Origin of the sequence: Streptomyces sp. NPDC000151, assembly GCF_040301705.1 — a bacterium.
Lineage (GTDB): Bacteria > Actinomycetota > Actinomycetes > Streptomycetales > Streptomycetaceae > Streptomyces.
On sequence record NZ_JBEPFC010000053.1, the window covers coordinates 1 to 42,388 of the forward strand.

At 71.9% G+C, this 42,388-nt stretch carries 43 protein-coding genes; 29 read left to right on the forward strand and 14 right to left on the reverse strand.

The annotated features are described in order from the left end of the window. The first annotated feature begins 242 nt into the window (after nucleotides 1-242). From ABT381_RS17100 to ABT381_RS17125, 6 genes are all read left to right on the forward strand, one after another. Nucleotides 243-1,640 carry a tetratricopeptide repeat protein gene (locus tag ABT381_RS17100; protein WP_351594265.1) on the forward strand — a complete coding sequence of 466 codons (1,398 nt, stop codon included), beginning with the start codon at nucleotides 243-245 and terminating at the stop codon, nucleotides 1,638-1,640. Nucleotides 1,641-2,390: 750 nt separating this feature from the next. After that, a complete protein-coding gene (locus ABT381_RS17105; RefSeq protein ID WP_351594268.1) occupies nucleotides 2,391-3,287 on the forward strand; it encodes a 2-dehydropantoate 2-reductase N-terminal domain-containing protein in 897 nt (298 codons plus the stop codon). An 81-nt stretch (nucleotides 3,288-3,368) separates the two neighbouring features. After that, the gene (locus tag ABT381_RS17110) at nucleotides 3,369-4,601 is read left to right on the forward strand and encodes a glycosyltransferase (protein WP_351594271.1); all 1,233 of its coding nucleotides are present in this window, start codon (nucleotides 3,369-3,371) and stop codon (nucleotides 4,599-4,601) included. Continuing rightward, entirely contained in the window at nucleotides 4,598-6,403 is a 1,806-nt protein-coding gene (locus ABT381_RS17115) for a right-handed parallel beta-helix repeat-containing protein (RefSeq protein ID WP_351594274.1), read from the forward strand. The genes ABT381_RS17110 and ABT381_RS17115 overlap by 4 nt, the downstream gene beginning before the upstream one ends. A gap of 73 nt (nucleotides 6,404-6,476) precedes the next feature. After that, nucleotides 6,477-8,156, forward strand: a complete 1,680-nt coding sequence (locus tag ABT381_RS17120; protein WP_351594277.1) for a right-handed parallel beta-helix repeat-containing protein — start codon at nucleotides 6,477-6,479, stop codon at nucleotides 8,154-8,156. Between the two features lie 71 nt (nucleotides 8,157-8,227). Next, on the forward strand, nucleotides 8,228-9,094 hold the full coding sequence (locus tag ABT381_RS17125) for a polysaccharide lyase (protein WP_351594280.1): 867 nt from the start codon (nucleotides 8,228-8,230) through the stop codon (nucleotides 9,092-9,094). Nucleotides 9,095-9,110: 16 nt separating this feature from the next. On the opposite strand, the gene ABT381_RS17130 is transcribed toward ABT381_RS17125, so the two are convergent. Beyond that, on the reverse strand, nucleotides 9,111-10,127 hold the full coding sequence (locus ABT381_RS17130; protein ID WP_351594379.1) for a LacI family DNA-binding transcriptional regulator: 1,017 nt from the start codon (nucleotides 10,125-10,127) through the stop codon (nucleotides 9,111-9,113). 266 nt (nucleotides 10,128-10,393) lie between these two features. On the opposite strand from ABT381_RS17130, the gene ABT381_RS17135 reads away from it, so the two are divergent. The 4 genes from ABT381_RS17135 to ABT381_RS17150 are packed head-to-tail and all read left to right on the forward strand — an operon-like array spanning nucleotide 10,394 to nucleotide 15,161. Next, a complete protein-coding gene (locus ABT381_RS17135; RefSeq protein WP_351594283.1) occupies nucleotides 10,394-11,686 on the forward strand; it encodes an ABC transporter substrate-binding protein in 1,293 nt (430 codons plus the stop codon). Between the two features lie 27 nt (nucleotides 11,687-11,713). Continuing rightward, complete coding sequence (locus tag ABT381_RS17140; RefSeq protein WP_467754525.1) at nucleotides 11,714-12,682, forward strand: carbohydrate ABC transporter permease; 969 nt, start codon at nucleotides 11,714-11,716, stop codon at nucleotides 12,680-12,682. Next, nucleotides 12,682-13,611, forward strand: a complete 930-nt coding sequence (locus tag ABT381_RS17145) for a carbohydrate ABC transporter permease (protein WP_351594289.1) — start codon at nucleotides 12,682-12,684, stop codon at nucleotides 13,609-13,611. The genes ABT381_RS17140 and ABT381_RS17145 overlap by 1 nt, the downstream gene beginning before the upstream one ends. A gap of 53 nt (nucleotides 13,612-13,664) precedes the next feature. Continuing rightward, complete coding sequence (locus ABT381_RS17150; protein ID WP_351594291.1) at nucleotides 13,665-15,161, forward strand: GH1 family beta-glucosidase; 1,497 nt, start codon at nucleotides 13,665-13,667, stop codon at nucleotides 15,159-15,161. A 39-nt stretch (nucleotides 15,162-15,200) separates the two neighbouring features. Here ABT381_RS17150 and ABT381_RS17155 read toward each other — a convergent pair whose 3' ends face one another. The 3 genes from ABT381_RS17155 to ABT381_RS17165 form a co-directional block, all read right to left on the reverse strand. Next, on the reverse strand, nucleotides 15,201-15,434 hold the full coding sequence (locus ABT381_RS17155; protein ID WP_351594294.1) for a hypothetical protein: 234 nt from the start codon (nucleotides 15,432-15,434) through the stop codon (nucleotides 15,201-15,203). 20 nt (nucleotides 15,435-15,454) lie between these two features. Next, entirely contained in the window at nucleotides 15,455-16,138 is a 684-nt protein-coding gene (locus ABT381_RS17160; protein WP_351594296.1) for a TNT domain-containing protein, read from the reverse strand. Between the two features lie 291 nt (nucleotides 16,139-16,429). Then, nucleotides 16,430-16,762 carry a hypothetical protein gene (locus ABT381_RS17165; RefSeq protein WP_351594299.1) on the reverse strand — a complete coding sequence of 111 codons (333 nt, stop codon included), beginning with the start codon at nucleotides 16,760-16,762 and terminating at the stop codon, nucleotides 16,430-16,432. Between the two features lie 335 nt (nucleotides 16,763-17,097). Between ABT381_RS17165 and ABT381_RS35885 the strand changes: the two genes are divergently transcribed. After that, a complete protein-coding gene (locus ABT381_RS35885) occupies nucleotides 17,098-17,175 on the forward strand; it encodes a 50S ribosomal protein bL37 (protein WP_370443954.1) in 78 nt (25 codons plus the stop codon). A 74-nt stretch (nucleotides 17,176-17,249) separates the two neighbouring features. Here the strand turns inward: ABT381_RS35885 and ABT381_RS17170 are convergent, their stop codons facing one another. Next, nucleotides 17,250-17,657, reverse strand: coding sequence for a DUF3224 domain-containing protein (locus ABT381_RS17170; protein WP_351594300.1), 408 nt, complete (start codon nucleotides 17,655-17,657; stop codon nucleotides 17,250-17,252). 103 nt (nucleotides 17,658-17,760) lie between these two features. Between ABT381_RS17170 and ABT381_RS17175 the strand changes: the two genes are divergently transcribed. Then, nucleotides 17,761-18,789 carry a helix-turn-helix transcriptional regulator gene (locus tag ABT381_RS17175; RefSeq protein WP_351594303.1) on the forward strand — a complete coding sequence of 343 codons (1,029 nt, stop codon included), beginning with the start codon at nucleotides 17,761-17,763 and terminating at the stop codon, nucleotides 18,787-18,789. Nucleotides 18,790-18,853: 64 nt separating this feature from the next. Here the strand turns inward: ABT381_RS17175 and ABT381_RS17180 are convergent, their stop codons facing one another. Next, nucleotides 18,854-19,423, reverse strand: coding sequence for a TetR family transcriptional regulator (locus ABT381_RS17180; RefSeq protein ID WP_351594305.1), 570 nt, complete (start codon nucleotides 19,421-19,423; stop codon nucleotides 18,854-18,856). Between the two features lie 94 nt (nucleotides 19,424-19,517). On the opposite strand from ABT381_RS17180, the gene ABT381_RS17185 reads away from it, so the two are divergent. Beyond that, nucleotides 19,518-20,741, forward strand: coding sequence for an FAD-dependent monooxygenase (locus ABT381_RS17185; protein WP_351594308.1), 1,224 nt, complete (start codon nucleotides 19,518-19,520; stop codon nucleotides 20,739-20,741). A gap of 100 nt (nucleotides 20,742-20,841) precedes the next feature. Here ABT381_RS17185 and ABT381_RS17190 read toward each other — a convergent pair whose 3' ends face one another. Together ABT381_RS17190 and ABT381_RS17195 are read right to left on the reverse strand one after the other, a co-directional pair. Next, nucleotides 20,842-21,069: a hypothetical protein gene (locus ABT381_RS17190; RefSeq protein WP_351594311.1), complete on the reverse strand. Its 228-nt coding sequence runs from the start codon at nucleotides 21,067-21,069 to the stop codon at nucleotides 20,842-20,844. Nucleotides 21,070-21,182: 113 nt separating this feature from the next. Then, on the reverse strand, nucleotides 21,183-22,085 hold the full coding sequence (locus ABT381_RS17195) for a helix-turn-helix transcriptional regulator (protein WP_351594314.1): 903 nt from the start codon (nucleotides 22,083-22,085) through the stop codon (nucleotides 21,183-21,185). Nucleotides 22,086-22,183: 98 nt separating this feature from the next. Between ABT381_RS17195 and ABT381_RS17200 the strand changes: the two genes are divergently transcribed. Genes ABT381_RS17200 through ABT381_RS17210 form a run of 3 tightly spaced genes read left to right on the forward strand, consistent with a single transcriptional unit; the run spans nucleotide 22,184 to nucleotide 24,468 of the window. Further along, nucleotides 22,184-22,813: a non-oxidative hydroxyarylic acid decarboxylases subunit B gene (locus ABT381_RS17200; RefSeq protein WP_351594317.1), complete on the forward strand. Its 630-nt coding sequence runs from the start codon at nucleotides 22,184-22,186 to the stop codon at nucleotides 22,811-22,813. Beyond that, nucleotides 22,783-24,207, forward strand: coding sequence for a non-oxidative hydroxyarylic acid decarboxylases subunit C (locus tag ABT381_RS17205; protein ID WP_351594320.1), 1,425 nt, complete (start codon nucleotides 22,783-22,785; stop codon nucleotides 24,205-24,207). The genes ABT381_RS17200 and ABT381_RS17205 overlap by 31 nt, the downstream gene beginning before the upstream one ends. 33 nt (nucleotides 24,208-24,240) lie before the next feature. Continuing rightward, on the forward strand, nucleotides 24,241-24,468 hold the full coding sequence (locus ABT381_RS17210; RefSeq protein WP_351594323.1) for a non-oxidative hydroxyarylic acid decarboxylases subunit D: 228 nt from the start codon (nucleotides 24,241-24,243) through the stop codon (nucleotides 24,466-24,468). 69 nt (nucleotides 24,469-24,537) lie between these two features. Here ABT381_RS17210 and ABT381_RS17215 read toward each other — a convergent pair whose 3' ends face one another. The 3 genes from ABT381_RS17215 to ABT381_RS17225 form a co-directional block, all read right to left on the reverse strand. Then, nucleotides 24,538-24,783, reverse strand: a complete 246-nt coding sequence (locus ABT381_RS17215) for a hypothetical protein (RefSeq protein WP_351594326.1) — start codon at nucleotides 24,781-24,783, stop codon at nucleotides 24,538-24,540. 138 nt (nucleotides 24,784-24,921) lie between these two features. Further along, nucleotides 24,922-25,326: a hypothetical protein gene (locus ABT381_RS17220; protein ID WP_351594329.1), complete on the reverse strand. Its 405-nt coding sequence runs from the start codon at nucleotides 25,324-25,326 to the stop codon at nucleotides 24,922-24,924. Between the two features lie 184 nt (nucleotides 25,327-25,510). Then, the gene (locus tag ABT381_RS17225) at nucleotides 25,511-26,056 is read right to left on the reverse strand and encodes a MarR family winged helix-turn-helix transcriptional regulator (RefSeq protein ID WP_351594332.1); all 546 of its coding nucleotides are present in this window, start codon (nucleotides 26,054-26,056) and stop codon (nucleotides 25,511-25,513) included. Nucleotides 26,057-26,142: 86 nt separating this feature from the next. Between ABT381_RS17225 and ABT381_RS17230 the strand changes: the two genes are divergently transcribed. From ABT381_RS17230 to ABT381_RS17255, 6 genes are all read left to right on the forward strand, one after another. Then, a complete protein-coding gene (locus tag ABT381_RS17230; RefSeq protein ID WP_351594334.1) occupies nucleotides 26,143-26,868 on the forward strand; it encodes an SDR family NAD(P)-dependent oxidoreductase in 726 nt (241 codons plus the stop codon). A gap of 89 nt (nucleotides 26,869-26,957) precedes the next feature. Next, nucleotides 26,958-27,758 (forward strand): SDR family NAD(P)-dependent oxidoreductase, encoded by an 801-nt coding sequence (locus ABT381_RS17235; RefSeq protein ID WP_351594337.1) that lies wholly within the window; start codon nucleotides 26,958-26,960, stop codon nucleotides 27,756-27,758. A gap of 142 nt (nucleotides 27,759-27,900) precedes the next feature. Beyond that, on the forward strand, nucleotides 27,901-28,305 hold the full coding sequence (locus tag ABT381_RS17240; RefSeq protein WP_351594340.1) for a nitroreductase family deazaflavin-dependent oxidoreductase: 405 nt from the start codon (nucleotides 27,901-27,903) through the stop codon (nucleotides 28,303-28,305). Nucleotides 28,306-28,405: 100 nt separating this feature from the next. After that, nucleotides 28,406-28,738 carry a DUF3140 domain-containing protein gene (locus ABT381_RS17245; RefSeq protein ID WP_351594343.1) on the forward strand — a complete coding sequence of 111 codons (333 nt, stop codon included), beginning with the start codon at nucleotides 28,406-28,408 and terminating at the stop codon, nucleotides 28,736-28,738. 153 nt (nucleotides 28,739-28,891) lie between these two features. Beyond that, nucleotides 28,892-30,082: an alginate lyase family protein gene (locus tag ABT381_RS17250; RefSeq protein ID WP_351594345.1), complete on the forward strand. Its 1,191-nt coding sequence runs from the start codon at nucleotides 28,892-28,894 to the stop codon at nucleotides 30,080-30,082. Between the two features lie 15 nt (nucleotides 30,083-30,097). Next, entirely contained in the window at nucleotides 30,098-30,538 is a 441-nt protein-coding gene (locus ABT381_RS17255; protein WP_351594347.1) for a VOC family protein, read from the forward strand. 77 nt (nucleotides 30,539-30,615) lie between these two features. Here the strand turns inward: ABT381_RS17255 and ABT381_RS17260 are convergent, their stop codons facing one another. Next, entirely contained in the window at nucleotides 30,616-31,563 is a 948-nt protein-coding gene (locus ABT381_RS17260) for a LysR family transcriptional regulator (RefSeq protein WP_351594350.1), read from the reverse strand. 161 nt (nucleotides 31,564-31,724) lie between these two features. Between ABT381_RS17260 and ABT381_RS17265 the strand changes: the two genes are divergently transcribed. From ABT381_RS17265 to ABT381_RS17280, 4 genes are all read left to right on the forward strand, one after another. Continuing rightward, nucleotides 31,725-32,441, forward strand: coding sequence for a CatB-related O-acetyltransferase (locus ABT381_RS17265; protein ID WP_351594353.1), 717 nt, complete (start codon nucleotides 31,725-31,727; stop codon nucleotides 32,439-32,441). A gap of 305 nt (nucleotides 32,442-32,746) precedes the next feature. Further along, nucleotides 32,747-34,177 (forward strand): amino acid permease, encoded by a 1,431-nt coding sequence (locus ABT381_RS17270; RefSeq protein WP_351594356.1) that lies wholly within the window; start codon nucleotides 32,747-32,749, stop codon nucleotides 34,175-34,177. A gap of 109 nt (nucleotides 34,178-34,286) precedes the next feature. Further along, complete coding sequence (locus ABT381_RS17275; protein ID WP_351594359.1) at nucleotides 34,287-35,999, forward strand: DUF885 domain-containing protein; 1,713 nt, start codon at nucleotides 34,287-34,289, stop codon at nucleotides 35,997-35,999. A gap of 139 nt (nucleotides 36,000-36,138) precedes the next feature. Further along, nucleotides 36,139-37,053: a GNAT family N-acetyltransferase gene (locus ABT381_RS17280; protein ID WP_351594362.1), complete on the forward strand. Its 915-nt coding sequence runs from the start codon at nucleotides 36,139-36,141 to the stop codon at nucleotides 37,051-37,053. Here the strand turns inward: ABT381_RS17280 and ABT381_RS17285 are convergent. Continuing rightward, entirely contained in the window at nucleotides 37,025-37,954 is a 930-nt protein-coding gene (locus ABT381_RS17285) for an SDR family oxidoreductase (RefSeq protein ID WP_351594364.1), read from the reverse strand. The genes ABT381_RS17280 and ABT381_RS17285 overlap by 29 nt on opposite strands. A gap of 80 nt (nucleotides 37,955-38,034) precedes the next feature. Between ABT381_RS17285 and ABT381_RS17290 the strand changes: the two genes are divergently transcribed. From ABT381_RS17290 to ABT381_RS17300, 3 genes are all read left to right on the forward strand, one after another. Continuing rightward, nucleotides 38,035-38,703, forward strand: coding sequence for a CatB-related O-acetyltransferase (locus ABT381_RS17290; protein ID WP_351594367.1), 669 nt, complete (start codon nucleotides 38,035-38,037; stop codon nucleotides 38,701-38,703). 85 nt (nucleotides 38,704-38,788) lie between these two features. Next, nucleotides 38,789-39,817, forward strand: coding sequence for a DUF8189 domain-containing protein (locus ABT381_RS17295; RefSeq protein ID WP_351594370.1), 1,029 nt, complete (start codon nucleotides 38,789-38,791; stop codon nucleotides 39,815-39,817). Between the two features lie 104 nt (nucleotides 39,818-39,921). Further along, nucleotides 39,922-40,377, forward strand: a complete 456-nt coding sequence (locus ABT381_RS17300) for an Lrp/AsnC family transcriptional regulator (protein WP_351594373.1) — start codon at nucleotides 39,922-39,924, stop codon at nucleotides 40,375-40,377. Between the two features lie 6 nt (nucleotides 40,378-40,383). Here the strand turns inward: ABT381_RS17300 and ABT381_RS17305 are convergent. Then, nucleotides 40,384-42,388 (reverse strand): SbcC/MukB-like Walker B domain-containing protein (locus ABT381_RS17305; protein ID WP_351594376.1); only part of this gene is annotated, 2,005 nt, incomplete at its 5' end.

A 42,388-nucleotide genomic window follows, 5' to 3' on the forward strand; every position in this document is an offset into this window, starting at 1 on the left:
GTTCGGCTACGGCCCGGCCGGCGGGCGGCCGCGGCAGCCGTGCGCGTGCTGGTGGCGGCGCGGCCGCGGCGTCCGCGCGCGGACCGGCGGCGGACGGCCGGTGTCCGGATCGTGTCCGAGCAGGGGCGGTGGTCGTTGGCCTGGTACGGGTGGTGGCCCCCGGGGACCGGATTCCGCTCCCGGCGGCCGCCGGTCGTCCACCATCGCTGAGGGCAGGCGGACCGGCTACGCAGGAGGGACCTATGACAGCGGACCGGCACGGGCACCGGATGAGCCACACCGGCGCCGATGCGCTCGTCCACTACGAACGGGCCCTGGACCACCTGGTGTTCTTCCGGCCCGAGGTGGTCGGGGCGACCCGGTCAGCGCTGGCGGCGGCACCGCGGTCGGTGATGGCGCAGGTGCTGGCCGCGTACCTCGGCGTGCTGGGTACGGAGGAGAAGGACGCGGCCGCGGCCCGGGAGACCTTCCTCCGCTTCCGCTCCGGTCTGGACGAGGACCCCCTCACGCCCCGGGAGCGGATGCATCTCGCCGCCGCCGGCGCCTGGCTGGACGGGGACCTGCACCGCGCCGGCCGCCTGCTCGGTGACCTCACCGTCGCCCATCCACGCGATGTGCTGGCGCTCTTCGCCGGGCACCAGCACGACTTCCTCACCGGGGACGCCCAGCGCCTGCGCGACCGCGTCGGCGGGGCGCTGGGCGCCTGGGAGGCGGACGACCCGCACCGCGGCCCGCTGCTGGGCATGTACGCGTTCGGCCTGGAGGAGTCGGGCCACTACGAGCGCGCGGAGGAGGCGGGCCTCGAAGCGCTCGCGCGCCATCCGGGCGACGTGTGGGCGATCCACGGCGTCGTGCACAGCTACGAGATGCGGGGCCGCAGCACGGACGGGATGCGCTTCCTCGACGCCCGCACCGACCACTGGGCGGACGGCACCCTGCTCACCGTGCACAACTGGTGGCACTACGCCCTGTACGCACTGGAGTTGGGCGACGCGGCACGGGTACTGGAGATCTACGACGCGGCGCTGCACCACGAGGAGTCGGCGGGCGTCGCCATGGAACTGCTGGACGCCGCCGCCCTGTTGTGGCGGCTGTACCTGGCGGGCGAGGAGCAGAGCGCGCGGTGGGCGCGGCTCGCCGACGCGTGGGAGCGCCGCGACGACGGCGCGCACTACGCCTTCAACGACGCGCACGCGGTCATGGCGTACGTGGGTGCCGGCCGCATCGGCCTGGCCGAGCGGCTGGTGGCGGACCGGCAGCGGTGGCTGGCCGGGGCCGCGCCGGCCGTCGCCAACCGCGCGATGACCGCCGACATCGGGCTGCCGGTGTGCCGGGCGCTGATCGCGTACGGGCGGCAGGAGTACGGCCGCGCCGCCGACCTGCTGCTGCCGGTGCGGCACCGGCTGCACCGCTTCGGCGGCAGTCACGCGCAGCGCGACGCCGTGCAGCGCACGCTGGTCGAGGCGGCGCTGCGCGCGGGCCGTACGGAGCTGGCGCGCACGCTGCTGAGCGAGCGCATTCAGCTGCGCCCCGTCTGCCCGTACAACTGGTCGGCGCAGGCCCGGCTGGAGGAGCAGCTCGGCGATCCGGCGCGGGCCGCGGCGGCGCGCGAGAAGGCCGCGGCCCAGGCGGCGTTCTGAAGGACGGCCCGCCGTGACGGTTCCGGCCAGCGGAGTGCAACGCGCCGCCACGCACCGCGCTGGACCCGCCGCGCGGCCCCGCCGCCCAGGTCAGCGCGGCGCGGCCCTGCTCCGTCGCGCGCTGCCGAGGGGGCGGCAGGGACGGGCGTGACGGGCGCTCCGAACTGCGTCGCGGAATACGCATTTCCGCGCGTCTGATTACCGGTCCCGCCGCTCTCGACGATTCGGACAACCTGCTGAATTCGATGGCTTGGGCACGCAGTCCACGAAAACGCTTGTCATGCCCCGGTGCCCGCATCGAGGCCACGGCGTACGCCCGGCTCACCGGCCGGAGTTCCGGCCTGCCGGTTTCCCGCTCCGATCAGCGCTTTTCTGCAGGATATCGATGCCTTCCGGCCCGTACCGGAGCCGGGCATACGGAATTCAGGATTCACGGCAATTTCCTGCCCTATCAGTAAGTCGGCTTCTGTACTGTCCGTCCCGATGAGTGCAGAGTGCGACTCAGCGCTCACATCGTCACGCAGTCGTACAGGCGCCGTCCGGCGGAGGATGCATACATGCTGATCAGGCAGGGGGGCCTGACGCACCCGGCAGCACTGTCCCGTCCGAGCTCACCGGAACGCGCGGGCCCGCCCCGCGCGCCATTGCTCCGACGGCCGTGACATCGGATCGGTTCCCTCCGGGCCGCACCCTTTTCGCTACCACTTTCGCGTCGCGTCCAGGACGCACATCCACCAGGAGGACAGCACCATGGCACGTATTTTCATCGTGGGTTCCGGCGTCGTCGGGACGGCCACCGGTAAGGGCTTTTTACACGCCGGCCACGAGGTGACCTTCATCGACATCTCGCACCAGCGGCTCGAATACCTGCGCTCGCAGGATCTGGACGCGCGTGACGTGCTCGATCTGCGAAATGAACCGGACGCCTTCATTTTCCTCACGCTGCCCACGCCCAACGTCGGGCACCGCTACGACCTGACCGCCTTCGAGGACGGTACCGCGTCGGTGGGCGCGGCCCTGGCCGAAGCCACCGGCCACCACGTCGTGGTCGTCCGCTCCACCGTGCCGCCGGGCACCACCGAGGGTCTCGTCCAGACCCTGCTGGAGAAGCACTCGGGCAAGTCGGTCGGCGAGGGCTTCTCGCTGGCCGGCAACCCCGAATTCCTGCGCGCCGCCACGGCGTTGGAGGACTTCCGGCACCCGTGGATGACGGTGATCGCCTCCCGCAGCAACCGGACGGTGGAGCGGCTGACCGCGCTGCTGGCGCCGTTCGGCGGGGAGCTGCGCACCTTCTCCAACCCGGCGGCGGCCGAGCTGGTCAAGTGCGCCCACAACATCTACAACGCCACGAAGATCAGCTTCTGGAACGAGATGTGGCTGGTGAGCCAGACCCTCGGGCTGGACCTCGATCCCATCGCGCAGACCGTGGCCCGGTCCGCCGAGGGCTCGTACAACCCGCTCTACGGCATCCGCGGGGGAGCGCCGTACGGCGGGGTGTGCCTGCCCAAGGACACTCAGGGATTCCTCGGCCTCGCCGCGTCGCTGAGCCTGGACATGCCGCTGCTCAAGGCCGTGGTCCAGGTCAACGACACGCTGGCCGAGCGGACCGACCGGGAAGCGGACGAGCTGACCGCCGAACTGGCCTGACGGTCCCCGCCGAACTCCTCCCTCAGAGCTTCGCCTCCCCCCTTGCCCGGCCTCGGCTCACCCGTCATCGAGAACGGAACCATGAGTGCCCTACTAGACACCACGCTCTACGACTTCCGGTACTACCTGGTCTACCTGCCGTTGGGCATCCTGGGCCTGGTGCGCTGGAGCTGCTGGCTCGTGCGCCGCGCGCCGGCCGCCCTGTACCGCCCGGTGCGCAACGACTTCCGGCTGCCGCTGAGCATCGTCGTCCCGGTGTACCAGGAAGATCCCGACATCTTCGCGCACGCGATCGAATCCTGGCTGGCCAACGACGTCGAGGAGGTCGTCCTCGTCATCGACGTCACCGACGACGCGTGCCAGAAGGTCGCGGCCCGCTATCCCGTGACCGTCGTCATCACCGACGTCCCCGGCAAACGCGACGCGCTGCGCCGCGGCTGGGAGGCGTGCAGCACCGACCTGGTCGCGCTGGTGGACTCCGACACCATCTGGGCGGACGACGTGGCCGCCGAGGTGTGCAAGCCGTTCGCCGACCCCAAGGTCGGCGGCGTCGGCACCCGCCAGAACGTCTACAACCCGCGGGGTTTCCTGCAGCGGGTCAACGACATGTACCTGGACTACCGGTACTTCGACGAGAACGCGGCCCAGACCGCCGTGGGCCGCGCCGTCTCCTGCCTCTCCGGCCGGACCGCGGTCTACCGCCGGGAGCTGCTGCTGGAGATATCCGACGAGTTCATGACCGAGACGTTCATGGGCGTGCCGTGCATGTCCGGCGACGACAAGCGGCTGACCACACTGACCCTGGCGCGCGGCCACCGTACGTACATGCAGCGCTCGGCGCGGGTCTGGTCGACCTTCCCCGGCACCCTGCGGATCTTCATGAAGCAGCGGCTGCGCTGGTCCCGCAACACCTGGAGATCAGACCTCAGAGCGCTGTCGTCCCGCTGGATCCGGCGCCATCCGTTCCTCGCCTTCACCATGGCCGACAAGGCGGTGAGCAGCTTCACGCTGCTGTTCGCGCCGGTCTTCATGACCTGGGCGATCGTGCGGCAGGACTGGTTCTTCGTGGCCTGCCTGGCCGCCTGGTGGTGGATCAGCCGGGCGATGAAGATGCTTCCGCACCTGGTGCGCAGGCCGTCGTCGTTCTTCCTCGTCCCCGGCTTCGTGCTGGTGTCGTTCCTGATGGCCGGGGTGAAGATCTGTGCCCTGCTGACCATCCGCAGGCAGCGCTGGCTGACCCGGCAGGTGTCCGTCGTCAACGGTGTCGCGGTGCGGACCTCGCCGCAGGCCGCAGGTTCGGAGGCAGGCGCATGACATACGTACACCGTTGTGGGGCGGCCGCGGCCGCCCTCTCGGCCGTCCTGGCCCTCGGCGTCCAGACTGCGCCGGCGGCGGCCGCCGACCTGCCCGAGGACGTCGCCGCATGGCAGCGCACCGGGGAGCCGGACCGGCTGATGGTGCTGCGGCCGCGCAGCGTGAGCCTGCTCAGCCACGGCGTCGTCGTGCGCCGGCTGTATCCGGGGACGCCGTCCGTCTCGCTGGGCTGGCTGGCCGCCAACGCGGGCCGGGAGTGGATCGGTTCCGAGCCCGGCCGGCCGTCCACCGTCCGCATCCGTACCGCGATGCTGCTCGCTCCCGACACCATCCTGCGCATCGACGACCGAACGAAGAAGGTCCTGCTCACCGCGGGGCGGACGGCCAGGTCGGGCACGTGGATCAGCGGCAGCCGGGCCGCCCTGGACGTCGACAGCACCACGCTGGCCTCGGTCGCGGAGGACGGCTCCAGCCCCGCGCCCGCGAGCGCGCTCGGACGCCCGTACCTCTCGATGGGCGCGGGCGGCCGGATGGACTTCCGCAACGCCACCGTCAGCGGGTTCGGCCGGGTCGGCGAGTCCGCGACCGCCGACCAGTCGGGCGTCACCTGGGCCCGTGGCAGTACGGGATCCGCGACCGGTACGACGTTCGAGGACAACTACACCGGGCTGCGGCTGGCCGGCTCCAAGGACGTCACGCTGAAAAACGTCACGGCCACCGGGGCCGCCGAGGACGGCATCGTACTCAAGGGCGACCGCGGCACGAAGGCGAGCGGCCTCGCGGCCGAGTCCAACGGCCGTACGGGCATCGCCCTCGGCGGTACCGACAACCGCAGCCTGACCGGCTTGGACACCCGGGACAACGACGGCGCCGGGATCAAGGCCACCCTCCAGCGCGGCCTGCGGCTGACCTCCCCCACCTCCCACTTCGACCAGGGCGGCGGCATCGACCTGACGTCCTGCCGGCAGTGCGTCGTGCACAAGGCCACGGTGGAGAGCTCGTCGCGCGCCGCGGTGCGCGTCTCCGGCGGCAACAGCACCGTCTCCGTACAGGAACCCGAGCTGACGGGGCACAACGGCAGCGAGCCCGGCATCCTGCTGGCCGAGGGCATCGAGGGGGCCACGGTCTCCGGTGGCAGTGTCGGCGGCTTCGACCGCGGCATCGGCATCACCGGCTCGCACGTCCGCATCGACCGCACGGCCCTGACCGGCAACCGCACCGGCATCGCCATCGGCGGCAACGCCGACCGGGTCGCGCTGCACGGCGTACGGGTGGACGGCGGCGAGACCGGCGTGCTGGCCTCCGCCACCACCCGGCACATCACACTGTCCGACGTGCGGGTCAGCGAGGCCAGTCGCAAGGGCCTGGCCTCCAGCTCCCCCGGGCTGCGGGTCACCGGCGGCGCCCTGTCCGGCGGCACCACGGCCGTCGACCTCGGTGCCGCGGCGCGCCTGGAGGACGTGACGATCGGCAGCTCGCACCGCGGCATGCACCTCGCGCAGCACGTCCGTGCCTCCGGGAAGTCCGTGGACGTACTGGCCGAGCGGCAGGGCATCGACGCGGACGCCGGATCGATGCTGGACCTCACCGACTCCCGCGTCCGCGCCCCGGTGGCGCTCGACGGCGACGGCGAGGTCGCCCGGCACGGGAAGACGGAGATCACCCTGCCGCCGTTCCCCTGGCTCGGCTTCGCGGCCCTGGTGGCCCTGGCCCTGGCCGTCGTCCTGCAGACCCTCCATCACGTCCGGCACCGCGGCACCCCACGGGCCAAGGTCGCCGGGCACGTAGAGAACACGGCCTGACGCATCGTCAGCCGTGCTGCCGATACCGGCCGCCGCCCGCAACGGACGGCGGCCGGAGAAGGAGTGGCACACCATGACCGACCGATCATCCGGCGTCACAAGAGCATTGCGCGCGGGCATCGTCCTGCTGTCCGCGGGCACGCTGGTCACCGGCCTGACCGGCGTGCTCGCCCCGCCCGCACAGGCCGCGGCCTGTTCCGGACAGGTGCGGTACGCCTCCAGTACCAACACCCTCTACCTCATGTCCGGCACGTCGTCGCCGTCCGGCATCAGCACGCAGTGCCCGAGCGCTCCCCTGCACCAGGTCGACGGCTCGCCCGGCACCTGGCAGCTGGACGCCAACCTGGTCGTCCAGAACGGCGCCACCCTGGAGCTGCACGGCTCCGCGGCGGGCGGTGACACCGACACCCTGCGGCTCAACAGCCCGGCGGGCGGCGGGCCCACCGAGGTCGCCTCCATCACCGCGCAGTACGGCACGATCGACATCGACCGCGCCGAGATCACCTCCTGGGACGAGAAGGCGAACGGCCCGGACAAGGACACCTCGGCCGGCACCGGAGAGCGCGGACGGGCCTTCATACGGGCGCTGTCCTACCTCGACACCGACGGCACGCCCCGCCAGTCCACGATGAACATCTACCACAGCGACATCGGGTACCTCGGCTACTACGCGGCCGAGAGCTACGGCGTGGCGTACAAGGCCCGCGGCTGCGACATCGACCACCAGGACGTCTGCGACCGGCTGGACGTGCTCGGCGACCAGATCGGCAGCCGCTTCCACCACAACTACATGGGCACCTACACCTTCGGCGCCTACGGGATGACGTTCGACCGCAACGAGTACGACCACAACGTGGCGTACGGGCTCGACCCGCACGACGACTCGGACCACCTGACGATCACCAACAACCACGCGCACGACAACGGCAATCACGGGATCATCTGCTCCCAGCGGTGCGACCACCTGGAGATCGTCGGCAACGAGAGCGACCACAACGGCATCCCGCCCTACCTGCCGCCGGGCGACGAGGACGCGTCGGACAACCAGGTGCACGGCATCATGCTGCACCGCGGCGTCACCGACTCCGTCGTGCGCGACAACAACGTGCACGACCAGCCCAACGGCGCGGGCATCGCGGTCTTCGACAGCAGTGACGACGTCATCGAGAACAACACCGTCACGCGCGCGAAGTTCGGGCTGCGCTACAGCGTCGGTTCGCAGGACATCACCATGACGAACAACACCGTCACGGACAGCGGGCAGTACGCCGTCTACACGTACCAGGGCTCGGACAAGCCCGTGTACACCAACGACACCGGCAGGCCGGCCCGGCTGAAGTTCACCGGCAACACCTTCGACGGCAGCGGGAGCAACGTCCTCAAGCTCGGGCAGAGCGACAACCTGACGTTCAGCGGGAACACCTTCACCGGCACGTTGGCCTCCGGCGCGCTGACCCAGCAGACCGCGGGGACCACCTTCGACCGGAACACCGCGCCGTCCGGGCTGACGTACACCGTCAAGGGTTCGCCCGGGTCGATCGCCTTCCGCGACCAGAACCCGGTCAAGGTGCAGCTGGACTCGGCCAGTTCGGCGGCCTTCACCGCAACTGGCCTGAAATCGGGCGCTTCGTACAAGCTCACCGCAGACGGCCGTACCGTGGCCACCGGCAAGGCGGACTCGAAGGGCACCCTGACCCTGCGCGCCAAGGAGGCGAGCAGCTCGGCGGTGACCTACCGGATCGCCGCCGCCTGACAGCAGGCCGTCCCGCCGCCCGTGCGGCGGGGCGGCCGATGCCCCCGAGCCAGGACAGGAGCACCCGGCCCATGGACCGTCGGACGTTCGTCGCCGCGGGAGCGGCCTCGCTGGCCGCCCTCCTCGCCTCGTGCTCCGGCTCCGACGAGAAACCCCCGCCGCCGCGGGAAACGGACGACCCCTCCCCCGGCTCGTCCCTGGACTGGGACACCGCCGCGGTGGCCCGGTTCTTCGGTTCCCGGCTCAGGCCGCGCGAGGACGGCTCCTTCGGCCTGTCCCGCGCCGCGCTGCGGCACCATCCGCTGTACGGGCCCGTGCTGCGGGTGCGTTATCCGGCCCGCTCGGCCAGCCCCACCGTCGCCCGCCGCTACGGCCGCCCGGAAGGCGGCGCGCAGCTGTACCTGCCGCTGCGCTCCGGCCCGACCGACGCCCTCCATCTGCGCTACTACCTGCGTTTCCCCAAGGGTTTCGACTTCGTCAAGGGCGGCAAGCTGCCCGGCCTGTACGGCGGTTCGGTGACCGGCGGCCGGCACATCCCCGACGGCGAGAACGGCCTGTCCACGCGGTACATGTGGCGGCGCAAGGGCCGGGGCGAGGTGTACGCGTACCTGCCGACCTCCGTGGAGCACGGCACCTCGCTCGGCCGCGGCAAGTGGAAGTGGCCGGTCGGCCGCTGGACCTGCGTGGAGCAGTCCGTACGGCTCAACACGCCGGGCGAGGACGACGGTTCGGTGGAGGTGTTCCTCGACGGCCGGCGGGTGCTGCGCAAGGACGACCTGGAGTTCCGGACCACGAAGAAACTGCAGATCGAGGGCGTGTTCTTCTCGACCTTCTTCGGCGGCTCGGACCCGAGCTGGGCGACGCCGGACGCGGATTACGCGGACTTCGCGGCGTTCGCCGTCTCGCACGAGCGCATCGGTCCGATACGGCGCGACTGACCCGTCACCTGGCTTCTCAGGACGACTCGCGGACCACCAGCTCCGTCGGCAGCGTGAGCCGCTGCCGGGGTGCCGCGGGGTCGGCGATCTCGCGCAGCAGGACGCGGGCGATCGTGGTGCCCAGCTCCTCGACGGGCTGCCGGACGGTCGTCAGGGGCGGGTGGGTGTGCCGGGCGAGGAAGGAGTCGTCGAAGCCGACGACCGCCACGTCCTCGGGGACGCGCCGCCCGCGGGCGCGCAGCTCGCTCAGTGCGCCCACCGCCATCACGTCGGAGGCCACGAAGAGGGCGTCCAGGTCCGGGACGCGGTCCAGGAGCGTGCGCACGGCGGCCCGCCCGCCCTCCTCGGTGAAGTCCGCGCGGGCCACGAGCCGTTCCTCGGGCCGCGCGCCGGCCGCGCGCAGGGCGTCCTGCCAGCCCTGGAGCCGGCCGCGGCCGACGTCCATGTCCATCGGTCCGGTGACCGTCGCGATCCTGGTGCGGCCGCGCTCCAGCAGGTGCCGTACGGCCGCGTGGGCGCCGCCCGCGTTGTCGGCGCAGACGTGGCTGAGCGACTCCTCGGGCGAGCGGCGGCCGGCGAGCACGGTGGGCAGGCCCATCTCCTCCAGCAGCGCGGGCAGCGGGTCGTGCTCGTGCACGGAGGCCAGCAGGACGCCGTCCACCCGCCGCTCCGCGACGGACGCGGTGAGCCGGTCGCGCTCGCCCTGGTCGCGGACGAGGATCAGCTGGAGCTGGGTCCGGGTGTCGGCGAGGCCGGTGCTCACGCCGCGGATCACGGCCGCGAAGTACGGCTCGGCACCGAGCCGGGACTCCGATTCGGGGATGACCAGGGCGATGGAGTTGGTCCTGCTGGTGACGAGGCCGCGGGCGACGGAGTTCGGTACGTAGTTCAGCTCGGCTATGGCGGCCAGGACGGCGGCCCTGGCCTCGTCGCTGACGAGCGTCGAGCCGTTGATGACGCGTGAGACCGTGGTGCGGCCGACGCCGGCGCGTGCCGCCACGGTTTTTATCGTCGGCCGCTGTCCGCCCGCCATCGCGCCACCCCCGCCGTGTCCCGTCCCCGCCCCGTTCACCAGCGCATTGTGCCAGACCTCCGGCGCGCTCCGTACAGCCTTCGGGCACTGTGCCGAGCGGAACGTCAACTCTCGTCTGTGTTCAAGTCATTGACACATCACCCCGACTGCGGTCACTCTTCCGAAACATCGGTGGGCACGTTCCCAGCGCCGTCCAGCGGCGAATGGGAACGTACCCACATCGGCATGGGCCTGGGAGGGGAACGGCGATGAGCGTTCGGAAAACGATGACGAGGAGATCCCTGGCGGTGGTGTCGGCCGCCGCCGCGCTCGGCCTGGTCGCCGGCTGCGGCGGCAGCGGCGCCTCGGACACCGGCGGCGGGATCAAGGACGGCAAGGTCACCATCACCATGGGCCTGTACGGCGTCATGGGCTTCAAGGAGGCCGGCCTGCTGGAGCGTTACGAGAAGGACCACCCGAACGTCACCATCAAGGCGGAGATCGCCGGGGACGAGCAGACGTACTACACCGCGCTGCAGACCCATCTCGCCGCCGGCAGCGGCCTCAAGGACATCCAGGGCATCGAGGTCGGGCGCGCCAAGGAGCTCGTGGACACCCGGGCGGCGACCTTCGCCGACCTGTCGAAGGTCCCCGGAACCGGACATTTCCTGCCCTGGAAGCGGAACCAGGTCAGCACGGCGGACAAGAAGGTCATCGGCCTGGGCACCGACATCGGCCCGATGGCCGTCTGCTACCGCAAGGACCTGTTCGCCAAGGCCGGGCTGCCCACCGACCGCGAGAAGGTCGCGGAGCTGTGGGCGGGCGACTGGTCGAAGTACGTCGACGCGGGGCGGAAGTTCAAGTCCGGCTTCAAGGGCGACGGCGTGGCCTTCATGGACAGCGCCAGCGGTCTGTTCAACGCCATGATCTACGGCAGCTCCCAGCAGTTCTACGACGCCAAGGGCAAGCTGATCTACAAGGACAACCCGGTCGTCACCGGCGCCTGGGACCTGGCTGCGGACGCCGCCTCCTCGGACCTGACCGCCAAGCTCCGCCAGTTCCAGCCCGGCTGGGACCCGGGACTGGCCAACGGTACGTTCGCCACGACGGTGTGCCCGGCGTGGATGCTCGCCCACATCAGCGAGAAGGCGGGCCCGAAGAACAAGGGCAAGTGGGATGTGGCCAAGGCCCCCAAGGGCGCCAACTGGGGCGGCTCCTTCCTCGGCGTGATGGAGCAGAGCCCGGTCAAGGACGAGGCGAAGAAGCTGGTCGCGTGGCTCACCGCGCCCGAGCAGCAGGCGTACCTCTTCGAGAAGCTCGGCAACTTCCCGTCGTCGGAGAAGGCCCTCAAGGCACCCGAAGTGGCCCACGCGAAGTCGGCGTACTTCAGTGCGGCGCCGATCGGCGAGATCTTCGGCGTCGCCGCCCGGGAGATCCCCGACAAGCAGGTGCTCGGCCGCAAGGACGGCACGATCAAGGACATCTTCTCGCAGGGCCTGACGCTCATCGAGGCACAGCACAAGAGCCCCGAAACGGCCTGGAAGACCACCGACGAGCGCGTCAAGAAGGCCACCGGCTGACCGCCGGCACCCGACCGATACAGGAGGATCCCGGTGGCCCTGCAGACCTATCGGCGGCGTACGTTCTGGCACCGGCTGGACGTGCGCGGCGCCCCGTACGCCTTCGTCGCCCCGTTCTTCGTCGTCTTCGCCGCGTTCAGTTTCTATCCGCTGCTCTACACCGCGTGGATCTCGCTGCACAAAGTGGAGCTGTCCTCCATGGACCTCATGGAGTGGGTGGGGCTGGACAACTTCACGGCGCTGTGGGGCGACGACCGCTTCTGGAACGCGCTCGCCAACACCTTCACACTCGGCGTGCTCTCCACCGTCCCGCAGCTGCTGATGGCGCTGGGCCTGGCGCACCTGCTCCACTACCGGCTGCGCGGCTCGGCCTTCTTCCGGGTCGCGGCGCTGACGCCGTACGCGACGTCGGTGGGCGCCGCCGCGCTGGTCTTCACGATGCTCTTCGAGCGCGACTTCGGCATGATCAACTGGCTGCTGGGGCTGGTCGGCATGGACCCGGTCAACTGGGAGAACGACAAGTGGGCCGCCCAGCTGGCCGTCTCCTCGATCGTCATCTGGCGCTGGACCGGCTACAACGCGCTGCTCTACCTGGCGGCGATGCAGGCCGTGCCGGACGAGCGGTACGAGGCCGCCGCGCTCGACGGCGCCTCGCGCTGGCAGCAGTTCCGGATGGTCACCATCCCCGGCATCCGGTCCACGGTCGTCTTCACGATCGTGCTGTCCACGATCGGCGCGACCCAGCTCTTCGGCGAGCCGCTGATCTTCGGCCAGGGCCCGAACGGCATCACCGGCGGCGCCGACAACCAGTACCAGACCCTGGGCCTGCTGCTTTACGAGGAGGGCTGGAAGAACTACCAGATGGGGCGCGCCGCGACCATCGCCTGGGCGATGTTCCTGCTGCTGATCCTCGTCTTCGTCGTGCAGCGCGTCGTCCAGCGCCTCGCTTCCCGCCCGGCCGGCCGCCGGCACGTCCTGTCCAGGAGCAGCCAGTGATGACCACCGACAGCCTCGAGGCCCCGGCGGCGGACCGGCGCCCGCGCACCGCCGGGCACCCTACGCGTCCCCCGGCCCGCCGCCGGCTGTCCCTGCGGCCCGGCGCCGGACGTCAGCACCACGCGGGCCCCGTCGCCTACGTCCTGCTGGCCGTCGCGACGCTCGCTTCGCTGTTCCCGCTGTACTGGACGCTGGTGGCGGCCTCCAGCGACAACACCCGGGTGTCGCAGACGCCGCCGCCGTTCCTGCCGGGCCCGCACCTCTTCGAGAACCTGGGCAAGGCCTGGAACGACGCGGCGCTGGGCAAGGCCATGGCCAACAGCCTGATCGTGGCAGGCGTCATCGCGCTGTCGACCGTGCTGTTCGCGACCCTCGCGGGCTTCGCCTTCGCCAAGCTGCGCTTCCGCGGCCGCAACATCCTGCTCATGCTGGTCATCGGCACGATGATGGTGCCGCCGCAGCTGGGCGTCGTGCCGCTGTTCATGATGATGAGCGAGCTGGGCTGGGGCCAGCAGCTGCCGTCGGTCATCTTCCCCACCCTGGTCAGCGCGGTGGGCGTGTTCTTCATGCGGCAGTACCTGGCCGAGGCGCTGCCCGACGAGCTGGTCGAGGCGGGCCGGGTGGACGGCGCGCACTCGCTCCGCATCTTCTGGAGCATCGTGCTGCCGGTCGCCCGGCCGGCCATGGCCGTCCTCTTCATGATCACGTTCGTGCACGCGTGGAACGACTTCTTCTGGCCATTCATCGCGCTGGACATGACCAACCCCACCGTCCCCGTCGCGCTGACCCAGCTCAGCGCGGGGTACGTCCGCGACCAGTCGCTCATCATGGCGGGCGCGCTGCTCGGAACGCTCCCCCTGCTGGCGATGTTCATCGTCTTCGGCCGCCAGATCGTGGGCGGGATCATGCAGGGCGCGGTGAAGGGATGACCGCCCGGCCCGCTTCCGTCTCCCCCGTTTCTTCTTCTCCCGAAAGGACACCCTTGACCACCGCATCGCAGACCGCCGCCCGCTCGGAGACAGCCGCAGCGCCGCACCCTCTCCTCGCCGCTGATCAGGGCCCCGCCGCCGGCCTTTCCTTCCCGCCGGGCTTCCTCTGGGGCACGGCCACGGCCGCGTACCAGGTCGAGGGCGCGGCGGCCGAGGACGGCCGCACGCCCTCCATCTGGGACACCTTCGCGCGCACGCCGGGCAAGGTGCGCAACGGCGACACCGGCGACATCGCGACGGACCACTACCACCGCTGGCGCGAGGACGTCGCCCTCATGGCCGAGCTGGGCGTGGGTGCGTACCGCTTCTCGCTGTCCTGGCCGCGCGTCCAGCCGACCGGGCGCGGCCCCGCCGTACAGAAGGGCCTGGACTTCTACCGGCGGCTGGCCGACGAGCTGCTGGAGAAGGGCATCCAGCCGGTGGTCACGCTCTACCACTGGGACCTGCCGCAGGAGCTGGAGGACGCGGGCGGCTGGCCGGAGCGGGCGACCGCCGGCCGGTTCGCCGAGTACGCGGCGCTGGCCGCCGACGCGCTGGGCGACCGGGTCCGTACCTGGATCACCCTCAACGAGCCCTGGTGCAGCGCCTTCCTGGGCCATGCCTCCGGGGTGCACGCGCCGGGGCGTACCGAACCGGTCGCCGCGCTGCGCGCCGCACACCATCTCAATCTCGCGCACGGCACGGCGGTCCAGGCGCTCCGCGCGGCGCTGCCGTCCGCGGCCGACATCGCGATCACGCTCAACGTCCATCAGGTACGGCCGCGTACCGACAGCCCCCAGGACGCGGACGCGGCGCGCCGTATCGACGCCCTGGCCAACCGGGTGTTCACCGGCCCGCTGCTGCACGGCGCCTATCCGGACGACCTGCTGGCCGACACGGCGCGGCTGACCGACTGGTCCTTCGTGCACGACGGCGACACCGCGACCATCCAGCAGCCGCTGGACTTCCTGGGCGTCAACTACTACACGCCGACGCTGGTGTCCGCGGCGGACGGCACGGAGCCCGACCACTCCGCCGACGGCCACGGCGAGAGCGGCCACAGCCCCTGGCCGGGCGCCGACGACGTGGTCTTCCACCGTCCGCCGGGCCGTACGACGGCGATGGGCTGGGCGGTGGATCCAAGCGGCCTGTACGACCTGCTGCTGCGGCTGAAGGCGGACGCGCCGGACCTGCCGCTGATGATCACCGAGAACGGCGCGGCGTGCGACGACTACGCCGACCCGAGCGGCGAGGTGCGGGACCCGGACCGGATCGCGTATCTGCACGGCCACCTGGCGGCCGTGCACCGCGCCATCGAGGCCGGCGTGGACGTCCGCGGCTACTTCCTGTGGTCGCTGCTGGACAACTTCGAGTGGGGCTACGGCTACAGCAAGCGCTTCGGCGCGGTGTACGTGGACTACCCGACCGGGCGCCGCATCCCGAAGGCCAGCGCCCGGTGGTACGCGGAGGTGTCCCGCACGAACACCCTCCCGGCGGCGGACACCGAGTAGCGGACACCGATTAGCGGACACCGAGTAAGTGCCGGGCCCTCAAGTGAGCAGGGCCAGCAGGTGGGTACAGGCCGCGGCCTCGTCCGTATGGCGGGCGATGACCTCGTAACGGCCGCGTTCGTACGCACCGGTCTCCCACGCCCCGTCCGGCGTCCTGCGCAGGTACAGGAAGTCGGGGGGCGTGGGGGCCGGCTCGTGCACGCCCTCGATCCGGTAGTGGCCGTCGGCCACCCCGGCCGCGCGCAGCGCGGACCGCAGCTGCTGCCGGTCCATGGCGTCGTCCGCCGTCCGGCCTACGCGTCCGCCGGCGTGAGGTACCGGTGGTCCACCAGCCACTTCACGTTGAGCCGCTGGCCCTCGCCCGGGTTCAGGAACACCGAGTCCAGCTTGATCTGCTGGCCGCCGCCGGGCTGTTCGAACCAGGGGGCGATGCTGCCCTGCCACACCCAGAACGGCTTGATCACCTTGTACGTGTGGTAGTCGCACGGCGAAACGGGTTCGCGGGTGTTGAGGTTCTGCGGGGGCAGCGCGCGCTCGGCGTACGGGTCGCCGGCCGGCGCCAGGTACCCGCCGAACTCGGAGCCGAAGCGGTCCAGCCGCTGGCCGGTGCGCAGCTTCGACGGCTCCTTGTCGATCTCGCCGTTGACCTCGGCGAATCCGTCGTTGGGCGGGTACTTCCAGCTGCCCGAGTCCGCCGGTCCCTGCCAGTACTTCTTCAGGAAGGCGGCGGGCGACAGCGTGCCCGTCCGGTGGTACCCCTTCAGGAGCGGGCCCACCGGTGCCAGCCGCTTGTTCGGCAGCCATTTCGGGCCGAGCCGCGCGTCACCGTTGAACTTGCCGGTGCAGGGCTCGTGCCGGGCGGCGGCGTCGGCCGCCGGGCGCTTCTCCTGCTGCTGCGGCGCGGCGCTCGCGGCAGGGGCGGCCGCCAGCCCGGCGGCCAGGCCGAGCGCGGCGAGCAGGGTACGGAGTCGGTTCACTCAGGGCTCTCCTTGTGCGGTCGTGCAGACCTGCTGCGTGGGGACGGCTTTCCGGGCCGACGGCGTGCGCGTACACGTGTGCACGCTGCGGGTGCTGATGCTGATGTGCCATCAGCTCGGACCATTCCGCACGGTAACCGGTCGTTCACGTAGGGCGGTAGCACGCGACGCCGATTTCCGGCCACCCGTCACGGCCCGGGGTGCAGCGCAAGCCAGCGCAGGGTGCCGCACAGCAACGCAGCAGGGGCCGCCGCGCGGGCGACCCCTGCTGCGTGTGTTTCGGGCGTTCTCTCAGAGGCCCAGCAGCCCCAGGCCCAGCAGGCCGCCCTTGCCGCCACCGCCGAGGAGGCCGTTGTTGCCCTGCTGCTTCGGCGTCTCGCCCGGCCGCGCCTCGTCGCCCGGCATCGTGTTCTGCTCCTGCCCCGGGAAGGCGCCCGGCTGCGCGGGCTCCGGGTCGCCGGACATGCCGGCCGGGCCGTTGACGGGGTCTTCGTCGCCGGGGTCGCCGGCGACCTGCACTGCGCCGGCGGCGGACGCCGGAGCGTAGGCGGCGGCCACGGGGGCGCCGAGGAGGACGATCATGGAGGCGGCGGCTGCCGCACCTGCCGCGAGTCGGGTACGCACGGTGCTCTCTCCCTCGCATCATGGATGTGACGTGTCCGTCCTTCCGCGCGGTGGCGCATGGCTAACAGAACTTCACCCGACTACCGGCGCAAAGATCACTGGATCGCACGGTGATCACTGGATCGCACGGTGCCCCAGGCGGGCGCCCGTCGTTGCACCGTGAGGTGGTTGCGGTCGTGGCGTGCGGTGGTGGTCATCGCGGCGTGAGGTGGTTCACGCGAAAGAAGTGGCGTTGCGCGTGCGGGGCTGGGTACGGGCCCCCGAGATCGCCGAGCGGGATACCGGTATGAAAGGGTGGAAACTCGGCGAAAAGCAACGCGAGAAAAGGAGCCGCCATGTCGTCCAAGCGCCGCCGCAAGAAGAAGGCACGTCGCAAGAACGGTGCCAACCACGGCAGCCGTCCGCAGTCCTGAAGGACGAAGGACGCCGTAGGGAAGGAGGCCGGTGGGCACAGCCCACCGGCCTCCTTCCCTGTCCAGGTCAGTCGTCAGTCCAGCGCGTACTCGAAGGTGTACGGGACGGACGGCGCGCCGTGCACGGCGGTGAAGGAGCCGGTGCCGCGCAGCCCGGCCAGCTCGCCCGTGCCCGTGCCCGGCACCACCTCGAACGTGCAGTGCACCGTGCCGTCGGGCTCGAAGGAGCCGCGCTCCTCGACGACGAACGTGCCCGCGCGCCCGTCGAGGCTGCCGGTCAGTACTTCCATGCCGGTGAACGTGCCGGTCTTCTCCGTGGCGTAGACGATGGTGTACTCGCACGTCGTGCGGGCCGCCTCGATGCCACCGGTGAAGGTGTTGGTGACGGAGGCGTGCGCGAGCTTCGGGTGCGCCTCGGCCGGGCCGACGGTGCGCTCCTGCCAGTCGGCGAAGGTGAAGTGGCCGGTGGTCTGTGCGGGCATGGCCGCCCTTTCGATCGGCCGCACGGCCTGTTCCGCGCGGTGTGTGACCAGCCTGTCCGCCGTACCTGACACCTTCTGTCAGGTACACGGGACAATGGCTGCCATGCGTGCCGACCGGCTTCTCTCCCTGCTCCTGCTGCTCCAGAACCGCGGGCGGCTGACGGCGTCCGAACTCGCCGCGGAGCTGGAGGTGTCGGTCCGTACCGTGTACCGGGACATCGAGGCGCTCGGCGCGTCGGGCATCCCGGTCTGCGCCGACCGCGGCCCCGACGGTGGCTACCGCCTGATGGATGGTTACCGCACGCGGCTAACCGGGCTCACCGACGCCGAGGCCGACGCGCTCTTCCTCGCCGGGGCGCCGGGCGCCGCGGGCGAGTTGGGCCTCGGCGCGGTGCTGGCCACCGCGCAGCTGAAGCTGCAGGCCGCGCTCCCGGCCGGGCTGGCGGATCGGTCGCGGCGCGTCCAGGACCGGTTTCACCTGGACGCGCCCGCGTGGTTCCGCGAGGCCGACCCGGTCCCCCATCTCGGCCGCGTCGCACAGGCGGTGTGGGAACAGCGCGTACTGCGCGTCCAGTACCGGAAGTGGGGCGGCGACGGCCACCGGGCGCTCGACCTCGGCCCGCTCGGCCTCGTCCTCAAGGGCGGCATTTGGTACTTGGTAGCGCTGGCGGGCGAGGCGATCCGTACTTACCGGATCTCCCGCCTGCTGGCCGTCGACGTCACGGAGCAGGCCTTCGACCGGCCGGCGGAATTCGACCTGGCCGCGCACTGGGCGGAGTCCTCCCGCCGCCTGGAGACCGCCCTCCACCAGGGCGTCGCGCAGCTGCGGATCTCGCCCCGCGGCCGGCAGCTGCTGCCCATGCAGTTCGGCGCCGCGGGCGCGCGGGCCCTCGAAGCGGCCGGGCCGCCCGACGACGAGGGCTGGGTGCGGGTCGAGCTGGCGGTCGAGACACCGGCCGTCGCGGTCGGCGACCTGCTCAGGCTGGGCACGGAGGCGGAGGTGCTCGGCCCACCCGAGTTGCGCGCGGCCGTGGCCCGGACGGTGGCCGAACTGACGCACCGTTACGCGGCGGGCCCGCCTGACCCTGGGCTGACGCACCGTTACTCGGCGGCCACCCCGGCCTCGGACTGACGCACCGTTACGCGGCGGCGCCCTGACCCCGTAAGGCCGCCCGCGCCGCCCGCGTTGCCCGGATTCAGCCCGCCGGGCTCGTGGCGTCCTCGATCAGCCGGTGCGCCGCGGCGTCGATGCGGGCCGTGTCGCCGGTGACCAGGCGGTCCTGGCACAGCCCGCGCAGGCCCGAGACCAGCAGCGTGGCCCGGACCCTGGCGTCCTGCTCCGCGTGTCCGAGCCGTACGTAGGCGGCGGCGATCGGGCCGACCATCACCTCGACCGCGTCGGCGGCCAGCGCTCCGTACGGCTCCGGCTGCGTGGTGGCCAGGCTGAGCAGCTGCAGCAGCATGCGGACCAGCCCGCGCTGCCTGCCGACCGTGATCGCCTCCCACAGCGCGCGGGCGGCGCGGCGCAGCTCCGCCGCGTCGTCGACGCCGCCGAACATCGCCTCGGCGTCGGGCCGGCTGGCCGCCAGGGCCTGGGCCAGGAGGTTCTCCCGGCTGCCGAAGTAGTAGAGCAGCATCCGTTTGCTGGTGCCCACCGCTTCCGCGAGTGGGCTCAGGGACAGGCCCGCCAGGCCGTGGTGCTCCAGATGCTGCACCACCTTCTCCAGCAGTTCGGTCCGTTTCCGTGAATCCGTCGCACGAGGCACCCCTTGACCGTACCGATCGGTACACCTACAGTCCAACGCGAACCGTTGATGTACCGATCGGTACATCAACAGCGGCGAGACGAGGAGGCAGAGCATGGGCGCAACGGGCCCGGACATCGCGATCGTGGGGGCCGGCATCGGCGGGCTCACCCTGGCTCTCGCCCTGCGGGCACGCGGCATCGACGCGGAAATCCACGAGCAGGCACCCGAGTTGCGCGAGGTCGGCGCGGCGGTGGCACTGTCGGCGAACGCCACCCGGCTGCTCGCCCGGCTCGGCCTGGACACGGAGCTGACGGCGGCCGGCGCCGAGCCGACCGAGCTGGTGTACCGGCACTGGCGGGACGGCCGCCGCATCGCCGCGCACCCGGTCGGCGACTCGTACCGTACGCGGTTCGGCGGCCCCTACCTGGGCGTGCACCGCGCGGCCTTCCAGCGCATCCTGGGCGACGCCTGGGGCAGCGAGCGGCTGCACCTGGGCACGGCGGTCGGCGGGGTGCACGAGGACGCGGCGGCGGACGGCGGCGGGGTACGCCTGGACCTCGCGGACGGCCGGAGCGTGCGGGCCGGGCTGGTCGTCGGCGCGGACGGCGTGCACTCCACCGTGCGGCGCCAGGTCACCGCCGAGGACGTCACCGCGTACTCCGGTACGAGCGGCTTCCGCGGCCTGGTGCCGGCCGAGGCAATGCCCTCGCTGCCGGACCCGGCGGCCATCCAGTTCTGGATGGGGCCCGGCGCGCACGTGCTGCACTACCCCATCGACAGCGCCGGAACGGTCAACTTCCTCGCGGTGGTGGAGGGCCCGGACCGCTGGGCCGACGGCACTTGGCGGGCGGAAGCCGCGCCCGGGGAACTCCTCGCGGCGTTCGACGGCTGGCACCCGGCGATCACCGAGATGCTCGCGGCCGCGCCGCAGAGCGCGCGGTGGGGTCTGTTCGGGCAGGCGCCGCTGCGGCGGTGGAGCCGCGGCCGGGCGGTGCTGATCGGGGACGCGGCGCACGCGATGCTGCCGCACCACGGGCAGGGCGCCAACCAGACCATCGAGGACGCCGTGACGCTGGCGGACTGCCTGGCCGACTCCCGCGCGGCCGGCGGGCCGGACGCGTACGGCGCGGCCCTGCTCCGGTACGAAGGGCTCCGGCGGGTGCGCACCCGCCAGGTGCAGCGCAGCTCCTGGGTCACCTCCGGCCTGCTGCACCTGCCCGACGGGCCGGCGGCCGAGCGCCGGGACCGGAAGCTGGCCACGGTCCCGGCGGACTTCGGCTGGATCCACGCCCATGACGTACAGCGGGAGCCGGTCGCGGGCCCGCGCGCTTCCTGACGGTGCGTCATGACCTAGTACGCACAGTGGCGGTGCCGCCCCGGTCCCGGGGCAACACCGCCACTGGACGGCACGACAGCTCAGCCGTCGCCCGGACCGGTCAGAACCGGCCCGCGTCGACGAGCCCCATCCAGTAGGCGGCGGCCCGCGCGTCACCCACGGTCACGACGCCGTCGTGGCCGCCGACGCTGGTCATGCTGCTCGCCGAGCCGCTGAGCATCCCGCTGACGTCGTCGTGGTCGTGCGCGGAAGCGATGCCGCTCATCGGGACCAGCGCGGCCGAGGCCAGGGCGAGAGACGCAGCGGTACGAGCGAAGATCTTGCGCATGTCATACCTCTTCAGGTAGGTGGGTTGATCGCCCCCATGCTTCTCCGCCCCGCCGGTTCCCGAAGCGCGGCGCTCGGGCAATTGACCCTGATGGCCGACCGAGGTGAGCCGGGTCACCGAGTCGTCGGATTTTCACTCCGCACGGCCTGTTCCGTCGCGCCGCGGGCCACCGCCCGGAACTGTTGCGGCGTGCGGCCGTCGCGCTTGCGGAAGAACTTGGAGAAGTCGCCCGGCTCCCGGAAGCCGAGCCGGCGGGAGACCTCGGCCGCCGGGGCGTCGGTGTGCACCAGGAGGCGCTTGGCCTCCAGGAGGATGCGCGCGTCGAGGTACTGCTTGGCGGACAGGCCGGTGGCGGCGAGCGTGGCGCGGGTGAGGGTACGGACGTTGTAGCCGAGCGCGGTGGCGTAGTCGGCGACGCGGTGCGTGTCGGCGAAGTCGCGCTCGACGGCTGCGTGGTAGTGCGCGAAGGCGCCGCCCGGCCGGTGCGCGGCGGGGGTCTCGGGGCGGGCGTGGGCGAGCCGCAGCAGCAGCACGGCCAACAGCAGGCGCAGCGCCTCGATGTGCGCCTGGAGGGGGATGGAGGCCAGGTCGGCGTACTCGTGGGTGAGGTGGCGCAGGGCGAGCTGGGTGGCGCGGGCGTGCGGCCCCTCCGGCAGCAGCGGGACCTGCTCGAAGGGCGCCTCGGCGTCGGCGAAGCCGGGCTGCCAGATCACGATGGTGCCGCGCGCGGCCGCCAGGTCCTCGGGGACGTACTGGTGCACCTGGCCCGGCTGGATCCACAGCCAGCTGCCGGCGCGCAGCACGTGCTCGGAGAAGTCCACGGTGTGCCGCAGGGTGCCGGAGCGCACGTGGATGAGGTGGTGGAAGCCGGGGCGCTGCGGGCTCCCCAGATCGATGCCGCGGCGGTCTCCGCGGGCCCGCAGCTCGGCGAAGTCCAGGACGTCCATGCCAATGGGCGCGCCGAGAGACGGCCGGTAGGCGACGTCCGTGATCGAGAGCTGTCCGTTTTTTCCCATGCTGAGTCCGTAGCGTACCGCTGTCGTCCCCGTACCCCCTCCTACGGTCGCACAAGAGGCAGCGATGAGCCGGAAGCTGCCGGAGAGCGAGGTGCGACGTGCGGCTGATCGTGGGAATGACCGGGGCGACCGGGGCGGTCTTCGGAATCCGGGTGCTGGAGCACCTGGCCGAGCTGCCGGAGGTGGAGACCCATCTCGTACTGAGCCGCTGGGCCCGGTCCACGATCGAGCTGGAGACCGGCCGGAGCGCCCGCGAGGTCGCCGGGCTGGCCGATGTCGTGCACAGCCCCGAGGACCAGGGCGCGGCCATCTCGTCCGGGTCGTTCCGGACGGACGGCATGATCATCGTGCCCTGCTCGATGAAGACCCTCGCCGGCATCCGGGCCGGTTACGCGGACGGCCTGGTCGGCCGCGCCGCCGACGTCGTACTGAAGGAGCGCCGCAAGCTGGTGGTCGTCCCGCGGGAGACGCCGCTCAGCGAGATCCATCTGGAGAACATGCTGGCGCTGGCGCGGATGGGCGTGCAGATCGTGCCGCCGATGCCCGCCTTCTACAACCACCCCGCCACCGTCGACGACATCGTCGACCACATCACCGCCCGCATCGTCGACCAGTTCGACCTGCCGGCGCCCGCCGCCAAGCGGTGGGCCGGCATGCGGGCGGCGCGTCACCACAGCACTGACAGCAAGGAGCCGACATGGCCTACGACGACCTCCGCAGCTTTCTGACCACCCTGGAGGGCGAGGGCCAGCTGCTGCGCATCACCGACGAGGTACTGCCCGAGCCGGACCTGGCCGCGGCCGCCAACGCGGCGGGCCGGATCGGCGAGGGCGCCCCCGCCCTGTACTTCGACAACGTCAAGGGCTTCACCGACGCGCGGATCGCCCTGAACGTGCACGGTTCCTGGCGCAACCACGCCCTCGCCCTCGGCCTGCCCGCAGCCACCTCGGTCAAGGACCAGGTCGAGGAGTTCGCGCGGCGCTGGGACGACTTCCCCGTCGCGCCCGAGCGCCGCGAGGACGCCCCCTGGCGCGAGAACACGCAGGAGGGCGCGGACATCGACCTCTTCAAGGTCCTTCCGCTCTTCCGCCTCAACGACGGCGACGGCGGCTTCTACCTGGACAAGGCCGCGGTCGTCTCCCGCGACCCCGACGACCCGGACCACTTCGGCAAGCAGAACGTCGGCACGTACCGCCTGGAGGTCATCGGCCGCGACCGGCTCGCCATCCAGCCGGTCCCGGTGCACGACGTGGCGCTGCACCTGAAGGCGGCCGAGAGCCGGGACGAGGACCTGCCCATCGCGATCACGCTCGGCAACGACCCGGTGATGACGATCGTGGCCGGCATGCCGATGGGGTACGACCGTTCCGAGTACGAGATGGCCGGCGCGCTGCGCGGCGCGCCCGCGCCGATCGCCACCGCGCCGCTCACCGGCTTCGACGTGCCCTGGGGCTCGGAGGTCGTCATCGAGGGCGTGATCGAGGGCCGCAAGCGGCAGATCGAGGGCCCGTTCGGCGAGTTCACCGGGCATTACTCGGGCGGCCGCCGGATGCCGGTGGTCCGCATCGACCGCATCTCGTACCGCACGAACCCGGTCTTCGAGTCGCTCTACCTGGGCATGCCGTGGACCGAGGTGGACTACCTCGTCGGGCCGAACACCTGCGTGCCACTGCTCAAGCAGCTGCGCGCGGAGTTCCCCGAGGTGCAGGCGGTCAACGCGATGTACACGCACGGCCTGGCCGTGATCATCTCGACGAAGAAGCGGTACGGCGGCTTCGCCAAGGCGGTCGGCATGCGCGCGATGACCACGCCCCACGGTCTGGGGTACGTCGCCCAGGTGATCCTCGTCGACGAGGACGTCGACCCGTTCAACCTGCCGCAGGTGATGTGGGCGATGTCCTCCAAGGTCAACCCCGCGGACGACGTCGTGATCATTCCCAACCTGTCCGTCCTGGAGCTGGCCCCGGCGGCCAACCCCGCCGGCATCACCAGCAAGATGATCATCGACGCCACGACCCCGGTCTCGCCCGACAATCGCGGCAACTTCAGCACCCCGGTCCGCGACCTGCCCGAGACCAAGGAGTGGATCGGCCGGCTGAACGCGCTGATCGCCGCCCGCTGACCCGCCCCCTGCCTTCCCCTTCCGGAGACCCGCATGATCTGCCCCCGCTGCGCGCACGACGCGCTCGACACCCTCGCCCACTCCCCCGTCCCCGGCGTCTGGGACGTGCTCCAGTGCACCCGCTGCCTGTACACCTGGCGCACCACCGAGCCCGACCGCCGTACCCGGCGCGACGCGTACCCCGCGCAGTTCCGCCTCACCCAGGAGGACATCGACAGCGCCATCGAGGTCCCGGCGGTGCCGCCGCTGCACGCCGGCTGACGCTCTCCTCGGAACGCGCGACCGGGCCCCGCTCTCCTCTGGGGAGGGCGGGGCCCGGTGCGCGTGCGGTCAGTCGTTGTACATGTCGAGGTCGCCGCCCATGCCGGTCTCGATGGAGACCGAGGTCGACCAGTCGCCACTGCTGTGCCATCCGTGCGGCCCGTGGCCGTCGCAGTGGTGGTGCGTTGTCGTGACGACGATCCTGCTCTTCAGAAAGTCGTCGTCATCGTGGGCGGACGCCGTACCACCGGCGGCCAGGACGAGTGCCGTCACGGGGAGTGCGACCGCGGCCAGGCGCAGAGCGGAGCGCTTCATCGATACCTCCATCGGTTGCCACAGGAGGAGGCGGCGTTCCCGCGCCGCCTCGTTGGTCGATGAGTAGCCGAGTCGCTGAATCGACACACGTACCGCCACCCGAACGGCAGGGCCGCGCCTCTGCCGCGGCCCCTCGCCCTACGGCTGTACCGAGATCTCCCCGATGCCGGTGCCGAGACTGCCGCAGTGCGCGGTGGACTGCCCCGACTGGCCGGGGTTGAGCGTGACATGCTCGCCGTCCACGTCCGGCGCCCAGCCGCAGACCAGGTGCACCCAGAAGGTCTGCGGTGCGCCGCCGTTGTTCCGGCAGAGCGCGTAGCCGGTGTACTCGTCGTTGGCGTGCTTGCCGGTGTCGCAGGACAGGCCGGGCGGGATCGCGAAGGCGGCCGGTGCGGCGCCTGTGAGGTGGGTGGTCGGGGCGGACGGCGCACCGGCGGCGGACGCCGTGGCGGACGGGGAAGAAGTGGCGGCCGGGACGGTGAGCGCGGCCACCATGACGGCGGCGGCCGCGGTGGCCTTCATCCCTGTGGCGGTCAGCTTCATGGTTTCTCCTGGACGTTCTCGGGCCGGGCCCGTACTGCCTGGAGCGGGTACGGAACTCCGGTCGCATGCCAGGAATTGCTCCCACCCGCCCGGGCGCGAAAAACCAGGGAGATCGTGACGCTGAGTGAGTGCCGCATGAGTGTCGACGCCCGGCCGCGGGCGCCCGGCCGGCATCGACGGTGCGTCAGGCGGTGTCGCCCGTGCGCGTCCTGACGTCGGTGAGCAGCTTGTCCAGCAGGGCGGCGAGGGTGGCGCGTTCGGACGCCGACAGGCCGGCGACGAGGGTGGCTTCGCGGCCGAGCACCTCGTCGACGGAATGCTCGACGAGCGCGTGGCCCGCGTCGGTCAGCGACACCAGGACCGCCCGGCTCCCGGGTCCGGCCGGGGCCCGCCGGACGAGCCCGCCGCGCTCGGCCCGCGCGACGCGCTGGGAGATCGCGCCCGCGGTCACCAGCGTCCGCCGGGCGATCTCCCGCGTACTGAGGGTGTAGGGCGGCCCGGAGCGGCGGATGACGGACAGCAGGTCGAGGGTGGCCGTGTCGATGCCCGCGGCGCGCAGCGCCCGGTCGCGGTCGATCGCGAAGAGCTTCCCCAGCCACCAGATCGGCGTCACGATCTCGATCGACTCGGTGGGCGTGCCCGGCCGTTCCCGCTGCCACGCCGCCGCGATCTCGGCGGCGGGATACGACGGGACGGCGCCGCCCGCGGCGGTGCCGAGGTCCTCGCTCATGGTGCGCTCCCGCTGCCGTGGGGTACGTTTAGACCTAAACATAGCAGTGCGCAGCAGCTCGCAGAAGTTCTCAGGGGAGGAACCTCATGACCCGCACCGTGCTCGTCACCGGCGGTACCAGCGGCATCGGGCGCGCCGTCGCCGGGGCGTTCGCCACCGACGGGGCGAAGGTCGTCGTCACCGGACGCCGTGCCGACACCGTCGAGCGCGCCGCCGTCGAACTGGGCGCCGAGGGCGTCGTCTGCGACGCGACCGACCCCGCTCAGGTCGCGGCGCTGGCCGACCGGATCGAGGCGACGGGCCGGCTCGACGTCCTCGTGAACGCGGCCGGCGGCCTGTTCGACGCCGCGTCGGCCGCGGGCTCGCCGCTGGACAAGCTGGTCGCCGAGTGGCACGGCAACCTCTCCCAGAACGTGCTCGGCGCGGTGCTGACCACTGCCGCCGTACGCGACCTCCTCGCCGACGGCAGCTCCGTGATCAGCATCGGGTCGATCGGCGCGGAGCGCGGCGGCGGCTCGTACGGCGCGGCCAAGGCGGCCCTCCAGGCGTGGAACGCCGCGTTCTCCGCCGAGGTCGGCCCGCACGGCATCACCACCAACGTGATCTCCTCGGGTTACGTCGCCGGCACCGCCTTCTTCGGCGGGCAGCTGCCGGACGCCCGGCACGAGAAGCTGGTCCAGGAGACGCACAACAAGCGTCCGGGCACGCCGGAGGACATCGCGCAGACCGTCTTCTTCCTCGCCTCTCCCGGCGCCCGGCACATCACGGGCCAGACGATCCACGTCAACGGCGGCGCCTACACCACGCGTTGACGCGCGCCGGACGGCTGTCGGACGGCTACCGGAATAAGGTGTTCCGGTAGCTTGCGCGGGTGCCGATCAGCGAAGGAGTGAGCGCGGAGATGGAGACGACCGGAACCGGGACGGCCGTGGTGACCGGGGCCTCGTCGGGGATCGGCACGCGGTACGCCGAGCGGCTGGCCGAGGCCGGCTGGGACCTGGTGCTCGTGGCGCGGCGGGCGCAGCGGCTGGACGAGCTCGCCGGCCGGCTGCGGGAGACGGCCGGCGTCGCCGTCGAGACGCTCGTCGCCGACCTGGGCGTACCGGAGGACCTGGCGCGGACGGCCGAGCGGGTCGCGGCCGAGGACGTGGCGCTGCTGGTCAACAACGCGGGCATCAATGGCTACGGAAACTTCACCGAGGTCGACCCGATGCTGCTGACGCGGGTGCTCAGCGTCAACGTCACGGCGCTGACGGTGCTGACCCGGGCCGCCGTCCCCGGGATGCTGAAGCGCGGCCGGGGCGCGGTGGTCAACGTCGCCTCCCGCCTCGCGTTCGCCGGCTCGCTGCCCCCGGACCCGCTCCCCCGGCGCGCCGTCTACGGCGGCACGAAGGGGTACGTCGTCACCTTCACCCGGACCCTCGCGGCCGAGCTGGCGGACACCCCGCTCCGCATTCAGGTGCTCTGCCCGGGGCTCACCGCCACCGAGTTCCATCTGACGACGGGTGAGGAGTCGGTCGCCGGTACGGAGCAGCGGGTTCACGCGGAGGGGGGAATGCCGGTGGACGAGGTGGTGACGGCCTCGCTGGCGGCGCTGGAGCGGGGCGAGGTGGTGTGCGTACCGGGTCTGGCGGACACCCAGGAGGCGCTGGACCGGCTGGTCGCCGCCGAGGTGGGGATGCGGGGCATTCCGCGGCGGTGAGCGCCGGGCGGCGCGGCGCGACCGCCGGAGCGGGGCGGCCGGGGTGCGCCGGGCGCGGATCGGCGCGGAACGGAGGTGTACGCGGCGCCCCACGATGGCAGGTTTGCCCTGTCCCTGTTCGTCCGTACGAAGGAGTCGGCCGATGCTGTTCGGCAAGGAACACGTGAAGCGGTACGTCGAGACCGATGGCGCGGAAGGGCACGAGTGGCAGGGCACCACGACGCTCATCCTCACCACCACCGGCCGCAAGAGCGGCGAGCAGCGCAGCACGCCGCTGATCTACCAGCCCTTCGGTGACGACCTGCTGGTCGTCGCCTCCAAGGGCGGCTCGGACGCACCGCCTCTGTGGTACCTCAACCTGCAGGCGAATCCCGAGGTCCAGGTACAGGTGAAGGGCGACCGGTTCACCGCGCGCGCCCGCACGGCGACGGCGGAGGAGAAGCCGGCGATGTGGCGGACGATGGCGGCGGTCTGGCCGCAGTACGACGAGTACCAGCAGAAGACCGACCGGGACATCCCGGTCGTGGTGCTGGAACGCACTGCCTGACGGCCGGGTGACGCGGGGTTTGCCCAGGTGGGTCGCCGGATACTTGTGCGGCGTACATTCCGGGTGATTCCGGGCGGTCGTGAGCCCGAGGAGGCATGTCGTGAGCGCACAGGTCAGCACCGAGTTGTGGGACGCGTTCCACTCCGTCGTCAACATGACGTCGCGTGAGCTGCAGGAGTGGCTGAGCGTCCAGGCCGCGGGCCAGGAGTCGGAGGTGGTCCCCGACCAGGCCGGTGCGCCGCTCGGGCGGCACGTACTGGAGATCCTCGGCAAGCGCCGTACCGACCTCACGGAGGACGACGCGCAGGTCATGCGGCGGGTGTGCGAGATCGTGGAGACCCAGCGGGCCGAGCACCGCGACCCGCAGGCGGGCGGCGCCGACTGGCGCCACGGCCTGATGAACATCGGCCACGACCCGCTCAAGCCCGCCTGACGGCCGCGGAGACGGGCCCCGCTGTACCGGCGGGGCCCTTTTCGCGTTCTGGCAAGGAGTGTTGACACGTCTGGTGCAGACCTTTAGGTTCACCGACCATCGCGCCTGTCCAAAGAGGCGACCACCGTTCACATACAAGGACGGAAACCCCCCATGCCAGTGCAGAGACGTCCCCACCGTGCGGCACGCACCATCGGCACCGCCCTCCTCGCCGCCACCGCCGTCCTGGCCACGCTCGCCGCCGCGCCGTCGGCCGGCTTCACCCACCCCGGTGTCCTGGTCTCCCGCGGCCAGCTCGACTTCGTCCGCGACAAGGTCGACTCCGGGGCACAGCCCTGGAAGAACGCCTACGACCGGATGAAGGCGAGCAAGTACGCCGCGCTCGACCGCACGCCCAAGCCGCGCGCCGTCGTCGAGTGCGGCTCCTACTCCGACCCCAATTACGGCTGCACGGACGAGCGCGAGGACGCCCTCGCCGCGTACACGCTCGCGCTGACCTGGTACGTCAGCGGGGACGAGCGGTACGCCAAGAAGGCGATCGAGATCATGGACGCCTGGTCGGGCACCATCAAGGACCACACCAACTCCAACGCCCCGCTGCAGACCGGCTGGGCGGGCTCCTCCTGGCCGCGGGCCGCCGAGATCATCCGGTACACCTACACCGGCTGGGCGCAGGACAAGGTGGACCGCTTCAAGACCATGCTGCGCACCGTCTACCTGCCCAAGGTGATCGGCGGCTCGAACTCCAACGGCAACTGGGAACTGAGCATGATGGAGGCCGCCGTCGGCATATCCGTCTTCCTCGACGACAAGGCGTCGTACGACAAGGCGATGGCGAAGTTCCGCGGCCGGGTGCCCGCGTATGTCTACCTCAGCGGCGACGGCGACCTGCCGAAGACCGCGCCGGGCAGCGGGCTGGACAGCCGCGACAAGGTCATCAAGTACTGGCAGGGTCAGTCCACCTTCGTCAACGGCCTCTCCCAGGAGACCTGCCGCGACTTCACCCACACCGGTTACGGCATCTCCGCGATCTCGCACATCGCCGAGACCAGCCGCATCCAGGGCCAGGACCTGTACGCCACCGACGTCGGCGAACGGCTGCGGTACGCGCTCGGCTTCCACGCCAAGTACGAGCTGGGCGAGGCGCCGCCGACCTGGCTGTGCGGTGGCAGTATCAAGCGCGGCCTCGGCCCGGTCACCGAGGTCGGGTTCAACGCGCTGCACGGCCGCCTCGGCCAGGCCATGACGAACACTCAGACGCTCACCGAACGCGGCCGCCCGGCCGGCTCCAACAACCTCTTCGTCGGCTGGGAGACCCTCACCCACGCGGAGAACCCCGAGTGACCAAGGAGACCCGGCATGACGATCCAGCGGATGGACAACGTCCTCATCGTTGTCGACGACCTTGAGGCCGTTATCGCGTTCTTCGTCGAACTCGGCATGGAGCTGGAGGGTAAGGGGCCGGTCGAGGGACGTTGGGTGGAGCGTGTCATCGGGATCGACGACGTCCGACAGGACATCGCGATGCTGCGGACCCCGGACGGCCACGGCCGCATCGAACTGGCGAGGTTCCACACGCCGAAGGCGATCAGCGCCGAGCCCAAGGACGCGCCGGCGAACACGCTGGGCATTCGCCGCGTCATGTTCGCCGTCGACGACATCGAGGACGTCGTTGCCCGCCTGCGCGCCCATGGGGCCGAACTCGTCGGCGAGTTGGCGCAGTTCGAGGAGAGCTATCGGCTCTGCTATGTCCGCGGCCCCGAGGGCATCATCGTCGGACTGGCCGAGCAGCTCGGCTGAAGGCTGCCGACGGGACCGTGCGCGCCGAGTTCACGGTTGAGGGACCGGTTCTGGAAGGCGCGGCCCCGCTGCCCCGGCTATCGGATCCGGTCCAGGACCGTGCGGGTGGCCCGGCGCAGTGCGGTCACTATCGGCCGGTCACGGTCGGGGGTCCGCCAGGCGAGGGCCGTGTGGCACAGCGGGAGGTCGGTGACCTCGGCGTACGCGACGCCGTGCCGCTGGTAGAGCCAGCGGGCCGGCTCCGGCGGGAACTGCACTCCCTCGCCGAGGGCGATGGCCGTGAGCGCGGGCTCGAACTCGGCGATCTGGTGCGCGGTGTAGCGGGCCGGGCTGCCGTCGGGGCGGGGGTCGACTCCCCAGAAGTCCCGCCAGACCTTGGGGATCTCCGGCGAGAAACCGATGAACCGCCGCTCGCTGAGCCGGGCGAGCGTCAGCGGGCCCGCGTCCGCGAGCGGGTCGGAGGCGGCCAGGCACACGACGCGGCGCAGCTCGGCGAGGCGCTGGGTCTGGATCCCGGGCGGCACGGGCGGGAAGAGGAACGCCGCGTCCACGCCGCCCGCGAGGACGGTGGCCGCGGAGTCCGCGAAGCCCATCCGGACGATCTCGACCTCGATCCCCGGATGCCGCGCCTTCAGCTCCGCCAGGATCGCCGGGATCGGGTGGACGGAGGTGATGGCCTCGAAGGAGCCGATGACCACCCGGCCCGAGAGCGTACGGATGCGCTCGCCGGCGACCTGCCGCAGCCGGTCGGCGGCCTGCACCATCGCCCGGATCTCCGGGAGCAGTTCCTGCCCCGAGGGGGTCAGCCCCGCCGTGCGCGTGGTGCGGTCGACCAGGGTCAGCCCGAGGCGCCGCTCCAGCGAACGGATCTGCTGCGAGAAGGCGGGCTGCGTCATGAACACCCGCTTCGCCGCCCGGCCGAAGTGCATCTCCTCGGCCAGCAGCAGGAACAGTCTCAGCTGGTGTGTGCTCGGATCCGTCGGAGCACTGCTCTCCGGGCCGGTCGGGCCGGTGTCCCCCGCCATGGACGCATGGTAACAACGCGCACCGTGCCCGTTACCGCGGAAAGCACACCTCCCGCGGCGCCGGGCACAAAAGTCTCACACCTCTTTACCGGCAGCACACCCGCGGCACACAGAAGAAAACCGGAAGACCTTGCGCAGCCGCGCTGTTAGCGTCCGCGCCCATGACCGAGATCTTCAACAATTTCACCGAAGTGCAGCGAATCGACACCGATCCCGAGGTGTCGGCGCACCCGCTGATCGCGCTGGAGGAGGGCCGGCACAGCTGGTACAGCGGCTACCACCACCAGGAGTCGTTCGCCGCGCGGCTGCGCTACGCCTTCGACGACCGCACGGAGTACGGCGACAGCGGCGTGCCCCTGGACCGGCTGCGGATCGGGAACTTCTGCCAGTTCGCCTCGGGCACGGCGTTTCTGCTGGGCGGCAATCACGGGCACGACACCCACCCCGACGCCGTGACGCCGTACGGCTTCAACTTCTTCGCGCACGAGCACGACGCCTGGGCACCGGCCGGCGACACCGTCGTCGGGCACGAGGTGTGGACCGGCTACGAGGCGGTCGTGCTGCCCGGTGTGCGCATCGGGACCGGCGCGATCATCGGGGCGCGCGCCGTCGTCTCCAAGGACGTCGCCCCCTACTCCGTCGTGGTGGGCAACAACAGGATCGTCCGGCACCGCTTCGACCCGCTGCGCCGCAAGCTGCTCTGGCGGATCGGGTGGTGGAACTGGAGCGACGAGCGGATCGCGGAAGCGCTCCCACTCCTCCAGGGGCGCGACGTCGCGCAGCTGGCCCGGTATGCCGGAATCGACCCGGAGGATGTCGCGGGGGACGTCGACCCGTGCACGCTGACCGGCGCCAGGGCCCTTCCGCACCGCCCTTGACCTGCGCGTTTGTGCACATGTCGAAAGGTCCGGCGGGCAGCGTGTGACATCTGTACATGGTGAGTGGCGGAAATTCTTCCTAGCGTCTGCGTAACGCAAGATCGAACCCCCGTGACCTCCCGGGTGACCCCCGGGGGCCGGGACACCCCGGGACACCGGGCCCCGGACGCCGGGCGTCCGCCCGCAGCGCGCCGCCGGCTCCCCGCCTCCCCCACGCGACGCACCTCATCGCGGACCGCCGCACCCCGCGGCGCGCCGCGCCCTGCCCCGCAGGGATGGAATCCCACCGAAATGCCGAGGACCGTATGAGCACGCAACCGACGACCGACGTGGCGCCATCCCCACCGTCCGCCCCCGGCGACGGCCCGTCGGACGGCCTGCAGGCCGGTCTCAAGAACCGTCACTTGTCCATGATCGCGATCGGCGGGGTGATCGGCGCCGGCCTGTTCGTCGGCTCCGGCTCCGGCATCGCCGCCGCCGGACCCGCCATCCTCCTGTCGTACGCCCTGGTCGGCGCGCTGGTCGTGTGCGTGATGCGGATGCTGGGCGAGATGGCGGCGGCCTATCCCAGCTCCGGGTCGTTCTCCGCGTACGCGGACCGGGCGCTCGGCCGCTGGGCGGGCTTCTCGATCGGCTGGCTGTACTGGTTCTTCTGGGTCGTGGTGCTGGCCGTCGAGGCGACGGCGGGCGCGAAGATCCTCGAAGGCTGGGTCCCGGCCGTGCCGCAGTGGGGCTGGGCGCTGATCGTGATGGTGGTGCTCACGGCCACGAACCTGGCGTCGGTCGCCTCGTACGGTGAATTCGAGTTCTGGTTCGCCGGGATCAAGGTCGTCGCGATCGGCGCGTTCGTCGTGATCGGCCTGCTGGCCGTCTTCGGGGTGCTCCCCGGGGCGCACAGCGAGTCCGCGGGCATCGCGAACCTCACCGCGCACGGCGGATTCATGCCGCACGGTCCGGGATCGATCCTGACCGGCGTGCTCATGGTGGTCTTCTCCTTCATGGGCAGCGAGATCGTCACGCTCGCCGCCGGCGAGTCGGAGAACCCGCAGCGCGCGGTCACCAAGGCGACCAACAGCGTCATCTGGCGCATCGGCGTCTTCTACCTCGGCTCGATCTTCGTCGTGGTGAGCCTGCTGCCGTGGAACGATGCGTCGATCACCAAGGACGGCAGCTACGTCGCGGCCCTGAACTCGATCGGCATCCCGCACGCCGGACAGGTCATGAACGTCATCGTGCTGACGGCGGTGCTGTCCTGTCTCAACTCCGGGCTCTACACCGCCTCCCGCATGGCCTTCTCGCTCGGCCGGCGCGGCGACGCGCCCAAGGCGTTCGCGCGCACCAGCGCCCGTGGCGTGCCGCGCGCCGCGATCCTCTCCTCGGTCCTCTTCGGCTTCCTCGCGGTGTTCTTCAACTACGAGTGGCCGGACACCGTCTTCGCCTTCCTGCTGAACTCCTCCGGCGCCGTCGCGCTGTTCGTGTGGCTGGTCATCTGCTTCGCGCAGCTGCGGATGCGGGGGATGATCCTGCGGGACGACCCGCGCAAGCTCGTCGTGCGGATGTGGCTGTTCCCGTATCTGACCTGGGCGACGATCGGCATGATCTCGTTCGTGCTGGTCTACATGCTGACCGACCCGGCCGGGCGGCAGCAGGTCACGCTGTCGCTGCTGGCCGCCGTGCTCGTGGTGGCGGTCGCGCTGGTACGGGACCGGCTGCGGGGCCGCCGCACGACCGCCTGAACCGGCGCGGACCGCACCCGATTCAGCGGAGGGCGAAGAAGCCGGCCCGACAGGCCCGTCAGTGGAATTGCTGGTGACGCGGTGGGCCCATCCGTACCAGGATGGGCCCATGTCCGAACCCAACGCTTCCACCGGTCAGGCCGGCTCCGCCGCCGAGCCGCTGCCCCGCCAGGTCGCCGACGCCTACGTCGACGCCCTGATCGCCCTCGACCCCATCACCGGCACGTTCCTCGGCGTACCGGAGAGCTCAGGCAAGCTGCCCGACTTCTCCCCCACGGGGCAGGAGGAGCTGGCCCAGCTGGCCCGCACCACGCTCGACCGGCTCACCGCGGCCGAGGCGCGGCCCGGTGGCGACAGCGACGGCGAGCGGCGCTGCGCCCGGCTGCTGCGCGAGCGGCTGACCGCCGAACTCGCCGTCCACGAAGCGGGCGAGGGCCTGCGCGCCGTCAGCAACCTCAGCTCGCCGCTGCACTCCGTACGCGACATCTTCACCCTCACGCCGACCGCGACGGACGAGGACTGGGCGGCCGTCGTGCAGCGGCTGCGCGCGGTGCCCGCCGCGCTGGAGGGCTACCGTGCCTCCCTGGGTGAGGGCCTGAAGCGGGAGCTGCCGGCCGGGCCGCGGCAGGTGCGGACGGTGCTCGGGCAGCTGGGCGAGTGGATCGGTACGGACCGCAGCTGGTTCGCCGACTTCGCCGCGACCGGGCCCGAGAGCCTGCGCGCCGACCTGGACGCCGCGGCCGGCTTCGCCACCGGCGCGCTGACCGAGCTGCGCGACTGGCTGCGCGACACCTACGCGCCGGCCGTCGAGGGCACCCCGGACGTGGTGGGCCGCGAGCGGTACGCCCGCCTCGCCCGCTACTACAACGGCAGCGACCTGGACCTGGACGAGGCGTACGCGTACGGCTGGTCCGAATTCCACCGGCTGCTCGCCGAGATGGAGAATGAGGCCGCGAAGGTCCTCCCCGGCGCGAAGACCCCGTGGGAGGCGCTGGCCTGGCTGGACGAGAACGGCGAGGCGGTCGAGGGCGTCGAGGAGACCCGTGAGTGGCTCCAGTCGCTGATGGACGAGGCCATCGAGAAGCTGGACGGCACGCACTTCGAACTGGCCGAGCGGGTCAAGCGCGTGGAGTCGCGGATCGCGCCCGCGGGCACCGCGGCAGCGCCGTACTACACCAGCCCCTCGCTGGACTTCACGCGCCCGGGCCGCACGTGGCTGCCGACCATGGGCGAGACCCGCTTCCAGGTGTACGACCTGGTCTCCACCTGGTACCACGAGGGCGTGCCCGGCCACCACCTCCAGCTCGCGCAGTGGGCGCACGTCAGCGACCAGCTCTCCCGTTACCAGACCACCGTCGGCATGGTCAGCGCCAACGCCGAGGGCTGGGCGCTGTACGCCGAGCGGCTGATGGACGAGCTGGGCTTCCTCAGCAACGCCGAGCGGCGCCTGGGCTACCTGGACGCCCAGATGATGCGCGCGATCCGCGTGATCATCGACATCGGCATGCACCTGGAGCTGGAGATCCCGGCGGACTCGCCGTTCCGCCCGGGCGAGCGCTGGACGCCGGAGCTGGCGCAGGAGTTCATGGACGCGCACTGCAGCCGCTCGTCCGACTTCGTGGAGAGCGAGATCATCCGGTACCAGGGGATGCCCGGCCAGGCGATCGGCTACAAGCTGGGCGAGCGGGCCTGGCTGAACGGCCGCGAGGCCGCCCGCCGCCGGCACGGCGCCGCCTTCGACCCGAAGAAGTGGCACATGGCGGCGCTGTCGCAGGGCTCGCTGGGCCTGGACGACCTGGAGAGCGAGCTGTCGGCGCTGTAGGCCGCACGGGGCAGGAGGGGCGGCGGCCCGCGGACGGCCGCCGCCCCTCCCCTCTGTCGTCCGTCGGACGCTGTGGACGGCAGCGCGTCCGTGAGAATTCCGTGGCGGCCGGAGAGGGCGGTCCGTAGGGTCCCTCCCCATGACCCTCCTCTTCCTCTTCCCCGGTGATCCGCTGCAACCGGGCCGCCCGGACCCGGACTTCGCGTGCGAGGCCCGGGCCGCCGGCGCGGCGGGCGCGCGGGTCGCGGTCGTCGACCACGAGGCGCTGCTCGCGGGCAACGCGACGCGGGCCGTCGCCGGCGTGCCCGCCGGGCCCGGCCCCGTCCGGTACCGCGGCCGGCCGCTGCCCGCGGGGCGGGGCGCCGAGCTGGCCGCCGCGCTCGCGGACCGGGACCGCACGCTGCTCACGGACGAGGAGCGGACCGACGGCCTCGGGCCGGTCACGGACGACGCGGAGGCGGCACGGCTGTTCGAGGCGCTGGTCGCCGCGGCCTCCGGCTTCCCGCTCGCGCTCACCGCGGGGCGCGTGACGCTGCGAGCGCTGCCGCCGGCCGAGTGCGCGCGGCTCACGGACGGCGGCACGGCCGGGCTGACGTGGGTGGACGGCGCGCCGCCCGAGGGCACGGTGGAGGGCGCCGGGATCATGGTGCGGCTCGCGGCGGCAGGGCTGTACCGGCCGGGCTGGGGCACGTACGCGATCACCCGTACCGAGGACGGCGTCGCCCTGGGCGGCATCGGCTTCCACGGCCCGCCGGACGAGGCGGGGACGGTCGAGCTGGGCTACGACCTGTCCCCCTCGGCGCGCGGCGCGGGCTGGGCGACGGACGCGGTACGCCTGCTCGCCTCATGGGCGGCGGCCCGTCCCGAGGTGGGCACGCTGGTCGCCACCACGGAGCCGGCGAACGTGCCCTCGCAACGCGTCCTGGAACGCGCCGGCTTCGTCCGCGCGGGCGAGCGGTCCGGCATGTACGCCTTCGAGTACGCGGGGAGCGGGAACGGTGGTACGACCGATGCGGACGGGGCCCTCAGCGCTGGAACCCGCCCTCCGAGTTGATGACCTCGCCGGTGATCCAGGCCGCCTCGTCCGTGGCCAGCCAGGCGATGAGGCGGGCCGGGTCGTCGGGCGCGCCCCACTCACCGCCGGGGAAGCGCCGGGCGACCCGTTCGCGGAGCTCACCGACGGCGTAACCGGTGTCGACCGGGCCGGGGTTGACGGTGTTCACCGTGACGCCGAGGGGTGCGAAGGTCGTGGCGAGCGTGCGCGTGGCCGACGCCAGCGCGCCCTTGGCCAGCCCGTACGCCACCTCCTCCGGCATCCCGCCGCCCTGGTCCTGACCGGACGTCATCATGACGACGCGGCCGCCGGGCTGCCCGGGGGCGGGGTGTCGCGTGCGGTGTCGCGCGTACGCCTGCGCCAGCAGGATCACCGACCGCACATCGGTCGCCCAGTGCGCGTCCAGCATGGCCGCGTCGATGGTGTCGAGGGTGCCGTCGTGGCCGCTCAGCGCGTGGTTGGCGACGAGGATGTCCAGCCGGCCGCCGAGCGCGTCGGCGGCGGTGCCGAGCAGGCGGGCCGGCGCTTCGGGCGCGGTGAGGTCGGCCGGCCCGTGCGTCACCACCGCGCCGGGGACGGCCACCTCCCGGACGCCTGCCGCGACCGCGTCGGGCCCGCCGGGGTCGGCGCCCCACGGCTGCCGCGCATCGTGCGGGACGTGGTGGTGCAGGTACACACTGGCGCCGTACGCGGCCAGCCGGCGGGCGACCGCGTAGCCGATGCCGCCGCGCCGGCTCGCGCCGGTGACCAGCGCGGTACGGCCGCGCAGCGGGTACGGTGCGCGGCGCAGCGCGGCGGCGGACGGGGACGGTTCGGTCGCGTGCGATTCGGTCGCGTGCGGTTCAGTCGCGTGCGGTTCAGTCGCGTGCGGCTCGGTGTTCCGGTCGTGCGTCGTGGCCATGGTCGACCACCTTGACCGCCGAGGCGGCCCCTGTCATCCCGTTTTCCGCGTTTCCCCACTCATGAGAAAAGGCTCCCGTCATGCCAACCACCCCCCTCCCCGCCGACCCGACCGTGCTGCACCCGATGCCCGAACAGCCCCGGGTCGTGCTGCTCAAACCGCTCGTCACCTCGCCGCTGATCGAGGTGGGCGAGTTCTCGTACTACGACGATCCGGACGAGCCGACCGCGTTCGAGACCCGCAACGTGCTGTACCACTACGGGCCGGAGAAGCTGGTCATCGGGAAGTTCTGCGCGCTGGGCGAGGGCGTGCGGTTCCTGATGAACGGTGCCAACCACCGGATGGACGGCCCCTCCACCTTCCCCTTCCCCATCATGGGCGGTTCCTGGGCCGAGCACTTCGACCTGATCACCGGGCTGCCCGGCCGCGGCGACACCGTGGTCGGCAACGACGTCTGGTTCGGCTACCGGTCGACGGTGATGCCGGGCGTGCGCATCGGCCATGGCGCGGTCATCGCCTCGGGGGCGGTCGTCGTCGACGACGTGCCCGACTACGGCATCGTCGGCGGCAACCCCGCCCGGCTCCTCCGGCGCCGCTACAGCGAGGCGGACATCGCCCGCCTGCTGGACCTGGCCTGGTGGGACTGGCCGCTCGACCACCTCACCGCCCATCTCCGTACGGTCATGTCCGGCAGCGTCGACGAGCTGGCGGCCGCGGCGCCGGGGCGGGAGCAGCCCTTGACCCAGTAGCCGGGGGAATGGCGTGACTTGGCGGTCCGAGCGGCAGCTCGTTGTGTGAGGCTGGCTCCCTTCCTTTCCTAGTAAGGGGGCACAAATGGCGGTTTCGACCACAGAGGGCTTGCGCTGGGGAACGCCGGTCAACCTCGGGGGATCGTTCACCGAGGACGTGGCGGTGGCGGCGAACGCGGACGGCCGCCTCCTGGTGATCTACCAGGGCGGCGGCAACACCATGTACGCGAGCTGGCAGAACCAGGACCTCAGCTGGACCAAGGACCGGGAACTGGTGCCCAACGCCCGGCTGGTGGGCACGCCGGCCGCGCTGCGCGGCAAGGACGGGCGCATCTACGTCTTCTGGCGCAGCCAGGACAACCGGCTGATGCGGGTACAGCAGAACCGGATCAACGGCGACTTCGGCTCTCCGGACGCGATCACCACGGGGGTGAACAGCAATCCGGCCCCGGTGCTCAACGCCAACGGGCGGATCTCGGTGTTCTACATCGGCGGCGAGCGCGCCATATGGGAGACCCGGCAGAAGTCGCTGTCCGGCACGGACTTCACCACCCCTGTCAGCCTCGGCGGCGAGGCCAAGGGCGAGCGGCTGGCCGCCGCCCTGGCCGCGGACGGCCGGATCTCCTTCGTGCACATCGGCCGCAACGACGAGTTGTGGACCAACACACAGAAGGCCGACGACGCCACCGAGTGGGAGGGCTACGCCAAGATCACGACGGGTGCGAAGGGCGGGCTGCACATCTTGCCCGACTGCAACGGCCACCTCGATGTGCACTACTGGGGCTCGAACAACGAGTCGTGGTGGTTCGGGCAGGTCACGGGCTACGGCAGCTTCTCCACCTCCACCCGGAGCCTCGGCGGCACCCTCAACGGCATTCCGCGTTCGGTGCTGGCCGCCGACGGCCGCCAGCACGTGTTCGCGCGCGGCAGCAGCGACGCCCTGCTGACCGCGGCCCAGAAGGACCCCGGCAGCCTGGAGTACGTCCCCTTCGGCGACATCACCGGCGGCGTGCACAACAACCCGGTCCCCGCGCTCAGCCGCGACGGCCGCGTCTTCGTCTTCTACCGGGGCGGCGAGGGCGCCCTGTGGTACGCCTTCCAGGAACGCGTCTGACCGCGTAGGCCGCCGGGGCAGTGACCCGGTGGCAGCACCGTTCGGCTCCGGTCGGCTCCGGCAGAACCTTGATCTACCGGGGATTCGACTGCTAGACAGCGATCATGACGAGCTCTTCCCGGTACTCCCCCGACGCCACCGACTGGCGCATACTCGACGCCCTCCAGCAGGACGCGCGTGCGGGCTACGCCGTGCTGGCGCGGGCGGTGAACATGTCGGCCAGCGCCGTCACCGAACGGGTGCGGCGGCTGGAGGAGGCCGGGGTGATTCGTGGGTACGCGGCCGTGGTGGATCCCGAGCGGGTCGGGATGCCGGTCCTGGCCTTCGTACGGCTGCGGTATCCGAGCGGCAACTACAAGCCGTTCCACGACCTGCTGGACAGCACGCCGGAGATCCTGGAGGCGCATCACGTCACGGGTGACGACTGCTTCGTCATCAAGGTCGCGGCACGGTCGATGCGGCATCTGGAGGAGGTGGCGGGCCGGATCGGCGCGCTCGGCGCGGTGACGACCAATGTGGTGTACTCGTCGCCGCTGCCGGGCCGGCCGATCCGGCCGTGATGTCCGTCAGCCGGTGCCTTCGAGGCTGTCGGGGGTGCGGAGGCGGACCGTCGAGCCCGCGCGGTTCTTGACGACCTCCAGCTGGGCCGGGATGCGCTGGCGGAGGTCGGCGACGTGGCTGACGATGCCGACGCTGCGGTCGCGCTCGCGGAGCGAGTCCAGTACGTCCAGGACCTCGTCGAGGGTCTGTTCGTCGAGGCTGCCGAAGCCCTCGTCGATGAAGAGGGTGTCCAGGCGGGTGCCGCCGGCCTCGTCGGTGACGACGTCGGCGAGGCCGAGCGCCAAGGAGAGCGAGGCGAAGAAGGTCTCGCCGCCGGAGAGGCCGGCCGTGTCGCGTTCCTGGCCGGTCCACGCGTCGATGACGTGCAGGCCGAGGCCGGAGCGGCGGGCGCCGCCGGCCCGTTCGTCGGAGTGCACGAGCGTGTAGCGCCCGGCCGACATGCGGGTGAGGCGGGCGCTGGCGGCGGCGGCCACCTGTTCGAGGCGCGCTGCCAGCACGTAGGACTCCAGGCGCATCTTGCGTTCGTTGTCCGCCGAGGTGCCCGCCGTGAGGGACGCGAGGCGGGCGACGCGGTCGTACTCGGCGCGCAGCGGGGCCAGTTCGCGGGCGTCGGTCTCGGCGCGCGCGGAGAGCCGGTCCAGTTCGGCGCAACGGTCGCGGGCGGTGGCGTGCGCGGTGGCGGCGTCCCGCAGCCGACGAGCAGTCAGTTCGCTTTCTGCCCGGGCCTGTTCGGCGTCGGCGGGCGGCAGGGCGGCGGCGTCGGCGGTGCGCGGGTCTGCGAGTTCCGCGGCGACCGCGGCCTCCTCGGCCTGCCAGGCATCCAACTGTCCCTGAACGCGCCGCCATTCGTCGTCGCCGAGCAGGGCGGCGGCAGCCTCGCGCGGGGTGTCGAAGCCCGCCTTGTACGCGGCGTCGGCGAGGGTGGCGTCGGCTTCCTTCAGGCGCTCGGCGGCGGTCTCGGCGGCCCGTACGGCGGTCACCGCCTCCGCGAGCAGCGTGGTCTGCCGTTCCAGCCGGTGGGCGCGCTCGGCGACGCTCGCGCTGTCGCCGCGGGCCCGGCGCAACCCTTCGGCCAGCGCGTTCTCCTCGCGGTCCAGGGCCTCGCGGCGGGAGTCGCGGGCCGCGGTGCGCTGCTGCGCGGCCTGCTGTTCCGCGCGGCGCCGCTCGTACTCGCGCTCGGCGCGGGCGAGGGCTTCGCGGGCGGCGTGCAGCCCGGCGCCGGTGGTGTGCGCGGCGGTGTGTTCCGTCCGCAGTTCTTCGAGGTCCTGGGCGAGCGCGGCGACGGGCGCGTTGCCGGCTCCCGCGGTGGCGGCGGCCAGCTCCTCCTTGACGGACTGCTGGACCCGCTCGGCCTCCTCGCGGGCGGAAACGGCACGCTCGTACGCGGCGAACGCGGCCTCCTCCCGGTCGCGGTCCACGTGACCGGCTTCCGTGCGGGCGGGCGCCGGATGTTCGGTCGCGCCGCAGACGGCGCACGGCGCGCCGGCTTCCAGGTTCTTGGCCAGTTCGGCGGCGATGCCGTGCAGCCGCGCTTCCCTGAGCTTCAGCCACTCTTCGTGGGCCGCGGTCGCGGCCTCCCTGGCACACAGCAACTCCCGCTCGGCATCGGTGAGTTGGGCGGTGGCGCGGTCGCGGCGGCGGGCGGCGGCCAGGCGGGTCTCGGCCGGTTCGAGGCGGGCGTGGAGCTGTTCGGCGCGGGCCGCCGCCTCCTGGGCGGCTTCGATGCGCTGCTGGTGCGCGGTGCGGGTGGTCTCCCAGCCGGTCAGCCAGTCGGCGGCGTCCAGGAGGGCCTGTTCGTCGTCGCGGGCCTCGCGGTCCAGTGCGGCGCGCTCGGTAGCGATGTCGGCGGCGCGGCGCTCGTCGCGGCGGGCCGCGTCCAGCGAGCCGAGCTCGCCTCTCAACCGGTGTTCGAGCGCGGCGAGTTGGTCGCTGCCCGCGTCCACGAGGTCGGAGCGCAGCCGCTCGCGGGAGCGGCGTTCGGCGGCGTGCGCCGCTTCGTGGTCGCGCCAG

Excerpts from the sequence above, each read along its gene's own strand:
- ABT381_RS17100 (WP_351594265.1), top strand. The coding sequence starts at position 243 with ATGACAGCGGACCGGCACGGGCACCGGATGAGCCACACCGGCGCCGAT.
- ABT381_RS17105 (WP_351594268.1), top strand. The coding sequence starts at position 2,391 with ATGGCACGTATTTTCATCGTGGGTTCCGGCGTCGTCGGGACGGCCACC.
- ABT381_RS17110 (WP_351594271.1), top strand. The coding sequence starts at position 3,369 with ATGAGTGCCCTACTAGACACCACGCTCTACGACTTCCGGTACTACCTG.
- ABT381_RS17115 (WP_351594274.1), top strand. The coding sequence starts at position 4,598 with ATGACATACGTACACCGTTGTGGGGCGGCCGCGGCCGCCCTCTCGGCC.
- ABT381_RS17120 (WP_351594277.1), top strand. The coding sequence starts at position 6,477 with ATGACCGACCGATCATCCGGCGTCACAAGAGCATTGCGCGCGGGCATC.
- ABT381_RS17125 (WP_351594280.1), top strand. The coding sequence starts at position 8,228 with ATGGACCGTCGGACGTTCGTCGCCGCGGGAGCGGCCTCGCTGGCCGCC.
- ABT381_RS17130 (WP_351594379.1), bottom strand. The coding sequence starts at position 10,127 with ATGGCGGGCGGACAGCGGCCGACGATAAAAACCGTGGCGGCACGCGCC.
- ABT381_RS17135 (WP_351594283.1), top strand. The coding sequence starts at position 10,394 with ATGACGAGGAGATCCCTGGCGGTGGTGTCGGCCGCCGCCGCGCTCGGC.
- ABT381_RS17145 (WP_351594289.1), top strand. The coding sequence starts at position 12,682 with ATGACCACCGACAGCCTCGAGGCCCCGGCGGCGGACCGGCGCCCGCGC.
- ABT381_RS17155 (WP_351594294.1), bottom strand. The coding sequence starts at position 15,434 with ATGGACCGGCAGCAGCTGCGGTCCGCGCTGCGCGCGGCCGGGGTGGCC.
- ABT381_RS35885 (WP_370443954.1), top strand. The coding sequence starts at position 17,098 with ATGTCGTCCAAGCGCCGCCGCAAGAAGAAGGCACGTCGCAAGAACGGT.
- ABT381_RS17170 (WP_351594300.1), bottom strand. The coding sequence starts at position 17,657 with ATGCCCGCACAGACCACCGGCCACTTCACCTTCGCCGACTGGCAGGAG.
- ABT381_RS17175 (WP_351594303.1), top strand. The coding sequence starts at position 17,761 with ATGCGTGCCGACCGGCTTCTCTCCCTGCTCCTGCTGCTCCAGAACCGC.
- ABT381_RS17185 (WP_351594308.1), top strand. The coding sequence starts at position 19,518 with ATGGGCGCAACGGGCCCGGACATCGCGATCGTGGGGGCCGGCATCGGC.
- ABT381_RS17190 (WP_351594311.1), bottom strand. The coding sequence starts at position 21,069 with ATGCGCAAGATCTTCGCTCGTACCGCTGCGTCTCTCGCCCTGGCCTCG.
- ABT381_RS17195 (WP_351594314.1), bottom strand. The coding sequence starts at position 22,085 with ATGGGAAAAAACGGACAGCTCTCGATCACGGACGTCGCCTACCGGCCG.
- ABT381_RS17205 (WP_351594320.1), top strand. The coding sequence starts at position 22,783 with ATGGCCTACGACGACCTCCGCAGCTTTCTGACCACCCTGGAGGGCGAG.
- ABT381_RS17210 (WP_351594323.1), top strand. The coding sequence starts at position 24,241 with ATGATCTGCCCCCGCTGCGCGCACGACGCGCTCGACACCCTCGCCCAC.
- ABT381_RS17215 (WP_351594326.1), bottom strand. The coding sequence starts at position 24,783 with ATGAAGCGCTCCGCTCTGCGCCTGGCCGCGGTCGCACTCCCCGTGACG.
- ABT381_RS17220 (WP_351594329.1), bottom strand. The coding sequence starts at position 25,326 with ATGAAGCTGACCGCCACAGGGATGAAGGCCACCGCGGCCGCCGCCGTC.
- ABT381_RS17225 (WP_351594332.1), bottom strand. The coding sequence starts at position 26,056 with ATGAGCGAGGACCTCGGCACCGCCGCGGGCGGCGCCGTCCCGTCGTAT.
- ABT381_RS17230 (WP_351594334.1), top strand. The coding sequence starts at position 26,143 with ATGACCCGCACCGTGCTCGTCACCGGCGGTACCAGCGGCATCGGGCGC.
- ABT381_RS17235 (WP_351594337.1), top strand. The coding sequence starts at position 26,958 with ATGGAGACGACCGGAACCGGGACGGCCGTGGTGACCGGGGCCTCGTCG.
- ABT381_RS17240 (WP_351594340.1), top strand. The coding sequence starts at position 27,901 with ATGCTGTTCGGCAAGGAACACGTGAAGCGGTACGTCGAGACCGATGGC.
- ABT381_RS17250 (WP_351594345.1), top strand. The coding sequence starts at position 28,892 with ATGCCAGTGCAGAGACGTCCCCACCGTGCGGCACGCACCATCGGCACC.
- ABT381_RS17255 (WP_351594347.1), top strand. The coding sequence starts at position 30,098 with ATGACGATCCAGCGGATGGACAACGTCCTCATCGTTGTCGACGACCTT.
- ABT381_RS17260 (WP_351594350.1), bottom strand. The coding sequence starts at position 31,563 with ATGGCGGGGGACACCGGCCCGACCGGCCCGGAGAGCAGTGCTCCGACG.
- ABT381_RS17265 (WP_351594353.1), top strand. The coding sequence starts at position 31,725 with ATGACCGAGATCTTCAACAATTTCACCGAAGTGCAGCGAATCGACACC.
- ABT381_RS17270 (WP_351594356.1), top strand. The coding sequence starts at position 32,747 with ATGAGCACGCAACCGACGACCGACGTGGCGCCATCCCCACCGTCCGCC.
- ABT381_RS17275 (WP_351594359.1), top strand. The coding sequence starts at position 34,287 with ATGTCCGAACCCAACGCTTCCACCGGTCAGGCCGGCTCCGCCGCCGAG.
- ABT381_RS17280 (WP_351594362.1), top strand. The coding sequence starts at position 36,139 with ATGACCCTCCTCTTCCTCTTCCCCGGTGATCCGCTGCAACCGGGCCGC.
- ABT381_RS17285 (WP_351594364.1), bottom strand. The coding sequence starts at position 37,954 with ATGGCCACGACGCACGACCGGAACACCGAGCCGCACGCGACTGAACCG.
- ABT381_RS17290 (WP_351594367.1), top strand. The coding sequence starts at position 38,035 with ATGCCAACCACCCCCCTCCCCGCCGACCCGACCGTGCTGCACCCGATG.
- ABT381_RS17295 (WP_351594370.1), top strand. The coding sequence starts at position 38,789 with ATGGCGGTTTCGACCACAGAGGGCTTGCGCTGGGGAACGCCGGTCAAC.
- ABT381_RS17300 (WP_351594373.1), top strand. The coding sequence starts at position 39,922 with ATGACGAGCTCTTCCCGGTACTCCCCCGACGCCACCGACTGGCGCATA.